Raw genomic sequence first — 57048 nt, forward strand, 5'->3', positions numbered from 1 at the left:
ACCCCGAAGCCGGCGGCTATCTGGGCCAGAGTGTCGTGCTTGCGCAGGTACACCAGAGCGACGAGCGCGCGTTGGTGCGGCAGCAGCTTGCAGCGGCGGTCACCCTCGCGGGTGACGAGGAGCATGGCTACCCACTCGATCAGCGCATGAGGCAGGTCGAGTGCGGCAGGATAGGGAATCAACGAGGCACCTGCGCTGACGAGTTGAGACTTCGAACATCTTCCTCAACGGCACAGGTGCCTCGTGCGTTGCGCCCTCCACGCCGTCACCCCCGTCGGTGACCACCCTGAAAACACTCAGCCAGTGGAGCAGTCGAGGGTAAACCAGGAGCGAGCGCCTGGCGGGCGTATACGGAAGGGCCGGGCCACCCCTGAAGCACTGCGCCTATGATGCTGACTGACCGGACCCTGATTCCTACCGTGCTTGCGATCCGTCCGATTACTGGTGACCGTTTCCATCACTCTTGAAAAGGATGCGATCACTGCCCCGAGGGCCCAACAAAGCATGGGATATTTTTACAACAAGAAGAGGGCGAATGAAGAAAAAAATGAACCCGCCACCTGAGTTGATCACGGAAGCAAGGAATCACCCTAACGGCTGGGTGTACGAAATCGACTCAAGCTTGGTAGCTAACCCTAGCGGATCCGTACCTTCCGCCGCCATAGTTAGGGCCTGGGAGGTAGACAAGGAAGGAAATCTCACAGGATCACACAGAGACAACCCCAAGTACAATAAATAAGAAATTCACCCACCAATCCGCCAACCCGTACGCCTCGAAACCCAGAAAGTAAATCCATTCGAGTCAATACAAGAATCCCAGAATCTAATGCCAAAGAAGTACTCCTGAGCGGTTTTATACCAATTAACTGGATTAACCCCAATCGCGGAAATCTTGCGGCGTGAAACTTGTCGCCAAAATTCGTCTTGCTGCCCAACAGTGGCGATCTTCGAAGCAGGTGCCGGTGAAAGCAATGGGTATACATCGCGAGAAAAGCTTCGCCTATTTTTTGACACGAGATAAATCAGCAAAGCCCCATTCGCATGGTATCCGGGAGAAGGTCTAGCATTAATCCGTGCTCCGTTGCAACAAAGCTGCACGCCCTCCGCTTGCAGCCGTAGACGAGCTGCACGAAGCGCCTCGAATAGATCAGACCCGTCACCTTCGTAAGCATGCCCTTTGGGAGGGACCACGCTTACACGCCAGGGGCTTTCCTCTGAGTAATACACGGCCCACTGCTGCGAACTTTCGCCCGAGACGCATACGGGAATCAGGGATCTTTGCATTACCAAGCCTCCCAAGGCTCCTTAATGTGAACCGCCACGCTGATTCGATCTCCAAGGGAAAGCATAGGGTGCGCAGTCACCGTGATCAAGTTCGTCACAGGAAAATTGACTCGAAGCCTTCCTGCTATTTCGTGTTCGATCGGACCGATAACCCTCATTACAGTGGAGCAGTACCAGGCTAAAACGGACCTGAGCCACGGCAGATGACTCCTCATCCTGCGGCTGCTCGGTGGTCTCCATCTCCGCCAGGACCTCGGCTGCACCAGGAGCATCGGCCCCTGCCGGGGTCAACTCCTCCCCCGGCACGTGTCGCTGTCCGGACAGTGGCTCCGGCTCGGCCGTGGTGCTCTCGTCTCCTTCGACGTCCACCTCGCCTGGCACCCTCGCGGGCAGCAGCGCGAGGACTTCGCCGACTTCCCGCCGCAGTTCGGTCACCGCGCTGACAGCATCGCTCGCGCGCTGGCCCGCGTCTCCTGCAGGGAGGCCTTCGGATCCGCGAGGCCATCGTCCCGCAGCTCGCCGATTTCACCAGCAAAGGCCTTCCGAGCACGGCCCAGTTCACTCACGCGGCCGTCCCGCTCGTCGATCGGCCTCTTCATCTCGTTCTTCGTGTCGATCAGGGTTGTCACGATGCCGTCCCTGCGCACCAAAGCGACATACACCCGTGGAAGGTAGCCAGGCAGATACGTTGAGTAGGTGGTCGAGGTGACAGCACCGTGTACGCCCGTGCTTGGAACTTGGCCGGATTGCGGTACGGACTATCCGAGGCCCCCGCAGGGGACACCTACTGCGGCTTCACGTGACTACGCCGACGCCACACACCAGAACGGACATCCCGTCCCATCCGCGCACTGTCGAAACCTTGATCACATCGACCCCGCCTCCACGCACTCCGCCGGAACTTCCCAGGTCAAGCGACATGGAACGAACGCGCGGCGGCACCAAGTGGCAACGGGGGCGACCGCAGCAACCCCTATCCGCTAGGCTGTCACCGGTCAGTCGACCTTCAGGGTGCCTGCCTGGGAAAGTGTCCCTACAGACCTCTTCCCGGCATCGCCCCAAGGGAGCCTGACCAGGGCGTTTGTCTCAGCCTGCCTAGCATTCCCCACTGGGGTTTCCGGCAACGTTTTCGGCAAGCCCCGGCCTTCGTGGGCCTTGCGGATAATTACGAAGCCGCAGGTCAGGGGCTCGCCTCAGTCAGGCCCGGAAACGCCCCTCCTCTGTTTTGGGAACGCGTGGGGCGTCCTCGCAGGTCAGGCGGGTCACCGTGGGTGACTGTGGGGACTGGTCGCTGAGGCAGTGTTACGGGGACAGTCCCGTAGGCGAGACGGCCGGGTTCGTTGCCGTATCCGATGGGGCCGGCGCGCTCGGTGCGGGTGCCAGATTCGGCTGAGCCGGTGTGCGGCTCCCGTAGCCGGCGCGGGGCCGAAGCGGCGGCGAGGTGTTTCCAGCCGGGTACCTGGTTCTCGCTCGGGGGCCCCGAGCGAGCAGACGAACGACTGGCACCGCGTTCTCTGGAAACAGCCACCCAAGCTCAGGGTGCTCACCGGACCTTGCTCAGTTGATCCCCGCGCTCGCCGCGCGCCGAGCCTATTGCGGATCGTGCTTGCCAAAGCCATGCGCCAGGGCCTTTGCCGCTTCCTCAGTCGCCGCAGCCTCGTCGGGGAGCGGGGCTGTCGCCTTCACAGGGTCTTCATGCGGGCCGTCGTGGTCGCTTCATGCCGCCTGCGCAGGCTTGGAATGCGGATACAGACAGGTCGGCCCACCGGTGACGGGAGGGGTCGGCGGGCACGGACCGCTTGGTGCGTGCCGCGTCATTGAAGGAGCTGGAGATGAAAACGAAGCGGAAGGGTGTCGCGCTCGCGGTGGCGGCGGCCGGAGTGGTCGTGGCGCTCGGCGGCGGTGTCGCGGTGGCGACGGACACCACGGACAGCGGGTCGAGCGTGTCGTGCGCCGACCGGACAGGCCACCAGGGCACCATGCACGGCGGGTTCATGGGGCAGGACGCGCCGATCACGGCGGCGGCCGACTATCTCGGGCTGAGCGACAACGACCTGCGCGCCCAGCTGCAGGCAGGCAAGTCGCTGGCGGATGTCGCCAAGGCCCAGGGCAAGTCGGTGTCCGGCCTCGAGAAGTCGATCGTCGCGGCGGTCAAGGCCAACCTCGACAACAACACCACGCTGACGGCCGACCAGAAGGCGTCGAGGCTGGCACAGGTGAAGGAGCACGTCGACGAGATGGTGAACGCCACCCACACCGCCGGGTCCGGCCCGATGGGCCACGGCATGGGCCAGGGCATGGGCATGAGCGGGATGCGACGGTAACCCTCCCCGGTACCGGGGCGCGGGGCGTGCCGTGCCGGCGGGGCCGGCACGTGGCCTCGGGGATTACCGAGGGGCGTGCGGTCCAGGGCACAAAGAGGCGGGAGGTGGCGGGTTTCGGCCCGCCCTGGCCGTACGCTCGGGCGGAGAGGTGAGCGATGCCGCGGGTACTGGTGGTCGATGACGAGTCAGGCATCCGCACCGTCCTGCGCGGCTATCTGGAGGCGGACGGTTTCGCCGTCACCGAGGCCGGCGACGGCGAGGCGGCGCTGGCCGTGCTGCGCGAAGACCCGCCGGACCTGGTGCTGTTGGACGTGATGCTGCCCGGTATCGACGGTCTTGAGGTGCTGCGCCGGCTGCGCGGCTTCAGCGACGCCTACGTCATCCTGGTGACCGCACGGGCCGAAGAGGTCGACAAGCTGGTCGGGCTCGGGGTGGGGGCCGACGACTATGTGACCAAACCGTTCAGCCCGCGGGAGGTCGCCGCGCGGGTGAAGGCGGTGTTGCGCCGCGACCGCGCGGGGCGTGACCAGGAGCAGACAGCTCTGCGTTTCGCCGGTGTGACCATCGACCTCGCCGGCCGCGAGGTGACGGCGGGCGGCGAGCAGGTGGAGCTGTCCAGCCTGGAGTTCGACCTGTTCGCCGCGCTCGCCAGGGCGCCCGGCCGGGTGTTCTCGCGCTCCCAGCTGCTCGAACGGGTGTGGGGCTACGACTTCTACGGCGACGAACGCGTCGTCGATGTGCACATCCGCAGCCTGCGGGCACGGCTCGGTGACGACGCGGGTGACCCGCACCTGATCGCCACGGTACGGGGCGTGGGCTACAAGTTCGTGGGACACCGGACATGAAGGTACGCCTGCCGTTTCGGCTGTTCCTGTCCCACGCCGGCGTGGCCGTGGTCGGTGCCGGCATCGCCTTCCTCACCGTCCGGCTGCTGGCACCTGAGCTGTTCGACCACCGGGTCGGGATGATGAACGGCATGTCCGGCATGGGCACGTCCAGCCAGATCCGGGCAGGTGTGCACGCCGCGTTCCTGGCCTCACTCAACTCCGCCCTCCTCGTCGGCGTGCTGGCCAGCGTGGTCGCCGCGGCGGCTGTCGCGGCCGTGGTCACCCGCCGCATGCTGCGTCCGCTCGACGCGGTGCGGGCCGCGACCCGTCAGATCGCCGCCGGCCGCTACGAGGTCAACGTGCCGCCGCCCGCCGAGCCGGAACTGTCCGCGCTGGCCGCCGATGTCAACACCCTGGCCCGCGCCCTGGCCGACACGGAAGAGAGGCGAACCCGGCTGCTCGGCGACGTCGCCCACGAAATGCGGACCCCGCTGACCGCGCTGGACGGATATGTCGAAGGGCTCATCGACGGCGTGTTCACCGCGAGCCCGGACACCCTGGCCGAACTCAGCGCGGAGCTGCGCCGGCTGCACCGCCTCGCCGACGACCTGTCCGGCCTCTCCCGCGCCCAGGAGCAGCGCCTGGACCTGCATCCCCTCGACGCGGACCTGGCGGACCTGGCCCGTCGCGCCGCGACGCGGCTGTCCCCCCAGTTCGACGACGCGCACGTCACCCTGGTCATCGCCGCGGACACGGCGCTGCCGGTGCACGTCGACCCCGACCGGATCACGCAGGTGCTCACCAACCTGCTCGGTAACGCCCTGCTCGCCACACCCGCGGGGGGCACGGTCACGATCACCGCGCACGGCTCCGGCAGCCGCGCCGAGGTCAGCGTGACCGACACCGGTGTCGGTCTGGACCGCGCCGACGTCGAGCGCGTCTTCGAACGCTTCTACCGGGTGCCCGGCCGGCCGCGCCGCTCGGCCGGCTCCGGCGTCGGCCTGACCATCGCACGGGGCATCGCGCGGGCGCACGACGGCGACGTCACCGCCTCGTCGCCGGGCCCCGGACAGGGCGCCCGCTTCACCGTCGTCCTGCCGCTGCGCTCCTCCGACGCGCCACGCGGGTAGCGCCGCCGCGAGCCGCACGCTCGCCTCAGGGGATCTCCGGCTCTGTCAGGGCGGGCGGAACATCCGGGGGCGGGTCAGGCAGTGACGGGCTGCGGCTCGGGCTCTGGGGTCGCCAGGCGGCCGGTGCGGTGCAGGCCGTACAAGGCGGCCGCGCAGGCGAGGCCGAGTAGCAACAGTGAGATCCACGACAGTGCGGGCATCCCCACGGGCGACTGACGGCGGCGACGTCGGGCCTCGATACCTGGATCAAGCGGCCGTGGCGAGTGGGGGCCTTCCGCGCCGCGCGCTCGGCTGCGGCGACGCGGTAATCGCCCCCCGCTTGGCGGACCGTGCCGGCGCCGTGGGCGGCCTCGCCGACGACCTCCGTGCCCGGCGCACGTGGGCGCCTGACAGCCGCGTCCTGATGCGTGCGAGCACCCTGGCCCACGCCTCGGAATGCGCTTTGGCCGTGCGTCAAACGGTGACGCCCTGCGAGCGCAGGAACGCGAGGGGGTTGATCGCGGTGCCGAAGTTCGGGCTCGTACGGATCTCGAGGTGCAGGTGGGGACCGCTGGAGTTGCCGGTGTTGCCGGACCGGGCGATGGTCTGCCCGGTCTTCACGGTCTGCCCGGCCTTCACATCGATCCGCGACAGATGCGCGTACTGCGAGTACGTCCCGTTGCCGTGCTTGATCACGATGGCATTGCCGTACGCCGGTCCGTCCCCGCCGCCGTTCGGCCCGGCCTTGACGACGGTACCGCCGCGCACCGCGCCGACCGGGGTACCGAGGGGCACGGCGAAGTCCTGCCCGGAGTGGGTCGACGCCCACCTGCTGCCCGTCTGGGCGTAGCCCGCGGTGAGCTTGTACTTCTTGACCGGGGCGACCCATGAGGGCGCCTTCTTCGCGGCCTTCTTGACGGCTGCGGCCTGCTCGGCGGACTTCTCAGCGGCCTGAGCGGTGGCCGAGCCGGGCAGCGCGGAGGCGGTCTTGCCGGTTTCCGCAGCCACCGCGGTGCCCACGCCGAGCACCGCCGATGCTCCGAGGCCGACGGCTATGACGGCCGCCCGAGTACGGAGCAGGGACGAGCCGGGATTGCGGGAGCGAGTGCGCTGGGACATGTCGGGATTACCTCCGGGCATGAATGGACCCGGCACACAAGCCACATGCCGGGCGGGCCACCCCTTGGTACCCGCGCTCCCTCCATTACTCAAAGGGCCGTTCTACTAGTCAGGGTCGTAGCCGGGCGCTTGGATCCCGACCTCTTCGGCACCTATGACCCCTGTGACCCAATCACACCAAAACGACATCGATCCACCCCCACTGAAGAGGTTTACCCGCACTTCACAAGCGGCACATAACACTCACCAGGCCGCCTTTCCGCCGATCGGGACCCCGAGACCTAGACCGCCACCCAAGCTATGGGATGAAAACACCTCCTTTTACCGCAATCTTCGCTACTACTCCGCCTAGTAGGAGTCAAACCGCCTGTGTGGCACATCACCGGACGGCAAGATCCGAAAACCCTGGAATGTGACGCGCGCTACGCCGATATGCATGGCCGCTAGGCGCCGTCGGCTACGGCCCGGCAGGCGCCGGCCTTGCGGAGCGCTTGAGCTGCAACAGCCGAGGCGGTCCCTGGTCAGCGCCTGCCACACCGCCGACCAGGCACGCCGGGCCGACGGCGATGCCGTCGTCTGCCGCACCATCGAAACCAGCGGCGAACGCGACCGATGAACCGTGACCCGTGAACACGGCAACGCCCCTGCAGACCAGAAAAAGGAACACGGCCGTCGGCCGCTTCCCGCTCGCGGAGTCGATGACCGCAAGAGGGCCGTCAAGCACCCCTCACCTGCCATCGCAAGGGCCCCGGTCCGCCTGTCCAGTGCAGGCGTGGGCACCGCGGCGGTCGTTCCGCCGGGTGCCGCGGCAGCAATCAGCATCGCCTCGCAGGCGGCCCGCGCCTGACGGAAAGCGGCCGCGGCAGCCCGCAGGCCAGGTCCTGCGGCCTTGAGCCCAGGCCATCTGTGCGCCTTCGAGCATTCCCGCTGGACGGCACTCAGGCCCGGCTGACCGCTGCGGCGGTGCACCGGGCCCGAGTCCGTACGCTTGTGCTGTCGGGTGTCAGTCCTCCAGGTTGACCGAACGGGCCGAGGTGGCGCCGATCTCCTGGGCGATCTCGCTGAGAACCTCGGCCGGGACGTCGTTGTCGACGTTCAGCACGACCAGCGCCTTGCCGCCCTCGTCCAGGCGGGAGACCTGCATCCCGGCGATGTTGAGGCCCGACTCGCCGAGGATCCGGCCGACGGTGCCGACGATGCCCGGGCGGTCGGTGTAGCGCAGGAAGACCATGTGGTTGGCGACCGGGACGTCGATGTCGTGCTTACCCGCCGACACGATTTTCTGGATGTGCTTGGGGCCGACAAGGGTGCCGGAGACCGCGACCTCCTCACCATCTGCGAGTGTGCCGCGGACGGTCACCACGTTGCGGTGGTCCGGGGACTTGGAGCTGGTGGTGAGGCGGACCTCGACGCCGCGCTCCTGCGCGAAGAGTGGGGCGTTCACGTAGGACACGGTCTCCTCCACGACGTCCGCGAAGACGCCCTTGAGCGCGGAGAGTTCGAGGACCTTGACATCGTGCTGGATGATCTCGCCGTACACCGCGACGTCGAGCCGGACGGCGACCTCGCCCGCCAGGGCGGTGAAGATCCGGCCGAGCTTTTCGGCGAGCGGCAGCCAGGGCCGTACGTCTTCCGCGATGACGCCGCTCTGCACGTTGACCGCGTCGGGGACCAACTCGCCCGCGAGCGCGAGCCGGACGGAACTGGCGACGGCGATGCCCGCCTTCTCCTGGGCCTCGTCCGTGGAGGCGCCGAGGTGCGGGGTGCACACGACCTGGTCGAACTGGAAGAGCGGGGAGTCCGTGCAGGGCTCCTGCGCGTACACGTCCAGGCCCGCGCCCGCGACCCGGCCTTCCTTCAGGGCGTTGAACAGCGCCTGCTCATCGACGATGCCGCCGCGCGCGGCGTTGACGATCCGGACGTGCGGTTGGACCTTGTGCAGCGCCTCCTCGCCGATCAGACCCACCGTCTCCGGGGTCTTCGGCAGGTGCACGGTGATGAAGTCCGAGACCTCGATCAGCTCGTCCAGTGAGAGCAGCTTGACGCCCATCTGCGCGGCCAGCGCGGGCCGTACGTACGGGTCGTAGGCGACGATCTTCATGCCGAAGGCGGACATGCGCTGGGCGACCAGGACACCGATGCGGCCGAGGCCGACGACGCCGAGGGTCTTCTCGCTCAGCTCCACGCCCGTGTACTTGCCGCGCTTCCACTCGCCGTTCTTCAGGGCGGTGCCGGCCTGCGGGATGTGGCGGGCCGTGGCGATCAGCAGGCCGCAGGCGAGCTCGGCGGCCGTGACGATGTTGGACGTGGGGGCGTTGACGACCATCACGCCGGCCTGGGTGGCGGCGGATACGTCGACGTTGTCCAGTCCGACACCGGCGCGGGCGACGACTTTCAGTTTGCTGGCCGCGGCGATGGCCTCGGCGTCGACCTTGGTCGCGCTGCGCACGAGGATCGCGTCGACGTCGGCGATCGCCTGGATGAGCTCGGCTCGGTCGGCGCCGTTGCAGTGCCGGATCTCAAAGTCGGGTCCGAGTGCGTCGACGGTGGCGGGCGACAGCTCTTCAGCGATCAGTACGGCGGGTTTCGGGCTCACGGTGGTCTTCAGTCCTTACCTGTTGCTTGGCGGACGGCCGTCTCGGCGGCCGAAGGTGGTGGCGACTTGTGACGTGGTTCTGCGGGTGCTGGAGGAGTGCGGTCGGCATGGAGACGTGACGTGCCGCGCCGCGCACGGGGTGACGGCGGCGTGATGCGCGCATACGTCTTGACGGCTGGTGACGTGCCGGGCCAGATGGCCGTGGCACGGGCGGGCGAGCGCCCGGCGGTGCTTGTATCCGTGGGCGCACACGCCGACGCACACGCCCAACCATCGACGTGGGCGTGGCCGGCCGGAGGGGACGGAAACGAACTCGTCCGCCCCCTCCAGCACAGGACGTCGTGCTATGCGTTCGCGGGCTCCGGCTGCGCCTCGCGCACCGGAGGTGCCAGGCGGCCCGTACGGTGCAGCCCGTAGAGGGCTGCCGCGCAGGCGAGGCCGAGTGCGAACAGCGCCACCCACGGCAGCGCGGACATCCCGGCGGCTCGGGCGGCGTCGAGCGCGGCACCCGTCAGCAGGTTTCCGAGGGTGATGCCGATACCGCAGATGGTGTTGTACAGGCCGTAGTGGGTGGCGACGAGGCGGTTGTCGGAGAGGCGGACGATGGTGTCCATCTCGAAGGGGTACGCGATCATCGTGCCGATCGCGAGGAGCAGCGCGGAGAGTGCCGGCGGCACGGCCGCGAGCAGCCACAGCCCCACCCCGCCGTCCGGTACCGGGACCGCGGTGGCCACCAGCAGCGGAACAAACCCCAGCCCCATGGTCAGCAGCCCCCAGGTCAGCGCGCGGCCCGGTTCCATGCGGGCCTTGCACCAGGCGGTCACCTTGGTCTGGAAGAGGATGGTGCTCAGGCCCGAGACGGCGAACAGCAGCGCCACCGCCCCCGTGCCGAAAGTCCCGTCACCGCCCAGGCGCCGTACCTCCAGCGGCAGGGCGAGATAGACCTGGAACTGCATGACGTAGAAGCCGATCATGGCAACCGAGAACAGCAGGAACGGCCGGTTGGACACGATGCCCCGCCACTGGGACAGCACGCCCTCCTGGTCCTGTCCGCGCCCCGCGTCGTCGCCCCGGCGCGCGGGCAGGGCCCGGATCTGGACGACGCTCAGCAGAGCGAAGATCCCGGCCGCGGTAAGGCACGTGACGCGGAAGCTCACCCCGGTCAGCAGCATGCCCACCAACGGGCCGAGCAGGATCCCGGCCTGGTAGAAGACGTTGAACAGCGCGAACGCCTCGACCCGGCGTTCACCCGCGTCCGCCGCGACATAAGCCCGTACGGCCGGGTTGAACAGCGCACCGGCCAGCCCCGTCGCCGCCGAAGCCGCCAGCAGGGCGGGTACGGACTCCACGAGTCCCAGCGTCGCGAAGCCGACGATGCGCAGCACCAGCCCGGCGATGATCATGGGCTTGTAGCCGAGCCGGTCGGCCAGCGTCCCGCCGAGAAGAAACATGCCCTGCTGGCTGAAGTTGCGTACGCCGAGGATCAGCCCGACCAGCCAGCCCGCCAGCCCCACTGGACCTGCCAGATACGCGGCCAGGTACGGCATCAGCATGTAGAAGCCGAGGTTGATGGTGAACTGATTCACCATCAGCAACTGGACACTGCGTTCGTAGGAACGAACCTGGGCGATGGTCGACCTCACCGGTTGCCCTCCGCAAGCGCGTCGCCGCCGTCAAGCTGTTCGGCGGCGCCGCTGTCCACGGACGCCCCGGCTTCCGCGTCGTACGCGTCGAGCGGACCGGCCATCTCGGAGCGCTGCTCCGAGTCGGCCAGCGTGAGCGGGTCCATGACGCTTTCGCACCGCGTCCAGCGGGTGACCTCCTTCTCGTCCAGGCGGCCGATCACCTCCGGTTCGGGTGCGGGCGGGGCGTCGAGCAGGCCGTGGGCGGCGCAGTAGTCGTCGTCGTAGACCGTGCCGAGGTAGCGCTGCGGGCCGTCGGGGAAGATCGCCGCGATCCGGGTGTCCGCGGGCAGGGTGCGGGTCAGCCAGCCGGCGACCATCGCCACCGCGCCGACGCTCCAGCCGCCGGTGGCGTAGTGGGAGGCGGCCAGCCGGCGGCAGCTCCACACCGCCTCGGCCGGGGCGACCCAGTGCACCTCGCTGAAGTTGTCGTAGGCGACATTGCGCGGGTAGATGCTGGAGCCCAGGCCCCGCATCAGGCGGGGGCGCGCGGGCTGGCCGAAGATCGTCGACCCGATGGTGTCGACCCCGACCAGCTTGAGGTCCGGGTAGAGCTGCTGGAGTACGCGGGAGACCCCCGCGGAGTGTCCGCCCGTTCCCACGCTGCACACCAGCACGTCGATGTGGCCGAGCTCCGTGGCCAGTTCGAGGGCGAGCGGGGTGTACGCGGTGGTGTTGTCGGGGTTGTTGTACTGGTCCGGACACCACGAGCCGGGGTGCTGCTCCATCAGCTGGGCGACCCGGTCACGGCGGGCCTGCTGCCAGCCCCCGGTGGGGTGCGGTTCGGAGACGAGGTTGACCTGGGCCCCGTACGCGGTCAGCAGCCGGGTCATGGACATCTCCAGGCCCGGGTCGGTGACCAGGGTGACGGGGTGCCCGTAGACCATGCCGGCCAGGGCGAGACCCAGACCGAGGGTGCCGCTGGTCGACTCGATGATCCTGGCGCCCGGCTGGAGTTCGCCGCGGGCGCGGGCGCGCTCGACCATGTGCAGGCCGGGACGGTCCTTGATGCCGCCGGGGTTGAAGCCCTCCAGTTTCGCCCAGAAGCCGCGGTCCGGCTCGGTGAAGGGCTGGGAGACGTGCAGGAGCGGGGTGTTGCCGACAAGTCCCCGTAGGGCGGAGCCCGAACCGGAGCCGGCGGGAGTGAGGTCACTCTTGGTCATGGAGTGCATGCTGTTTTCGCTCTCATATCGGTATGGACGCGTGCGGATGCTCATCTCGCGCGACGGCCAGGGCGCGCCGCGCGGCGGGGCGACCAGGGCCGACCCGCTGGGTGGCTCCTATATGCGCCACCGGCAGATGGCGGTGAGAGCGGACCGGCCGCCGCTCGGCAGCGGTCTTCGGACGGCTCCAGAGGGCTGGCGCACGGGAGTTGCTGTGGCGTCCGTCAGCGACAGCGCGGTGACGGCTGGCGGCGGGACCCGAGGGGACGACTGGGGCGAGATGGCCTGCGCGAGGCGGGGGCCGTGGCAACGGTCGGGAGACTCGGACGGGTCGAGATTCTCGCCGTCGGAGCCCTCTGCGGGCAGAGGGGCTTCAGCCGGCGCCGCGGCTGAACGAGCGGGCGACTCCGGCGCATGCCCTTGATCGCCGAGGCACGTCAGCAGCACGAACAACAGGGCGTACAACGTGCCCCGGACGAGCAGGCTCTTACGGAGCGGACGTGCGCATAAGGCATGGGCAAGGGAAAGGGCAGGGGTGGGCGGCACAGGTCCTCCGCGCGGCGGTCACTGCCCGTACGGGAACTCTCCCGGTCAAGGCAGGGATCGGTGGGGGGTCGGGGAAGAGGGCCGTCGACCGTCCCCGCGCCACGCTGTGGGGCGCTGTGCGCAGGAGGTCAGACGCCGTGGACCGGTCGCCGGGAGAAGACGTGACGCGGCCTCGGGCCGAGTCCGGAAATCCCTGGAAGGGGCGACCGGTTCGGGAGGCGCTGACCTAGATACGAAGAACCGCGGAGTCCGCCGCTTGGGTTCTCGGGGCCGCGAAGTCCCGTGCCGCGGTGGCGTGACGGGCGGGCGCAGAGCCAGCCGCCCCGTCGCCGTTCTCCGAGTTCAGCGGAGACAGACAGGGCTCCGTTACAGCGGGACCCTGCGAAGGCTGCCCCATCGCACAGTCCGCATCGGCGTGCGGCTGTCCGTGGCCGTCGTGATGGTCCTCCGGCTGCTCGCCCGTCGGCTGCGCCGACGTGGCACTCGCAACGTTTTCGTGTTCGGCAGTTGGCTCGAAATGAGCGCCCGACGCCGAGAGGCCCTTGTCGGAGGCGAGGTGACTCACCGTCGCGTCAGGGCTGACGGCGTGCGTATACAGCAGACCGAAGAGGAACAGGCCCAGCCCCAGCACACGCCACAGAGCCGCTGATGAGCGGCTCCTCGGCATACGAGAAGGAGACCAGGCCGTAATCACGCTGTGATCCTAACCTGATCGCGATGCCCTGGCATGCCGTCTCAGGAGAACATCGCGTGAACCCAGCCACATGACGGCGCGCAGGGGCACCTATTGGGACCAACCGCGCTCACCAGATGGGGAGTTCATCGTTTGCAAACGACTTGTCCGTCACCGCTCGCGGGTCGCGGAGAACAGAAAACGGTGCGGCCGGACGGGTGACGTGCACCGCCAGGCCACACCGTTTCTGTCGCCGCGTCAGCTCTTGCCGAGCATCTTGTTCATCTGCTCGATCTCGACGGTCTGAGCCGTGATCACGTCGTCCGCGAGCTTCACGGCGGGACCGTACTCACCGTTGGCCTTCTCTGTCTTGGCCATCGTGATGGCACCCTCGTGGTGCTCGACCATCATCTCGAGGAACATCTTGTCGAACTCGGCGCCGGAGGCCTTCTCCAGCATGTCCATGTCCTCGCTGCTCATCATGCCGGGCATGTCGGACGACATGTCGCCCATGTCGTGGCCCTCCATGCCGGACATGTCCGCGGGGACCTCCTCGCCCCACGAGGTGAGCCAGCCGGACATGGTCTCGATCTCCGGGTCCTGCGCGCCCTTGATCTTCGTGGCGAGGTCCTTGACCTCCTGCGAGGAGGCGCGGTCGGCGGCCAGGTCGGCCATCTCGACGGCCTGACGGTGGTGCTGGATCATCTCCTCGGCGAAGGAGATGTCCTGGTCGTTGTGGTCGCCGGTCTTGGCCGAGGCGCTCGCGGAGGGGCTGGGGTCGGACCCCATCGAGGACATGTCGTGCCCGCCGCCACAGGCGGACAGGACGAGCGCGGCCGCACCGGCGGTGACGACAAGGGCGGTACGGCGGATGAGCTTGCGGTGTGCAGCCAAGGTTGAGCTCCTGGTTTCGAATGGGTGAAGGGCATGCCGGGGCGCGGCGCCGCATGGGCATGCGGCGCCGCGCGGGCCGCTCTATATCCGCAGGAGCTGGAGTTCAAAGAGTGAGGGCGGGGCGCGACCGCCGTCGGGACCGCTGCCGGCGGGAGACGTACGCGTCTCCTGCGGCTCGGCACACGCCACCACATCGGCCAGCAGCACCGGCACCACGGCCGGAGCCCCGGCGACTGACGCGGAGGCGCAGGTGGGATCGGCATGGTCCGTGTGACCGGTACAGCCGCCTGCGCCGTGATCGCATTCGCCCGGCATCGACGCCATGACGTCCGTGTGTGCGACGACCGCCATCCGCTCGTGCCCGGATGACGCAGCGGCAGCCCCCGGCATCGGTCCGAGACCGTGCATGCCGATCAGACCCAGCAGCACAGCGCACACGAGCAGCCCGAAGGACCGCACCATCGAGTGCGGTCGCATGAGCTGTCCGAGGCGGGTCACGGCGTCATCCTAGGCATGGATCATCAGCCGCTTGCATCCCGGGCGTCACCGGAGCAGACACGGAAACGTGATACCTACCCGGGGTATGACAGCCCCTGAGGGGGAGGCATCGTGCCCGACGTACTGACGACCGAATACCGCGTGTCCCGCATGACAGGCAGCCACTGCGAGAACGCCGTGAAGGAGGAGGTCGCTGCCCTCGAAACCGTCGTCGACGTGCAGGTCGACGTCCCCACGGGCCGCGTCACCGTGACATCCACCACCCCGCTCGACGATGCCCGGATACGCGAGGCGATCGACGAGGCGGGCTACGAACTCACCGGGCGCGTGTGACGTTCCGCCTTCATCCCGAAAGGCTGCCCGAACGGCCGACTACTATGGCCTTGCGTATTCGGTGGCGAAAGGGAGTCAGGCCATGCGGCGGCTGGGGGAACTTGAAGCGGAAATCATGGATCGTCTCTGGACGTGGAACCGTCCGGCGACGGTGCGCGAGATAGTGGATGACATCAACAGGACTCGCCCCGTCGCGTACACCACGGTGATGACGGTCACCAACATCCTGTACGGCAAGGGCTGGCTGCTGCGCGGCAAGCAGGGCCGGGCCTGGCTGTACACCCCGGTGCGCAGCCGCGCGGCGTACGCCGCCGCACTCATGGAGGACGGCTTGGGAGAGAGCAAGGACCGCCCCGCCGCGCTGGTCGCCTTCGTCGAGAACATGTCCGAGGAGGAGCAGGCCGCCCTGCGCAGGGCCCTGCGCAACGCGGGACGCCAGGCGAAGGCAGACTCGTGAACGCGGCGCCCGCCCTGGCCGGCTACACGGCAGCGGTGGGCTTCGCCGCCCCGCGCCTGCTCCTGCGCGCCGCCTGGCCGCACCGGGCCCCGGCCCTGGCGGCGGCGGTGTGGCACGCCCTGGCGGTCTCGTTCTCGATCGCGGCCGCGCTCACCGCGTACAGCCTGGCCATGCCCGCCGAGCACCTGCACGCCGGCCTGGTGGGCCTGCTCCACACCTGCGGGCTGGACGTGGGCACAGGCCAGCCGGACCCCAACACCGCCGATCGCCTGGCCGTCGGCATCCCGGCCGCCATCGGCATCGCCCTCGTCGCGAGCTTCACCTTCCACGTCACGCGGGCCCGGCGAGCGAGGACTCAGCACCGGGAAGCCGTCGACCTGGTGGGCCGCCGCTCGGCCCGGCTCTGTGCCACCGTCCTGCCGTACGACACCCCCGCCGCATACTGCCTGCCCGGTCGCCATCCCCGGATCGTGATCAGCGACGCGGCCGTACGCCGGCTGACACCCGAGCAGCTCGGCGCCGTGCTGGAACACGAGAAGGCCCACATCGCGGGCCGCCACCACTTGGTTCTGGCCGCCGCGGAGGCCTTCTACTCGGTCTTCCGGTGGCTGCCACTGGCCCGCCATGCCCGGGAGCAGACGGCACTGCTGCTGGAGATGATCGCGGACGACCGCGCCCTGCGCAGCCACTCCGACGAGGTGCTGGCCACCGCGATGTACGAGATGGCCGCGGCCCGCACTCCGAAGGGTGCGCTGGCTGCGGGCGGCCCGAACGCCCTGATCCGCCTGAAGCGGGTCCTCGGCCCCCGCAAGGCACCTCACCCCGCCCTGTGGGGTTCCCTCGCCGCAGTGGCCGCGACGGTCCCGCTCCTGCCGCTGCTGGTCGCCTGCCCGCCCGGCCTCGGCTGACCGTTGTGGGCTCGGCTGACCGTTCCGGGTGAGACCTGTGTGACTCGGACTGGCTTGCGATACGTAATACGAAGCTACTAAGTTCTAACCCGCTTGACTGGCCGACGCCGCAGCGCCGGTCCGACGGCCACAGGCCGCCGCTCCGTACACAGACGCGCTAAGGAGTCAGCCCACGATGGCGAAGCACCGTCGGCCGAAGCCGCCCAGCCGTTCCCGGATAGCCACCCTCGGCATGGCGGCCGGCGCGGTCAGCCTCCTGCCGACGCAGAGCCAGGCGGCGCCCAAGCCCACGGTGGACGAGGTGCGCAAGCAGGTGGAGCAGCTCTACGAGGAGGCCGAGGCTCCCACCGAGGAGTACAACGCCGTCCGTGAGAAGCAGGAGAAGCTGCAGCGTGAGGTGGACGGCGCGCAGGACCGCCTGGCCCGCAAGCAGGAGGAGATCAACGAACTGCGCGAGAAGATAGGCCCGTTGGCGGCGGCGCAGTACCGCAGCGGCGGTATCGACCCGAGCGTGGAGCTGTTCCTGTCCGGCGACCCGGACGACTACCTCGACAAGGCCCAGATACTCGACCGTACGGGCGACCGGCAGGCCGACGCCCTGCGTGCGATGCAGAGCAAGCAGCGGGAACTCGCGCAGGAACGGGCGACCGCCCAACAGCGACTGAAGTCCCTGGAGGAGACGCGCGCCAAGGCCGCCGCGAAGAAGGACGAGGTCCAGGGCAAGCTCACCGAAGCCCGCAAGCTGCTGAACAACCTGACCGCCGCCCAGCGCGCCAAGATGGAAGCCGACCAGGAGCGCGACGACGCCTCCGCGGGCGCCAGCGACTCCCCCTCCTCCTACAACGGCCCTGCCAGCGGCCGTGCCAAGACCGCCATCGAGTTCGCGTACGCCCAGCTCGGCAAGCCGTACGAGTGGGGTTCGACCGGCCCCAACTCCTACGACTGCTCGGGCCTGGTGGGCGCGGCCTGGCGCTCGGCGGGTGTCTCCCTGCCCCGCACCGTCAAGCAGATGTACGACGCCGGCCGCAAGGTGGCCAAGTCCGATCTGCAGCCCGGCGACATCATTTACTGGTACAACGACAACCAGCACAACGGCATGTACGTCGGCAATGGCAAGGCCATCCACGCGCCGCGCACCGGCAAGAACATCGAGATCGTCCCGTTGGACTCCATGCCGTTCTTCGCTGCCAGCAGGCCCTGAGCACCAACACCCGCACCGCCCGAGGAACTTTCGTGACCGCACGCCCGGCCGTCCGTACACTGCTCGCCGTCGCGGGCGCCTCGATCGCCTCCCTGGTCCTCGCCGCCTGCGGGGGCGGGGCGTCGGACACGGCTGAGTCGTCGGACACGCCAACATCGTCGGAGGCGCTCTCCCATGTGCACGGTCTGGGCATCGACCCGGCCGACGGCCGCGCGTACGTCGCCACCCACAGCGGCCTGTACACGGTCGCCAAGGGACAGAAGCCCAAGCTCGTCGGCGACAGCAAGGACGACTTCATGGGCTTCACCGTGACAGGGAAGAGCACCCTCCTCGCCAGCGGGCACGGAGCCGAAGGCAGCGACCGTCCGGGCAACGTCGGCCTGATCGAGACCAAGGACGCCGGCCGCACCTGGACGTCCCGGTCGCTGTCCGGGGAGGCAGACTTCCACTCCCTGGACTCGGCCAAGGGCACCGTCTACGGATACGAAGGCGGCCGGATCCGCGTCAGCACCGACCTCAAGACCTGGGACGACCGGGCGACGCTGGAGGCCCTCGACCTCGCGGTGAGCCCCGCCGGGGAGACACTGCTGGCCACCACGGCGGAGGGCGTCGTCACCAGCACCGACGGCGGCCGCGCCTTCGGCAAGGGCGCCGGGCAGGTCCAGGCCTTCCTGTCCTGGCCTTCGGAGAAGTCCCTCTTCGGCATCGGCACGTCCGGGAAGCTGAGCAGCAGCGCGGACGGCGGCAAGACGTGGAAGCAGCTCACGACCGTGCCCGGCGGACAGCCCCAGGCGCTGACCGCCGTCAACGCCGACCACGTCCTCGCCGCGACGATGACCGGCGTGTACGAGTCACGCGACGGCGGCAAGACCTTCACCGAACTCGCGCCGCTGGCCTCCTGAGTTGACGCGCACAGTTGTTGTTCCACTGCGGGACGAATCGCGAAGTGTGGTGCAACAATGCCTAGTTGTGACGATCTCTCCCTCTTCCTCCGCTTCGTCCGCCGTGCTCGGCCTCGACCACGATGCCATCGGCGCCCTCATCCGCCGGTGGCGGGACGACCCCGGCAGCACCTACCGCACGTGGTTCCTGTGGGAGGAGCGCACGAAGAACTTCCGCTCCATCCGGCGCGGGATCGAGCAGATCGTACGGGAGATCGAGGCGGACACCTTCGGGGTCGCCTACAAGGGCTCGTCGCTGGAGACCGTCGTCGGCTCGATCGCGGAGCAGCGGCAGATGTTCAAGGGCGCCGACCACGCCTTCCTGTGGAAGCCGAAGCTGCGCATCCCCGACATCTACGAGGACCGGGAGAACCAGCTCGCGTTCGCCCGGATGCTGGAGACCTGCCGCTGCTGCACCACTGAAGCGCAGGTCCTGGGCGCGATACGAACGCTGGCGGAACGCGGCATCAAGGGGCTCGGCCCGGCGGCGGCCAACCTGCTCTACTTCCTGCACCCCACCATCGCCCCGCCCTTCAACACCGCCATCGTCAACGGCTACAACGCCCTGACCGGCGCGAAGGTCAAACTCGGCAAGTGGGACGAGTACCTCGCGATGCGCGAGGGGATCCTGGCGCTCAACTCCGCCCACCGCAGCCTGCTCTCCAACGACCTGGGCGCGGTCGCCGGGCTCCTCTTCGACCTGGGATCCGGCCGTTACGTCGCCCCGCCGCGCGGCGACGAGGACACGGCCGCGGCCCGCACCGCCTGGCAGGCCGACCTGGAGCAGGTCCGCTCGGACGCGAAGGCCGAGAAGGCCCGCGCCGAGGCCGAGCGGCAGGACGTGTCACACACCGAGGTGCAGGCGTGGCTGCGCGACCTCGGCAGGGCGCTCGGCTTCCAGGTCTGGATCGCCGCCAACGACCGCAACCGCCGGCACGATGGCCAACGGCTCGCGGACGGCTGCCTGATCAAGCTCCCGCCGGAGCTGGCGGGCGGTCCCGCGGGCGAGGCGATCAGCCTCATCGACGTGCTGTGGCTGGAGCCGGAGGGCAAGGTGGCCGCGGCCTTCGAGGTCGAGCACACCACCTCCATCTACTCCGGCATCGTGCGCATGCTCGACCTGGCACTCAGCGGCGACCCCGACGCCGCGCACGGCATGTACCTGGTCGCACCCGACAAACGCGAGGACGAGGTCCGCGCCCAGATCCGGCGGCCCGCCTTCAGCCGGGTCGCCGACCTGAAGGTGCGGTACCTGCCCTACGGCGAGCTCCAGGCCAACCGGGAAGCGATCATGCGGTTCGGCCGGGGCCTGCATCCCATCGAGGCCCTGGCCCGCAACCTGAGCTGAGGCGGTTCGGCGATGCCGTACTCGCCGAGCGCCCCGGAGAGTCAAGATTCCGTCATGTGGCACGAGTGACTGAGCAGGCCGGAGCTACTCGACGTACTAAGGGAGTAAGTAGAAGAAGCTCCCGGCGAAGGGAAACTCCGTGATCCGGCAACGCATCGTCCTCGCTACGGCGGCAGGGCTCGCCTCGACGCTCCTGCTGGCGGCGTGCGGCAGCTCGACGGACAACGCCTCCGATACGAGCCCGGGCAACTCCGCCTCGGCCGCGTCGGATCCCGCGGCCTCCGCCCCGGCCGACAGCGGCAACTCCGGCGGCGAGGGCATGGTCACGACCACCATGGTGATGGCCAAGGAGATGAAGGGCATGGGGAGCATGGTCACCGACGACGACGGGATGACGCTCTACCTCTCCCACAAGGACCAGTCGGACCCGTCCATGTCGATGTGCACTGGTGACTGCACGAAGACCTGGATGCCGGTCATGGCGCAGGACTCCGTCCAGACGATGGGCGTGGAGAAGAGCCTCCTCGGCACCGTCGACCGCTCGGACGGCATGAAGCAGCTCACGCTCGGCGGGTGGCCGCTGTACCGCTACATGGGCGACACGAAGGCCGGGCAGATGAACGGCCAGGCCAAGGACGACAAGTGGTTCGCCGTCACGCCCGCCGGCAAGAAGGCGTCCATGACGGGCACGGAGGGCACCACGGGCACGGAGGACACCACGGGTGGTATGGAAGACATGGAGGGCATGGAGGGCATGGGGAGCTGAGCCGAGTTGTGCAGCCGTGGGGCTGCCCTGGCACGGCCGTGCCAGCGAACCGTCAGACGGCCGCCGGGTCCTCCTGGACAGCGAGCCGCTGCCGCGCCCGTGACTCGCTCTGTCTGCGCCACCCGTAACGGGTCAGCCCCTTCGGCTTGTACACCGACAGCGTCACCGCGACGATCAGCACGAGGAGGGCTGCGGCGGCGTCGGCCAGCAGCTGGACCCTCATGCCCACGAGGTCACCGCCGGCAAGCGGCGCCCGGGCTGCGACATCGGCGACGTGGCCGGCCACCTGCATGTGCACCAGCAGAAGAACGGTCGCGACAACGGTGATCAACAGCTTGAACAGGACCCAGTAGTGGCGGAACAGGCCCCACGAGGAACCCAGGGCCTGGACAATCCCAGTGAGCAGTGAGGCGAGGCTCAACGGGGCCAGGACCATCCAGCCGGTCAGCTCCATCGCGAGGTAAGCACCGCGCACCGTCTGGTCGTTCTGACTGGTCAGACCCGCGACGGCGAGGGCGAGGAAGACGACGACGGCGCCGAGCCAGCCGACCGATGACGTGACGTGCGCGGTGAGCGCGAACTTGCGAAGGCGAGGGTTCATGGTCATCGCGATCAGTGGTTCCCCATGCTGCCGCCGAGCACGTGCATGAGCACGAACGCCACGAGCAGGGCGGCACCGGCGGCGATCGCGAGCGTCTTCGCCCAGCGCGGCATGCCGGGATGCGCCGCGGGACCGGGCCCATGGCCGACGGCGTCGGGGCGAGAAGGTGAGTCAGCCATGTGCGTGTCCCTCACGGTGCGTGGATGTCATGCGGTTCGCGGCAGCCGCAGTTTACGAGACACGATGTCTACGGTGTCAACCAGGGCGTATCGACCGCGCCGCCACGTACACTGATGCGGTGCCGAAGCTGTGGAACGAGACGATCGAGGCGCACCGCCGTGCGGTGCGCGAAGCGATCCTGAACACCACCGCGGAGCTGGCCGCCGAGCACGGCCTGCGGTCGGTGACGATGTCGCAGATCGCCGAGAAGGCCGGCATCGGCCGGGCCACGCTGTACAAGTACTTCCCGGACGTCGAGGCGATCCTGCTCGCGTGGCACGACCGCCAGATCACCGAACACCTGGGACAGCTCGCGGAGGTCCGCGACCAGACCGATGGAGCCGGCGACCAGCTCGAGGCGGTCCTGCGGGCGTTCGCTCACATCTCACGCCAGTCCCGCGGGCACCAGGGCACCGAACTCTCGGCGTTCCTTCACCGAGACGAGCGCGTCGTGCGAGCGCAGCAGCAGCTCCACAACATGATCCGGGACCTGCTGGCCGAGGGCGCGCGGATCGGCGTCTTCCGTGACGACATCGCGCCCGATGAGCTGGCGACGTACTGCCTCCACGCCCTCACGGCCGCTGCCGCCCTGCCCTCCGAAGCCGCAGCCGACCGGCTCGTCACGGTGACCCTGTCCGGGCTGCACGACGGGCGCTCCATGCCGACCGACCGGCGGCCGACGAGCCGGCACGAGCACCATGGCCGCCCCGCAGGGCACTCGGGCCACTGACTCTCCCCTCCCCCCTCTTCCCGCGACTCCGCATCAGCCTGGGCAGCAGCCTCGGGCAAGTTATTGCAATCTCTTTGCACCTAACTACTAAGCGCCATAGAGAATGGGGTGCGTTGCAAGCACGACCCGGATCAAGGACACCACCATGACCGTTGCGCCCCACTCCCAGCCCGGCCTCGTCCGGCGCGTACGTGGAGCACTCACCCCGCGTGAATGGGCCCGGGCCGGCGGACTGGCCGCCGCGATCCTCGCCCTGCATGTCATCGGCTGGGGCACGCTGCTGTTCGTCGTCGTCCCCCAGCACTTCGTCCTGGGCAGCCAGGGCGCGTTCGGCATCGGCCTCGGCGTCACCGCGTACGTGCTCGGCATGCGGCACGCCTTCGACGCGGACCACATCGCCGCGATCGACAACACCACCCGCAAGCTGATCTCCGACGGCCAGCGCCCTCTGTCCGTGGGCTTCTGGTTCTCCCTCGGGCACTCCACGGTCGTCTTCCTGCTCGCCCTGCTCTTCGCGCTCGGCGTGCGCTCCCTCGCCGGACCGGTGCAGGACGACAGCTCCGCGCTGCAACAGACGCTCGGCCTCATCGGCACCTCGGTCTCCGGCGTCTTCCTCTACGTCATCGCGGCCTTCAACCTCGTCGCGCTGATCGGCATCCTGCGCGTCTTCCGCCGGATGCGGGCCGGTCGCCACACCGAGGCCGACCTGGAGGCACAGCTCACCGCCGGCGGCGGGCTGATGAGCCGCATCCTGGGCCGTGCGACGCGAGCCGTCGGCAAGCCCTGGCACATGTACCCGCTGGGCTTTCTCTTCGGCCTCGGCTTCGACACCGCCACCGAGGTCTCACTCCTCTTCCTGGCGGCGGGCGCGGCCGGCGCCGGCATCCCCTGGTACGCGATCCTCTGCCTGCCGGTGCTGTTCGCGGCCGGGATGAGCCTGCTCGACACGATCGACGGCTCGTTCATGAACTTCGCGTACTCCTGGGCCTTCTCCAACCCGGTCCGCAAGGTCTTCTACAACATCACCATCACCGGCCTGTCAGTCGCCGCCGCCCTCCTCATCGGCACCGTCGAACTCCTGTCGATCGCCGCTGAAAAACTCTCCCTGCACGGCGCGTTCTGGGACTGGGTCGGCGGCATCGACCTCAACGCCGTCGGCTATGCCGTCGTCCTCCTCTTCGTCGTCACCTGGGCCGCCGCGCTGCTGATCTGGCGCTACGGCCGCATCGAGGAGAAGTGGGCACTCAGGCCACGCATCGCGGAAGAGGACTGATCGACTCCGCGCAGAGGGAGAATGCACACTGGCGCCGACGACGACTGAGGCGCACCCTCTGCTCCCATGATTCTGGATCCTTCCGTCTACGTGGTCGTCCAGACCTACGTGCACGCCGTTGACACAGCGCTCCCGGGGCTGGTCCAAGGCCTCTACCTCGTGGGCTCCGTGGCGCTGCACGACTTCCACCCCGGGGCCAGCGACAGCGCGCGTTCGTACGAGTGCACCACTGCTGGCTGGCCAGGCGTCGTCGCTGTAGGCGTCGAGGTGGGCTGCGTCGATGCCGGGCCGCAGGACCCGAAGCGCCTCGCGATGAACATGCGCGACGTCCGCAGGGCTCAATACACCGTCCACGAGTACGAGTTCGCGGTCAGAGCCGCGGTCCTGGTCGATCACACGCATGACCTTCCCACACGCAGTGCCTCAATTCCCTGGAGGAGGGCTGCTGCCACGGCATGATCTTGGTCAGACACCACCTGGTAGACCACCAGACGTTCGGAGCCGACATCGTCCGGACCGGCACCGAGTCATGCTGCCTCGCTCGGGCTCCGGCTTGAATCCGCCGCCGATGAGATCGCCTTCTTCCCCCTGGGGAGGCAACGTCTCGCCGAGCTGCCTGGCGGCACCGATCCATACGGGCCTGGGGGCGAAGACATGCCGAATAGCGGAGCGCCTCGGATGCCGGTGGACCGCCGGGCGCGTGGGACACGCCGGGCGTTCGGGTGAATCGTGCGGCTCTGCATCGGTTACCGACTGGTTGCGAGGAAGGCGGTTTTCAGCAGTGTGCCGCCTACCGATCGATCGGAGTTTGCATGAACCGCCGGATAATATCCGTGAGCCGCGTGGGTGCGGCCGTGCTGATGGCCGCCGGCCTCGCCCTTGCAGCCGCGCCCGCCGCTGTCGCGGGCGGCGACAGCGAGTTCAACGAAAAAGAGTTCCTCGCCATGACCGTCGACCATCACTTCGGCGGCGTCCACATGGCCGAGATGTGTGTGGACAAGGCAACGCGGGCGGATCTCAAGGGCCTCTGCGTGGAGATCAAGGACACGCAGTCCCAGGAGATCACCACGATGCGTTCGTGGCTGAAGGCCTGGTACGGCACCGATGAGACGCCGAGCGTGCCGCACGAGGCCATGCCGATGATGCACGAGCTTTCGGGCCTGTCGGGCCGGGCCTTCGACGTAAAGCTCTCCCGGCACTTCGCCCAGCACCACCGCGAGTTCCTGCCTGAGGCGGATGAGTGCCGCAAGCACGCCAAGCACAACGAGTTGCGCGACTTGTGCGACACGATGCACAAGACCCAGACGGAGGAGATCGGCAAGTTCGAGGCGGTCATCGCCGGTAAGCCGATCACCGTCGACACCGGCAACGGTGGCCTGGCCACCGCCGGCTCGCAAGGCGTCGGCGGAGCCGGGTGGCTGGCCGCCGGTGGCGTGGCCGCGGCGCTGGGTACCGCCGCCCTGGGTCGGCGCCTGCGCCGCCAGTGACCGGCGGGCGCGCCGGGCACACCCTGTGGGCGCTGGCCACACTGTCGCTCTGGGTCGTCGCATTGGCGGCCGCCAGCGTCCCGGCGCGCTCTGCCGTCACCGCTGGGGCGGCATCGCTCTTGCCGGTGCCGCCCCAGCGGTCCGCTGCCCACACGACCTCGGCGGCGGGTCGGGTGCCGGTACGCCTGACTCTGCTCCGAGTGGGTCTGGATGCGGCGGTGGTGCCTGTCGCGGCGGGGGCCGATGGGCGCCTGGCGGTGCCCGGTGACGGCAAGGCGGCCGGCTGGTGGGAGGACACCGCCTCGCCGGGCAGCCGACAGGGCAGCACCGTCATCGCCGGGCACCTCGACACCTTGCGCGGGGCCGCCGTCTTCGCACCGCTGACCCGGGCCAAGCCGGGTGACCGGGTCACGGTCACCACCACGGCCGCCAGAGTGGGCTACCGGGTTCGGGCGGTCACTGTGCGCCGCGGCGCGGCACTGCCGGGCGAGTTCATCACTGTCAGCGGGCCGCCCCGGCTGGTGCTGGTCACCTGCACCGGGCCCTACCGCCAAGGCAGCGGCTACCGCGACCGCCTCTACGTCGACGCCGCCCCGACCCCGCCGATTGGCAAGCGGAAGCCTTCTGAGGGTCAAGCCCCCTTTCCGAAGACGAGCACCTCCGTGGAGGCGACGCCCATGGGCGCCAGGAAGCTGGCCTCCAGGGTGCAGCCGAGGGTCGCGAAGAGGTCCACGCATGTCCGGCGAGGCATGGCGGCTGGGTAGGAGTCGTGCCCCGCGCCGCCCTGCGTCGCCCAGGTGCGTACCGCGGCCGGGTCCAGGCAGGTCTCTGTCATCACGTCGAAGACGATCCGACCGCCGGGTCGCGTGACCCGCGCCATCTCGAAGAAGTAGCGGGAGGCGCAGAGGAAGGTCACGGTGTTGAAGACCTTGTGGGCCTGAACAAGGTCGATGGTGCCGTCCGGTGTCGGGGCGAGACTGCATCCTGCGGTCGGCTGGGCGACCACACCGAATGTGTCCACCAGGTAGTTGGCCCAGGGCGCTGCCGTCTCGTAGATCTCGTAGCGGTCTGGTGAACACTCCTTCAGCGTCTTCTCCAGGTACCGTCCGGACCCGGGACCGATCTCCAGCACCGTGTCCGGGTTGGCAGCGAAGACGCCGAGATCGCGTAGTTCATCGATGGTGTGCTGGGTGGCTCCAGGCGTCCCGTTCATGACCTCGTCGATGTGGTCACCGACCGACAGACCGGACGCCCGTGCAGCCCGCATCGTTGCCTCAAACGGGATGAAGTCGTCGACGCCACCCAGGTTGTTGGTACTGGGCACGATGTCGAATCCAGCACGTCCCAAGAGCCGCTTGACCCCCGACTTCAATACTGACGTTCTCCTGACCGCTGCCCTCATCAGGCATCCCCCCAGGTCGTCTCCACCCGTGGTGTCACCAGGCGCCCGACCGCCGGGCGCACCTCTTTCGCACCCCGGGCTCCCCATCACCCATCAAGGGAACGCCACCCTACTAAATTACTTAGCACTTCGAGCTACTGTTTCCCCATGACCGATCCGCACGCCCCGGGGCTGCCCTCAGCGCCGTGCCAGATACCTCTGCATGGCACGGTGCAGGGTCTTGTTGACGGCACCCTCAAGTGGCAGCTCCCATTCACCGAGCGTCTCGACGACCTGGCCTCCGGTTCCGAGCTTCCAGCGCATCAGGCCGTACGACCGCTCCTGCGGATCGAGTACGTCGGGCACGCCCCGCATGTCGTACACCTGGGCACCCAGCGCGTGCGCGTCGCGGAGCATCCGCCACTGCAGGGCGTTGCTCGGCCGCACCTCGCGGCGGTGGTCCGCGGACGCTCCCGTCTGGTACCAGGCCCGGCGCCCCGCCACGATCAGCGTGTGCGCGGCGAGCACCTCCCCGTCGTGCCACGCCAGGTACAGCCGCATGCGGCCGGGTTCCTCGGCGTTGAGCTCCCGGTACTGGCGCTGGAAGTAGTCGAGCGAGCGTCCGAGCCGGAATCCGTCGCGCTGCTCGGTGAGCTGCAGCAGCCGGTAGAACTCCGGCAGATAGTCGGCCGTACCGACGCAGGGCTCGACGTCGGCCTTCGCCGCCTTCTTTATGTTGCGCCGCCACTCCTGGTTCAGCCCCGCCCACAGGTCGTCGAGGCTGCGGCCGGCCAGCGGCACCTCGAAGAGGTAGCGGGGCTGTGCGTCGCCGGAACTCCCCTCCTCGCCGCAGCGCTGCCACCCGGCCGCCCGCAGCCGGTCCGCGACAGCGGCGCCGACCGGGTCGACGAGGTCCGGCAGCACATCGCCGACGCGGCGCCCCGGACCGACCGCCGCCTTGAGGGTCGCGGCATCCCAGCGGCGGTACGGCAGCGGCGGCCCCATCCGCACCGCGAAGGCGCCGGCCGACCGCAGATGGTCCAGCAGCGGCTGAAGCAGGTGCGGCAGCCGCGGGTCCGCCCAGTCCAGCACCGGCCCTTCCGGCAGGTAGGCGAAGTACCGGCGTGTTCCGGGCAGTGGCCGGTACAGCACCTGGGCCGCGCCGTATTGGCGTCCCGAGCTGTCGAACCAGCCGAGCCGTTCCGCCTTCCAGCCCGCCTTCACCGCGGCCCAGGACGGGTACTGCAGGAAGCTCGTCTGTCCGGTCAGAGAGTCCAGATATCCCAGGTGCCGCTCGGGGGTCGTGGTCAGCACCTCGTGGCTGCGGGTGTGTGTGGCTTCGGACATCTGCGCCTCTGTCACGGCCATGTGGCAGGTCTCCTCGATCCGTTCCGTGCTCCTCCGCCGGGAGGGCGGCGGGACACACCCGCCTGTCTCTTGCACGCCTGGCGGCCCCGGCCTGTGGCGGGGAATTTCACCGAGCTGCTCGACCCGCGGGGAGGACACACGGCGTGACGGCTCAGGAACAGGAGGAAGCCGCCTCCGGATCGATTCCGAAGTCCCGTTCGACGCCCCGGTTGCGCGGCGGGGCCGTGATGATGCTGGGCTCCCTGGCGTCGCGGGCCACCGGCTTCGTCCGCGGCGCGGTCGTGGTCGCCGCACTGGGTACGGCACTGCTCGGCGACGCCTACAACGTCGCCAACACCGTGCCGAACATCGTCTACATCCTGCTGATCGGCGGGGCGCTGAACTCGGTGTTCGTGCCGGAGCTGGTGCGAGCCGCGAAGGAGCATGCGGACGGCGGGGCCGCGTACACCGACCGGCTGCTCACGCTGTGCCTGGCCGCCCTGACCGCGATCACGACGCTCGCTGTCCTGGCCGCGCCCTGGGTGGTCTCCGCGTACACCGACTACACGGGCGCCCAGCGCGACCTCACCGTGGCGCTCGCCCGCTACTGCCTGCCGCAGATCTTCTTCTACGGCGTGTTCACCGTGCTCGGTCAGGTCCTCAACGCCCGTGACCGGTTCGGGGCGATGATGTGGACCCCGGTGCTCAACAACGTCGCCGTTATCGCGGTGTTCGGGCTGTATCTGGTGATCGCCCGTACCGCGACCACAGCGGGCGAGGTCACGGACAGCCAACTGCTCCTGCTCGGCCTGGGCAGCACGGCGGGCATCGCCGTCCAGGCGCTGGCACTGCTGCCGTCGCTGCGAGCGGCCGGTTTCCGGTGGCGGCCGCGCTTCGACTGGCGCGGATCGGGGCTCGGGCGGCCGGTCCGAGCCGCCGTATGGACCCTTCTGCTGGTCCTGGTCAACCAGGTCGCGTACTGGGTGGTGACCCGGCTGTCCACCTCCGCCGGGGTGCGCGCCGTCGCCGAGGGCGTCACGGAGGGCGTCGGCTACACCGCGTACAGCAGCGCCTATCAGCTGTGGGTGGTGCCGCAGGGCATCATCACCGTCTCCCTGGTCACCGCGCTGCTGCCGCGGATGAGCCGGGCCGCCACGGACGGCGACCTGGCGCAGGTGGCCGCGGGACTCTCCCGGACCCTGCGTACGACGGCGGTGGCGATCGTGCCCGCCGTGTTCCTCTTCCTGGTGCTGGCGCCCCAACTCGCCGGTCTCGCTTACCAGTACGGGCAGGTGAGCGACGCCGATGCCCGGGCGATCGGCTGGGTGCTGGCGGCGTTCGCGCCGGGGCTGGCGGCCTTCTCCGCGCAGTACGTGCTCTCCCGCGGCTTCTACGCACTCGGCGACACCCGCACGCCGTTCCTGCTGACCCTGGTCATCGCCGGTGTCAACGCGGGGCTGTCCGTGGTCTCGTACGTCCTGCTGCCCGCGCGCTGGGCGGTCACCGGCATCGCGGCCGCGTACGCGATCGCCTGTACGGCGGGCCTGTGCTGCACCGCGCTCGTGCTGCGACGCAGGCTGGGCCATCCCCTGGAGCGGGTGCTCGGCACGCACCTGCGTCTCGCCGTCGTCTGCCTGCCGGGCGCCGCCCTGGCGTACGCGGTGAGCGGCTGGTTCACGGACCGGCTGGGTGACGGTCTCGCGGGGGACGCGTCGGGCCTCGTCCTCGGCGCCGCCGTCATCAGCCTGTCGGCCGTGGTGTTGGCGGGCCCGCTGCGCATCCCCGAGGTCGGTGAGCTCGTTGCGCCACTGGCCCGGCGTTTCGGAGCGAGTGGCCGTCGCAGGAGGGGGCGATGACGGACAGCCAGGGGCAACCACCGGACGCACGCCGGGACTTCGAACGCTTCTACGCCGCGAGCGTCAAGCGGCTCGTCACCGTCGTGTACGCCGTGACAGGCGACCTCGGCGAGGCGGAAGACGCGGTCCAGGATGCCTACGCCAAGGCCTGGACACGCTGGGAGCAGCTCGTCGCGGAAGGGGATCCGACGCCGTGGGTGCGCACGGTCGCCCTGCGCCTGGCGGTCAGCTCCTGGCGCAGGACCCGCAACCGGATCCGCGCCCACTTCCGGCACGGTCCACCACCCGACCTGCCCGGCCTCGCACCCGACCACGTCGCCCTGGTCGCCGCACTGCGGCACCTCAACCCCGAACAACGGCGCGCGGTGGTGCTGCACCACCTCCTCGACCTCCCGGTGGAGGAAGTCGCCCGCCAGACCGGGTCAACGAGCACGGCGGTACGCTCACGGCTCATGCGGGCCCGCCGCATCCTCAGCACCCATCTCACCGACTCGCCGGACACGCCGACGGCCCGAACAGGCCATACGGCGACCACCGCACAACCCCGGCAGGAGGTCCTCCCCCATGAGTGACGAAACCCGCCGCCCCCCGCAGGACGACCTCGGCACCCTGCTCCACGACTTCGCCGACGACGCCGAGCCCCTGATCAGCGTCAGCGGGGGTGTCACGGACGTGCACGAGCGGGTTCGCCGCCACCGGACCCGCCGCCGGCTGGCGGTCACCACGGCGGGCTGCGCCGCCCTGCTCTCCCTCGGCCTCTGGGGCCTCCCGCCTCTGCTCGACGGCGTATCCGCCGACCGTCCCGAGCGGACCCGCCCCGGTCTGGTCTCGGCCGCCTCGATCCTGCCCGCACCGGAGAGCGGTGGCGGCCTCCCGCGTACGGATCTGCTGTCCCCCTCCGCGCTGCCCTGGAACGCCGGCTATCGCTGGCACGCCACGGCCACAGGCGACGGCGCCACCACTCCTCTGCCCACCGGCGGGACAGGTGACTGCGCTCTGCAGTGGTTCGACGGGACCAGCGCCGAGGACCAGATCGCCCGGACGTACAGCGGAGACAGCGACACGACGGCACAGCACCGCATCGCGGCGTACCCGGACAACTCCGCCGCCCAGCACGCCGTAAGACAGCTGGCCGAAGCCCTCCACCGGTGCGGCTGGCACGAGACCCGAAGTCCCGAAACACAGGACCACAACTCGACGGCGCCCGCCCTCTACGAATACGTCCTGACGCACGGGGCGGAAGCCCCGCTGCGCGTGGCACTGGTCCAGTCCGACCACCGGGTCGCCGCCCTCGTACTCGCCACCCCGCAGGCCGACGATCACGCACACGCCGATCCCCGGACAGAGCACTGCCTGGAACAGACCGTGAACTCCGCGCAACCGCACACCCCTTCGCCGCCGTCGACGGGGCATTGCTGAGCCACGGCCTCAGGGCGTGCCGTGCGGGGTGTCACGCCTTCGGGCCGTGTCCGCCCCGCGTGAGAGCCAACACCAGTTCGTCGGCGAACCGGCCAGGGTGAGTCACGTGGCCGAGGCGGCCGCCCGGCAGATCGATCACGTCCCGGCCGAGCCTGAGCCGAGGGTGCGGCCTCGTCCGGACTCGCTATGATCACGCCGTGCTCACGGACCGGACGGCCACAGCCCTGCCGCGAGCCCGTACGCGGGCTCCGCAGCTGACCCGTCTCGCGTGGCTCGCGATGCTGTTGTTGAGCTTGCTGTTCGCGCACGGCGAGAGTGCCGCAGGGCACCTCGAGGCAGGCGTCTCCGCATCGCTTCCCGTCCATGACGCGGAGCCCTCCGCCGATCACGATCACCGCCAGCACGAGGACGGCGAGTCCGAGGACTCCGCGCACAACAACTGCGCACCCGGCCAGCCGGATGACGCGCTTCCTGTGCCATCCCCCGGCACGTCACCAGCGGTCGACCACTGCGATCTGTCGCCGCACTCCTGCACACGTGCCGTCATCGCCGACTCGGACACCCGATCTCCGGGCGCGACAACCGTGTTGCGCATTTAGACGGACGCAGGCGGACGGGGCTCATCCCCCTGCCGGGCGAAGTGCCGCCCACCTGCGTCCATGCCTGCGTCTGCACCAACTCCTTGAAGGGCTTCGCGCACCCCGCCCCGGCTGGGTGGCGACGCGCCACGCCCTCAGCCGAGCGCCTGCTGCCTCAGCCCTGGTCTGCTTCCACGGGCCGCATGGCCCGTTCCCGAAAACTCCGAGCCGCCGAAAGGCCTTCTGTCTTGTCCCTTGTCACTGATCGCCCCGCACAGCCCGCACCCTCCGCACCTCAGCCGCCCCCTGATGGCGGTCGAGCCGCCGCCCGCCGCGGGCGTGGACGTCGCCGCGCCCGCAAGCCGGCTCCGCTCGCGGGCCGCTACATCGGATACGTGCTGTATTTCGTCGGGGCGGGTCTCATCAGCGGCGCCGTGGTACACCACCCGCTGGATCCGGCCCGGTACACGAAGATCGCCGTCATCGGTGTTCTGGTGTTCCTGGTCGCGACGTTGGTCAACGAGTTCCTGCTCGCCGCCAGCCGGCCGGCGCTGCCGCGCGCGATACTCGTCATCGCGGCGTCACTGCTGCTCTCGTTCGGCATCGGCATGCTCAGCGGCGGCCTGCAGCACTTCGAGGACTTCCCCGAGCGGGGTGCCATGCTCGTCCCCCTGGGGATCACGGTCTCGTTCATCGCCTTCGTACTCAAGGACCCGGAGTCCTCCTGGCGCCGCATCTTCGGCCCCCTGGGGCTCGCCGTCCTCCTCACCGCGACCGTCAGCTTCTTCGGTCTGCGCACCATCGCCGACGGGCTCGGTGAAGCTTCCGGCGAGAGCGGACACAGCCACGGCGAGGGTACGGCGGAGGAACCGGACGAGCACGGAGCCGGGCAGGAGTCCTCCGCACCCTCCTCCGAGCCCGCGGCACCGGAGACGGCCGCCTCGACCGAGGCGGAGTCCGCTCACGCGGAGGACGGCCACAGCCACTGAGACCGACGGCGACAGAATCAACCATCTACTAAGCCACTTAGCTCAAATCGGGTAACGTGGGCGCCGCACCCCCGCACGGGTGTGAACCGGAGAGGGGAAATGACCGGATACAGCGGCGCCTACACCCCGCACAGCATCACCGGGACCATCCAAGTCGCATCAGACACCAAGGAGGACCAGAGCGGGCTTGCCTCATGGACCTCCGCCGCCAGCATCATCGCAATGGTGCTGGTCATCGCCCTGGTGTTGTTCCTGACGATAGAGCTGGCATGGAGGGAGCGGCGACAGCGCAGCCGGGAAGAGCGGACGGAACCAGTCTCTGAACCCGACCCCCACACCCCCCACATGGGTGAAACCCCACCGTAACCACAGGGCACGCCGAGCACGGCTAATGAACGCCTCGTCCTGGGAGCCGCCGGGGCGTTGCTGCGCGAGGCGGTCAGCCGACTCCGCGCGCGGTGGCTGAACCTCCGGGCCGGTGGACCGCCGTCGTGGCCGCCCTCGCCCTGCTCGCCGCGCTGGAGGCCAACCAGCAGGCGCACGCCGACCTGCTGCGCTCCGGACCAGGCAGCACGCCGTCCGCCTGGCTGCTGCTGTCCATCACACTGCCGCTGGGCGCGGTCGTGGTGCTCCTGGTGCTGCTGGTCCGACGGGCCGGTCACGCACCTCGCCCTCCGAACACGCTCTCCTGTACGGATAGTCCACAGGGCTGAGGCGGCGGTGAGCAACGTGGCCACGGCCGCGGGCGCGTTGACGCGCCAGGGGACTGCCTCGTTTCCGTTACGGCTCGGCGGCCACGTGCCCCGGGCAGTCAGAGCTTGGCCAGAAGCGTGGTCAGGCTATTGACCTCGTCCTCCTGCATGGTGGCCATCATCTCGGCCTGCTGCTTCACAGTCGCGTTGCGACCGTTCTTCTGCTCGTCACGGCTCATCTCGATCTCGCCGTTACGGTGCTCGATCATCGCCTTCACGAACGCGCGGTCGAAGGCGCCCCCCTTGGCGGCCTTGAGCTTCTCCATGTCGGCATCCGACATCGAGCCGGACATCGTCATGTCGCTGCCGTCGTCACCACCCATGTCCATGCCGCCCATGTCGCCCTCGTCGGCGGACTCCGGCCGGTTCCAGTACCTCAGCCACCCTCGCACGGCGGCGAGTTCGGCCTCCTCGTCGGTCCTGGTCCTGCTCGCCAGATCCTTGACCTCCTGGTTCGAGGCGCGGGCGAGGGGCAGGCCGGACATCTCCACGAGCTGCGAGCAGTGGGCGATCATGCCCTGTGCGTAGGCCACGTCCGCGTCGTTGAACGCACCCGGCGCGCTCGTCGGCATGGCCATCGCGCCCTCCTGGCCGGCCATGGAGGCGGACTGCGAACCGGACGTGCCGTCGCCCATGTCCATGCCGCCCATGCCACCGCCGCACGCGCTGAGGAGCACGGCTCCCGCGGAGACACCGGCAAGGACAAGGAGACGACGGGACTTACGCGATCGGTCGGAAAGATGCGTCATGAGTGTTTTCACCTCGGTGTGGCGGAAGGAAGCAGGGACCCGGAAGCCACGTCTTGGACCCTGGTCACAACGTGAGCACATGCCAGCGGCGTCCCGGCGGACCGGCTCCACACTGCTGGCCGGTCTCCCTCGCTCACCTGGCCGGGGTCGACTGCCCCGCTGTCGACGGACTGCCAGCGGACGGACTTGCGGTGGGCCCCTTGAAGGGCTTGGAGGGGTACCCGGTGTCGAAGTGCATGTAGTCGGGCACCTTGATGTCCTGCCAGACCCATCCCTCCTCGATGAACGCCCGCCAGACCGGACCGTCTTTGAGGATCTTGCCCTTCCCCTCGGTGCGCGCGGCGTACTTGGCGCTCGGCGACCACTTCTTGGTCCGCATGTTGATCCACGGGTTCTCGTACGGGTTGATGTCGATCGCGCGGCCGTTGGCGTGCGGGGACTCCCTGAACGGGGCGTTGATCTGGTCGGGGCGCCGGCAGTTGAACGCGGAGGTGTTGTCGTCGGCCAGGCTGGCGTCGAGGTCGCCGTTGTAGACCTCCATCGGCTGCATACGGCGGATGGGGAAGCCTTCCTCGAACAGCCGCGTGAAGATGCGGACGAGACTGGCCGTCACGTCGGCGTTGACCACGAGGACGCCGCGGTGCACCTTGCCGTCGAAGCCCACGTAGTTCATCTCCACGCGGCGCAGCTGGCCGCGAACGTCGGGACAGCCCTTGCGCCACAGCCCCGCCGCCGTCATGCGGGACCACTGAGCGTCCGTGATCTCCTTGATGACGGCGTCCAGGGAGGGAGTGGGAGAAGGGGAAGGAGCCGTGCTGGGAGACGAAGAGGGCCGCAGCGAGGTCCCGCCGGAGCTGCTGTCACCCGGCGACGGGGCGACCCCTGCCGCCGACGAGGACGAGCATCCGCTGGCCAGAAGCGCCGTCATGGAGAGCAGCGCCAAGCCGCCGAGGGTGAGTTTCCGGCGCCGCCGGCGGGCGGATGGCGTCGTGTCCCTGCGCGGGTGGTGGAGACGGGCCATGTCGCGTGTGCGCTCCGCCTCCGGTGCGTTGCTGGTCAAGCAGGATCTCCTGGAGTGCTTCCGGGAGGGCGTGCCGCGCACGGCCGCGATCCCGGTACGGGAATGTTCTGGTCGGTCCCGGGTGAAGGGGCCGGTGCCTCAGCTCTGCCGTGGCGCCGGGATCCCGTTCAGCCCGTTCAGCGGGAAGTCGTAGGTGAGGAGTCGACGGCCGTCGGGGGTACGGGTCTCTCCCTGACGCAGCCAGCCGAGCCACTCGTAGTACGGTCCCGCCCCGCCTTCGGCGACGGTGACGAGAGTGACACGCGCGCAGTCCGCATCGGCGGCGTCCTCGACGAACCGCGCGATCAGGGCGGCCCCGATGCCACGGGAGCGGGCGTGTTCGGCCACGACGACATGGGCCAGCACCGCGGTGACGCCGGAAGGAGCACCGGCGGGAGCCTGCCGGGCCGCCCGGTGCGGTATCAGCTTGCGGCAGTAGCGCGCCAGTCGCGTACGGATGAAGTGCACCGCGAGGCGGGGGCGCACACACAGGCTGCCCAGGGCGCGCAGCAGCAGTCCGCGCCCGTGGTCGCGCAGCACGTGGCGGCGGTGCGCCGCCGGGTCGGTCACACCGACGAGGAAGCCCACCGGCTGCCCGCCGGTCTCCGCCGTGTAGGCACGTGCGTCGGGACTGGTGAGGTAGGCCCGGTTGTACGCGGCCAGGAACCTCGGCCCGAGGCGGGCGAAGAAGCCCTCTGGAAAGTGCCCCAGGTGCTCGGCGACCACGAACGGGAGGTCGTCAGGCTCCATGAGCCGGATCCGGACGCCGCCGTGCTCCGGCAGGCGGCCGTCTCTCATCACCGGAATCGGGGGCCCGGCGGGGATCTGGGCTGCGGCGAGTCGGGCAGGGCTCGGGTAGGCGGCTGAGCGCATATCGGCGTCCACGAAGCAGAAATTACTATACTTCTTAGAAACTTAGTAGTTCGGTGTTTCCCTGGGGTGGCTGGAACGGTCACCCGGCCCCCACAAGGCAGATCGCTGTCAGCGGCATGGACGGCGCAGGACGCCGGCGCCCCCGAAGAAGGGGCCACAAAACGGCCGTCCGACGAGCTCGATACGGAGATCATGGGCGTGGTGCGGCGAGGCAGGGAGTCCGTCACCTCTTGCTCCCCCCACCGGCAAGGAGATGTCGGCCGTATCTCTCGCCGCCCCCGGCCCTCATGGTGGTGCCGAAGGCCGACCTCGTGGCGCGGGCGCGGCGCACGCGCTACGGCCCGGCATGTGCGGTCTCGCCGGCCGCGCCATGGCGCTGATCCGGCAGCCGGCGACCGCAGAGCGCCAGGCCCGGCCGCCCTTCCGGCCCGGGCGTACGCCACCGAGGCCGGCGCTCGTCACCCGTCGGTGGCTTCGTCGCAGGTGACTTCGTCGCGAGGCACGTACCGCGTCTTGAAGGTCTCCCGCTCGACTTCCTTGCCACCGTCCTTGAAGACCCGGTCGACCGCGACGTCGAAGCCCTCGAGCGGGGTCTGCGGCACGCACTTCTCCCCGGATGCTCCCTCGCGGGTTGCCGGCTCCTTCACGTTGGTACGCGGGCCCTTGACCGCTTCGACCGCGTCGTACTTCTTGGTGCCCAGGAAGGTGACGGTGATGGAGGAGTCCGTGGCCCGCGCGTCGATGTAGACGGCGTTGCCCGAGTCGTTCCTGAACTTCAGGTCGAGGCTGCCCCAGGCCACCGTCGCCTCCCGGCCCTCCGGGTAGCGCTCGATGTAGAACGAGTGCGCTCCGTACTCCACCGGCTTGACGCCGGCGAAGAAGAGGGCGTTGAAGGTGGTGGTGGCGACGGCTGAGACGCCGCCTCCGGCCGCCTTCTCGAACTGGTCGTTGTTGATGATGATGCCCTCGACGAACCCGTTGGCCTCGGTCCGCTCGCCCACCGTGCGGTTGAAGCTCCAGGTCTCGTCCGGCAGCACGACCGACCCGTTGATCAGTTCCGCGGCGCGGCCGATGTTCGTGACGCGGTACGGCGCGGGCTCGAAGTTGACCGTGAAGGTCGACATCTGCTCCTTGATGCCCAGGCGGCTGACATTGTCACGGGTCAGCTTGGGCTCCACCGTCTCGGTGTCCACCGCCCCGGTGCGGGCCGCCCCGGTCTCGGTCAGCAGCGGCAGTACGGCCTTCTGGAGCGCCTTGGCCGTGACCTCCTGCCCGGCCTTGCCGTCCGAGGCCACCACCACCCGCCCGCCCTCCAGGCGCAGCTTCGCGTTGACCGCCTCGTCGGTGGCCTGCGCGAGCGGACTTGCCAGCGCCGGATCGGCCAGGAGCCCCTTGCCGTCAAGTGCGGGTGTCAGCCGCTTCTCCCCGTCCGGCTTCATGGTGAGGTGCTTGCCGAGCGTCGCCGGGCTGATCTCGATCTCCCGGCCGCCCGCGGTGAGCGTGACCGGCGCCGACATCGCCGGGGTGGCGAACTCCTCCATGGCGCGGTTCACTTCCGCCGCGCCGACCCGCGGTTCGGTCGTGCGGACCGGCAGCCGCACCGGCTCCTTCCCCTGGCCCGGGACCGCCGAAGCGAGAGCCTCGACCGCGCCGTCCACGTCCAGGGACCGCCCGGTGACCGATTGCGTCGGCACCGCCTTGCCCGCATGGAAGGTGACGGCGCCCTCCCGTGCCTTCCGGTCGTACGTCTTCGCCTCCTCGGCCAGTGACGCGCGGGCTTTCTCCGCCTCCACGCGGATCACCGGCTCGACCTCGCGGTTCCCGCTCGTGAACAGGCGGCCGATCACGGTGAACGGGTCGGACCCGGCTTGCGCGGCACGGGCGACGGTCTCCTCACTGTCCAGAGATATGCCGGACACGTGAGCGGTGCCCTCACTGTCGCCGAGGCGGACCTTCACCGCCTCCGACCAGGCCCCGCCCAGAGCGCTGTCCAGCTTCTCCCGCGCCTGCGAGCGGCTCAGCCCTCCGATGTCCACACCGCTCACCCGGGTGCCCGCGGGCACATCTTCACTGGCGGCCAGCAGGCCCACCAGATACAGCCCGCCGAAACCGACACCCGCCGCCCCCGCCACGAGCGCGGCACGGTGGCCTATTCGGCGACGGCCGGCCGACGTGGTGTCCGCGGTCGGTGTGGTGTCGGCGGGCTCGCCGACAAGGGATGAGCGCAGCACTGGTTCTCCTCGTCTGTGACGGTCGCGTGGCGCAGGCAGGGCTCGCGCAGCGCAGCGGGCCGCATGCCGGGTGATGTCATGAGCATTTTTGTGGTGCTTCCGTAAGCTCCGTCACCGGTCCCTCGCGCTGTGACTGAGCCGCCCGTCGGGGCGGCAGTTCGCCACGCGCACGGCCTCGTGCGGCAGCGGCAGGCCCTGCCACCGGTTTTGCCGAGTGGAGACCCTGACGGCGAGAGTCGTGCGACATGCGCCGGCTACGACGACTTCTGCCTCGCCGCCGACGCGGAGCGGGACACCGCACGGCACTGTCCTTCAAGGCCGGCGGTCGCTGTCGCGAACGCCGAGGATGGCGGCGTCGCCGTTCCGACGCGCCGCCGGCCCGGTGTAGCTCGACTGGCCGAGACACACCTTATCTGCTATCTGACTAAGTCACTTAGTTTTCGGATGGATCATCCGGCACGAGGCTGACAGCCATGGGCCGGATCCTGGGTTCTCATCCCCTGTGGCTCAGCGACCACGATCAGCCATGCCCGCTCCGAAGCCGGCGAAGGACTGGTGTACTGACCCAACGAGACCGCCACCTGGGGACCGGCCACCATCGGGTCCGCCGACGTGTCGGCTGCTGCCCAGTAGCACCGGTTCGCCGACGTCCGTCGCTCTCCCGTGATTCTTCTTGGTCTCGCGGCTGAGAGCGTGGTGGTCGCGCGCCGTGGGCCTCGGCCGGCAGCGGCAGGGCGTCGTGGAGCAGACGGACCACGTCGGCGAGGTCGTCGCGCTCGGACCGGCACGCGGGGCAGTGGGTGAGGTGGGCCTGTACCGGCACGTCCTCCCCGGGCTCCAGCGCCCCGATCACATACGCCCCGAGCCACTCGCGGATCTCGTCGCATCCCGCCGCGGGATTCGCCATGCACCCTCACCCCCTCCTGCCCCATCCGGTGCTTCGGTCGGCGGCGGTGGACGTACCGGCCCTGTGGGTCTTGCCTCCCGTACCTACGAGCCGGTCTGCCACCGCCCCGTCCGCCCGCTCGCACACGGTCACCTCCATCATGAAGCCGTCGGGGCGCCGTCGCGGAAGTCGGACGGCACTGCCCCGTCCACACGGGCCGCGAGGGCCGGTGCGCAGTCGCGCATGCTCTGCCGGGCGACCAGGAGCAGGGACAGCGTGCTTCCGGTCTCGTCGTCGATCGGGAAGCGGGCGTCGGGGTAGCGCCGGGAGAAGTCGATGATCGTGTCGATGTCCCGGGTGAGGGACGTCTGCTTACCGCCTTCGCCCTTGGCGCGGCATCTGGCGTCGATGTCGTGGAGGGCCTCGTGGACAGGACGCACCTGTGCGGCGGGCGGGGTGACGGAGGCAGCAGTGGCGCTCGGTGCCGCGGTGGCGGCCGGCCCGCTTCCGCCGCCGGACCCCTCCCGCAGGGCGGCCACTGCCGCGGCGGCCAGGGCGAGCACCACAGCGGCGGCCACCGCCGACAGCAGCAGGCCAGGCCTGCGGCGGGGCGGCTGACCGACGGGGCCGGCTACGCCGGGGGCGGTGCCGCGGCGGGCGTCCTGCCCGTCGTGCGGTGTCGTCACGAGGTGACCTTCCACGTGGTACCGCCGTCGGTACTGCGGTAGGTGCGGGCGTTCTGGCCGTCCAGCGCCCCCGCGTACAGGGTGCTGCCGGTGGCGTCGTAGCCGACCGCGCTGGTGCCCTCGGGCAGGTCGGCCTGCTTCCAGGTCCTGCCGCCGTCGCTGCTCAGCTGGGCGCCGTCCATGCCGACGGCGAGGATCTGGTCGATGTCCTTGGGGTTCCAGGCGGCGGCCATCGCGCTCATCGGGCCGCCCAGCTCCTTCCAGGTCTTCCCGCCGTCGCTGCTGGTCTGCAGTCCGCTGGACATGTCGGGGGCGATCAGCCGCTGCGGATCGTCCGGGTCGACGAGGATGGTGCCCATGAAGGAGCGGCCCGCCTCGGCGTTGACTGTCTTCCACGTCTTGCCGCCGTCGGTGGAGGCGAGCAGGCCGGACTCGGGGGAGGCGATGTAGGCCCTGTCACCGGCGGCACCGATCGCGTGTGCGTCGCTGACCGCGCCCGCGCCGGTCACCTTGGCGAACGTGGCTCCGCCGTCGGTCGACCGGTACAGCCCGGGGTGCCCGCCCACCAGTACGGCGTCCGACGTCGACGCCCACCCCATGGGATCCGCCCCGCGCAGCGAGGGCACCTCCTGCCAGGTGCGGCCGCCGTTGCCGGAGACGGCGGCCGCCGCGTGCCCGCCCACGAAGAGCCGGCTGCCGACCACCGACACGGTGTGCAGGTCCCCGCCCACGAAGGGCTCCGTCGCCGACCCGGTGGACGTGCCGCCGCCACCGCGCGTGGCCAGGACGATCCCGCCCGCCGCGACCGCGGCCACGGCCAGAGCCGCACCGCCCCAGCGCAGCCGCCGCGCCCGCTGCTCGGCGCGCCGTGCCTCGGCAGCCCTTTCGGCGGCCTGCGCCCGGCGCCTTTCGGCCTTGGTGGCTCCCGCCGGCGGCTTCGCCTTGCGGGATGGTGTGGAGGTCATGAGCGTGCTTCCTTCGGATGGGGGTCGTGACGGAGGGGCGCCGGAACGGACATCCCAGGCGGTCCGTGCACCGCGTGCCCATTCGTGATCACCGGCGACCGCCGGTCGCAACCGATGCTACTTAGGACATTAAAAATTGAGAGACGGCCCGAGGGGAGCGCCCGCCTCCCGGGAGGGGGTGCTCGACGTCGCGCTCCGGCGCATTCGGCCCTCGTCAACGGCCGTACGACATGGGCGCCGATCCCGCGCCGCGTCCGGACGGGCCCATCACCTGCTGTGAGCCCTGCCCGGACGGCGCGAGTCGGGCCTCAGGCCTGGTAGGCCACGTTCGCCATCATCCCGGCCTCGCCGTGGTAGGCGTTGTGGCAGTGCAGCATCCACTGGCCCGGGTTGTCGGCGTCGAAGAAGACGGACAGTTTCTTCTTGGGCAGCACGATCGCGGTGTCCTTGCGCGGCCCCGCGTCGCCGATCTGGTACGTGTGGCCGTGCAGGTGCATCGGGTGCCACATGGTGGTGGTGTTGACGAAGTCGAGCCGTACGCGCTGGCCCTCCTCGATGAGGATGGGGTTCGCCTCGGGGTTCTTCATGTCGAACGGCTTGCCGTTGATGGCCCAGCTGTACTTGTCCATGCCGCCGGTCAGCTTGAGCTGGTGCGTGACGTCGGTTTTGGCGGACTTCAGGCGTACGTCGTCGGCGGCGCGCAGCTGCGACGCCGTCATGATCATGCCGTTGAGTTCCTTCGGGCGGACGGTCGCCTTCGGCGCGCTGCCCGAGCCCGTGCGCACCAGCGCGAGGCCGTTGGCGTTTTTGCCCTCGGCCAGGGCGACGAGCGGGAAGACGCCGTCGCCGAGGGTGACGAGGGCGTCGTAGCGCTCGCCCATGCCGATCAGCAGGGCGTCCACCTCCTGGTGTCGGACCGGGAAGCCGTCGGTGTGGGTGATGGTGAGCTTGTGGCCGCCGAGGGCGACGCGGTAGGCGGTGTCCGAGCCGGCGTTGATGATGCGCAGCCGGACCTTCTTGCCGGGCTTGGCGGTGTAGACGTCCGGGTCGGTCGCCACCCGGCCGTTGATCAGGTGGTGCGGGTACTTCACGTCGCCGGCGTCGCCGCCGAGGAGGTCGCTCTCGGCGCCCATGAGCATGAACTTCATCGACATACCGCTCGATGAAGAGGCGGACGGGGATTCGGAATCACCGCCCATGTCCATCCCGCCCATGTCCCCCATGTCGTGGCCCTCCATGCCGCTGGGGCTGGGGCTGCTGCTGTCCCCCATGTCCATGCCCATGCCGCCCATGCCCTGCTTGAGCTCGGCCCAGACCTCGTCGGGGGTGCCGGTGACGCCGTCGACCCAGTCGTCGAGGAGGACGACCCACTCGTCGTCGTAGTCGAGGGTCTCCTTGGGGTCCTCGACGATCAGCGGGGCGTACAGGCCGCGGTCGAGCTGGACGCCGACGTGCGGGTGGAAGAAGTACGTGCCGGGGGCGTCGGCGATGAACTGGTAGGTGAAGGTGGAGCCGGCCCGGACGGCACTCTGGGTGGCGGGCGGCACGCCGTCCATGTCGTTGCGCAGCGCGATGCCGTGCCAGTGGATCGACGTGGTGGTCTTGTTCGGGAGCTGGTTGGACAGCTCGGCGACCAGGGTGTCGCCGACGGAGAGCCGGATCTCCTTGCCCGGCGTGCGGCCGTCGAAGGCCCAGGTCTTGGGCATGACGCCGCCGCCCAGGTCGATCATGGCGGGTGCCGCGGTCAGGGTGAGCTTCTGCTGCCGTCCGGTGGTCTTGCGCTGCTTCTCGGCGGCGGCGACCGCCGAGGCGGAGGGGTTGACCAGGGCGTTGCCACTGCCGGAGCCGCTCCCGCTGGTGCAGGCGGCGAGCGCGCCGGCGCCGGCCACTCCCAGCCCGGCGAGCAGGACGGAGCGGCGGTTGATGCTGTTCATCGTGTTGTGTCCTCTTGTCTCGAAACTGCCGATGTGGTCGCGGAGGGACGGCACATCGCGCGCCGTCCGGCGCGGCCTATATACGCAGTTGGGAGAGGACGGACAGGTCCGGCGGGGCTCGGCCGACCGTACCGGCGGGCGAGCGCCCTGGCGCGGTCTCACGAAGATCCGCCAGCAGTGAGAACTCGTTCTCAGCGGGCGCGGCAAGCTGCACGGAGGCGATGCTCGCCGTGGTGCAGTGCTGCATGCCGGGGGCGGCGCAACCGCCGGCGTCGATGCTGTGCGCGGAGGACGACTCCCAGGCGGCCGGCGCCGCCTCGCCCGGCATGACGTGGGCGGCATGGGAAGCGCTCGGCTGGCCGGCATGGGCAGCGGCCGGCATGGAGGAGGCATCCATCGCGGGCATGGACGAAGCGCTCATCACGTGCGAGGCGCCCATCGCGGCCGTCTCGTGGTGCACGAGCACAGCCAGCGCGACGAACAGGGTCAGGAACACCCCGTACGTCCAGCGGACGGCCCTGCCGCCGCTGTGTGCTGCCCGTATCGCCATGAACTCCGCCTGTGCCGCGCTTCCGGTCACCGAGTCGCCATCTTACCCCCAGGGGGTAATTTACAGAGGTCGGTGGACCGATGAGATCTTCAGTTGGTCGGCAGTCCTCCGTAGGAGTGCAGACCGGTGATGAGGATGTTGACGCCGTAGTAGTTGAAGACGAAGGTGGCGAACGCGACCAGGCCGAGCACCGCCGCGCGCCGCCCTTTCCACCCGGCGGTGGCGCGGGCGTGGAGGTACGCGGCGTAGGCGACCCAGGTGATGAAGGCCCAGGTCTCCTTGGGGTCCCAGCCCCAGTAGCGGCCCCATGCGGCCTCCGCCCACACCGCGCCCGCGATGACCGCGAAGGTCCACAGGGGGAAGACCAGGCCGGTCAGGCGGTATGCCAGCTTGTCCAGCGTCCGGCTGGACGGCAGCCGCCGCCACAGGCCCGCCCCGCGTCCCTGGCCGTGGCCTGCGGCGACGGCACGTTCCCAGCGGTCGCGCACCAGGTACAGGATGCTGACCACGGCCGCGGTGTGGAACACGCCGCCGGAGATGATCGCGGCGGAGACGTGGATCCACAGCCAGTACGAGTGCAGGGCGGGCACGAGCTGTGCGGAGTCGACGTAGAGCACCGACACGGCGAGGCCGAGGGTGAGCAGGACCGAGAAGAGGACCGGGACTCCCAGCCAGCGAACGGGTTTGCGTGCCGCGAGCAGGCCCACGTACGCGGCCGAAGCCATCAGGGCGAAGGCGGTGGAGAACTCGTACATGTTGCCCCACGGTGGCCGGCTCACCGCGAGGCCGCGGGCGAGGACCGAGCCGGAGTGGAGCAGGAGCGCCAGCACGGTCAGTGAGACGGCGATCCGTCCGACGAGGTCGGCCTTGGGGCTGTCGCCGGCCGCACCGGTACCGTCGCCCCCCAGTGCCTGGGCCGGCTCCGGAGACGCGGTCGCGGGCGGTGCCAGCACTTGCGTGCTGCTTCCTGTTGCACCGTCCACGGCCGCGCTCCTTGTCCGGCCGCCCGTGCGGGCGACCGGAGTCTGCTGCTTCGCCGGCGACGCGGCGGAGGTGCGAATGCCCGGTCCCCGGCTTCCGAACGCCCACTCCGCGCAGGCGGCGACGAAGGCGAGCAGGTAGACGGCGATCGCCGAGTACATCAGCCAGTTGGCGAGCTGGGCCAGGTTCTGGTCCGCGAGAGAGGTACCGCTCACTTCTGCTCCTGGTGCAGGGGTGCTGGGGCGTTCACGTCCGGCGTGGCGGTGCGCGGGGCGGGGAAGCGCTCGCGCAACTCGTCGGCGAGTTCGGCCACTTCCTCGGCCGTTCGCTCGGTCCCACCGGGGTCCAGTCCGGCGACCGCGATGCGGACGCGGCCGGACTGCATGGGCTCCACGCGCACCCACACCCGCCGGCGGCGGACGAAGAGCGACGCGCACAGGCCGAGCCCCATGGCCACCGAGCTCCACAGGGCGGTGGCGTTGCTGGGGTTGCGGGCGATCTGGAAGCTGGCCCACTGCTTGATGCCGTCGAAGGTGAGCGAGCCCGCGCCGCCGGGAAGTTTCATCCGGTCCCCGGGGCGCAGTGCCTGCGCGAACGGGGAGCCGTCGGCCTCGCGGAACTGGGTCATGCGGGTGGAGTCGAGCTGGTAGACGTTCTGCGGCTGCCCGCTGTCCATGCCGAGGTCGCCGTGGTGGGCGGTCAGGACCAGCACCGGGTCGTCCGTGGCGGGGAAGGAGGACTGCCAGCCGTTGCTGGTCAGCTGGACGGTGGGCAGGAAGAGGCCGGAGAAGCCGAGGCCGTCCCGTTTGCCCTTGCGGTCGAGGGCGTCCGGCGCCTTGATCACGCCCACTGAGGTGAGGTTGCTGTCCTGCGGCAGGAACGCGGCGGGCCCCTGCCAGGCGACCTCGCCCTTGCCGTCGCGGACGGTCACCACCGGTGCGTAGCCATGGCCGACCAGGAACACCTTCGAACCGTCCACCTCCAGCGGCTTGTTGACCTCGACGCGGGCGTCCCGCGCCCGTCCGCCCTCGCGCTCGGTGTAGTTGAGCCGGGCGACGAAGGAGCTGGCGGTGCCGCGCTGCGGGCCGCCGCGCTGGTAGGTGGCGGAGAACCCCTTGAGCTGGAAGCCGAACGGCTTCAGGCTGTCGGCGGAGGCCAGCGTGCCCGGGGTGAAGTCGTCGTACTGCGTCACGGTGTTGGTGAAGCTGTCCCCTTCGAGGACGAGCTTCTGGCCGGTCGTGCCGAAGAGACTGCCGACGGCGAGTGCGATGAGGAGCCCGAACAGGGCGGTGTGGAACACCAGGTTTCCGGCCTCGCGCAGGTACCCCTTCTCTCCCGAGACCGAGCCGTCCCCCTCCATGTCGACGTCGACGCGGAACCGGCGCCGCCGCAGCAGGTCCGCGGCCGTGAGCAGGACCTCGCCCCGATCGCAGCACGCCGTCCAGACGGCGTGCTGCGGCAGGCGGTCCAGCCGGCTCGGCGCGGCCGGCGGGCGGGACCGCAGGGTGCGTACGTACTGGCGGGTCCGCGGCACGATGCAACCCGCGAGTGAGACGAACAGCAGCAGGTAGACGGCGGCGAACCAGGGTGACGCGTAGACGTCGAAGAAGCCGAGCCTGTCCAGGACCGGCGCGAGATCCGGGTTGCGCTCGCGGAAGTCCGCGGCCTGGGCGGGCTGGCGTCCCTCCTGAGGTACCAGGGAACCGGGAACGGCGGCGAGCGCGAGCAGGAGCAGCAGGACGAGCGCCGTGCGCATCGTGGTCAGCGAACGCCAGGCCCAGCGCAGCCAGCCGGCCGGGCCGAGCCCCTTCGGCTCGTCGGCCTTCGGCTCGGAATCGCTCGCGGAGGCATCGCCTCGTGCGGGAGAATCGACGAGACTACGAAAATTATTAGTAGCCACGCGAGGAGTCTGACACACGGCGGAATCCGTTCTGCGAGCACCCCGCAAGGCCACGAACCGGAACGGGGAACCGGGATCCCGTGACGGTCGTCTACGAAATCACTTAGCCCTTTGGGAATGGAGAGGAGCCTCATGCGACAGCGCCTGACAGCACGGCTTGCCCGCCGGACCGTACAGCCGCTCGCGCTCGCCTCGGCCGCCGTCGTCGCCCTCGCCGCGTGCAGCGCCGGCGGCACGGCGGACAGCGGCGCGGACATGGCGGGCAATGACGGGAAGAACGGTGGCCCGGCCGCGATAGCCGTGGAGCCAGGCGCCGACAGCGAGAAGGTGCCGGTCAGCCGGAAGGTGACGGTGCGCGCCCAGGGCGGGTCCCTGTCGTCCGTCGAGGTCAGCTCGCCCGGCCCGGGCAAGCTCTCCGGCACCTGGTCCGAGGACAAGTCCGTATGGACCTCCAGCACCCCCCTCGCCCCGGGCGCCACCTACACGGTGAACGCGAAGGGCAAGGCGCCCGAAGGGTCGGCCCTCACCGAGACCGCCTCCTTCACCACCGAGGCGGCGCAGAACACCTTCGTCGGCACCTACAACCCCGACAAGGGCACGAAGGTCGGCGTCGCAATGCCGGTCTCGATCACGTTCAACAAGCCGATCCACGACAAGGCGGCGGTCGAGCGGAAGCTCAAGGTCACCGCCTCCCCCGCGGTCGAGGGCGCCTGGAGCTGGATGAAGGACCGCGACGGCAAGGACCGCATCGACTACCGCCCCCAGAAGTACTGGAAGCCCGGCACCAAGGTCACTCTGCGCATGGACCTGGCGGGCGTGAACGCGGGCGGCGGCGTGTACGGCACCCAGCAGCGCGTCGTGAACTTCACCATCGGCGACGCCGTGACCAGCACCGTCGACGTCGTGAAGAAGACCATGACGGTGGCGAAGAACGGCAAGACACTGCGGACGCTGAAGGTCTCCACCGGCAAGAAGGACTTCGAGACCTGGAACGGCACCATGGTCGTGCTGAGCAAGGTTCCGACGATCCGTATGAACTCGGCGTCGGTCGGCATCTTCGGGCCCGAGGCGTACGACCTCGGCGAGGTCAAGTGGGACGTCCAGCTCACCCCGTCCGGCACCTACGCGCACGCGGCGCCCTGGAACGAGGGCAAGTTCGGCCGGGTCAACGGCAGTCACGGCTGCATCGGTATGAGCACGGCGGACGCCAAGTGGTTCTACGACCAGGTCCACCTCGGCGACCCGGTCACCGTCGTCAACTCCGTCGACACGGTGGCGACCAACAACGGCTACGGCGACTGGAACGTCGACTGGGAGACCTGGCAGAAGGGCAGCGCGCTGGACTGACACACCGGTTTTCATATACCCCACGGGGGTATAGCCTCGCCGTATCGGCCATCACCGACCTTGAAGGCAGGCGGGGACCATGAACCGGCTCATCACCGCGGCGGCCGGCGGGCTGCTGGCGCTGTTCAGCATGTACTGGGACGACTCGCTGCACACCGACGTGGGCCGGGACACCTTCTGGAGCGCACCGCATGTGCTGCTCTACGGCTCCCTCCTCGTGACCCTCGCCGCCACCGCGTGGTGGGGGGCCGGAAGGATCCGCGGCCGAGGCCTTCGCGCGGCCGCGACGGACCCGCTGCTGCGCTGGGCGGCCGTGTCCGCCGGGGCCATCGGCGTTTCGGCTCCGGCGGACGAGGCCTGGCACACCACCTTCGGCCGCGACGCGGTGCTGTGGAGCCCGCCCCACCTGCTGGCCATCATCGCCACGTTCGCCCTGGCCGTCACCCTGCTGCGGGCGATCGCCGCCGAGGGCGGCGGCGGGTCGCTGGTGCTCGGCAGCGGGCTCGTCCTGGCGGCCTCGCTGGCACCGGTCATGGAATACGAGTCCGACGTACCGCAGTACTCGGCCGTGTGGTTCCTGCCGGCCGCCGGGACCGGGATCACTCTGGCGATCGTGCTGATCCGGCGGTTCGACCCGCATCCGTGGGCCGTCACCCGGGCGGCGCTGGTCGTCACGGCCGTGCGGCTGGCGGTGCTTCCGGTCCTCGCCGGCCTCGGGTACTCCACGCCGATCGTGCCGCCCGTGCTCCTCGTCGCCCTCGCGGCCGACCTGGTCCGCAGGTGGCGTACGTCCTCGTGGTGGCTCGCGCTCATCGTTCCTTTCGCCGTGCACGCGGCGTACGTGCCGCTGCTTGCCGTCCTGCCGCACGGCACGACCGTCGCCGCCGACCAGATCGTCCCGTCCCTGCTCGTCTCGCTGGGCAGCTCGGCCCTGGTCGTCCTCGCCGCCGAGGGACTGCCCCACACCCGGCTCCCAGTGATCCGGACCGCCGGGCTGACGGTCGCCGCGCTGACGCTGGCGCTGCCCCTGCTGTCCGCCGGGCGCGCGGCCGCCCACGACCCCGGTCAGGGCGCCGAGGCGGGCGAGGCCCACTGGCGGACGACGGTTCGGGGCTCCCGGATCGACGTCACCGTGGCTCCGGAGCCGGGCGTATCCGGCCGTGCCGTCCTCGTCGCACGACGCGCCGGACAGGAGCTGTCCGGACCCCTCGAGCCGTTCGGCAACGGCGTGTACCGCGGGGACATCACGGTGCCGGAGCCCGGCCGCTGGTTCGTCTACGCCGCCTTCCCCGACGACAACGGGCCGACCACGACAGAGACTTGGATCCCGGTCGAGGCCGGCTCCTCGCAGCTCCTGCACGAGGCCCGGCCGCTGTACGTGCCTCCCGCCCCGCAGAAGGACGACGTCGGCAGGACGACCGCCACCGTCGCGCTGTACGGGCTGTCGGCGGCCATCCTGCTCGCCGTGGCCCGCTCCGGCCGCCGGACACCACTGCCGCAGGGGTGAGCGTGTCACCGTGTCCCGACGGCGTGGACGAAGGCGCGTGGCACGCGCCCTTCCGCGGCGGAGGAGCAACGAGTGCCTGCACGGCTTCCTGGAGAAGCGCCGACCGCGATTCAACGGCTCGTCAGCCGCGGCCTGATCACCGGGCGTCGGACAGCGCCCGCGCCACCCCCGGTTCCTTCGGGCCGAGAAACTGGGGTTCCGGCTCGAACGCCGCGTCCAGGGCCGCCTTGCTCGCGGCGAACAGTTCGCGGGTGGCGCCGTAGTACCAGACCGCGTCGTGATGGTCGGCCGCCCCGACGCCGTACGAGTCGACGCCGGCGGCCTGGCACAGCGCAACGGCCCGGCGGATGTGGAAGCCCTGACTGACGAGGATCGCGCGGTCGACGCCGAAGATCTTCTTGGCGCGTACGCAGGAGTCCCAGGTGTCGAAGCCGGCGTAGTCGCTGACGATATGGTCGGCGGGTACGCCACGATGGGTGAGGTAGTGCCGCATGCTGTGCGGTTCGTTGTAGTGGTGGCTGCTGTTGTCGCCGGTGACCAGAACCGCCTTGACGCGGCCCTCGCGGTACATTTCGGCCGCCGCATCGAGGCGGTTGGCGAGGAAGATCGACGGCTCGCCGTTCCACAACAGGCCCGCGCCGAAGACCACGGCGACATCGGTGCGCGGGACGTCGGCCGTCGTCCGCAACCGGCCGTCCGCCGCCGTGAACACCCACGTCGCGGGAAACAGCGCCAGCACGCACAGCAGCATCAGCGCCTGCACGAACCGCCGCCGCCCCGCGCGGGTGCGCGGCAGACGCAGCCTTTGGATGGCACTCAGGTGCGGGCGCGGCAAGCGCATGACGGCGGACCCCCCAGTTCGTCGGCCACCGTGGTGAGCGGCGGCGGCTTGTGCGTGTCGGCTGTTTCGTCGTCTCGACAGCCCCCAGCGCTCTGACAAACGAAGGACGCCGCGCATGGTCCCGCCCCTCCTCGCAGCGTGACCAACCTCACTCGGCGCACTGAACGTCGCAGGTCATCTCGCCGTGGTGCCGGACTCCGGCCGCCGGTTCGCCAGTGCCGCCCTCCACGGCACCGGAGCGCCGAGGGGGGACCTGGATCCGGCCGAGGCAGGCGCTTCCCAGCTCGCCCATGAGCCCCGGCCGCTCTGCGTGCCTCGCGTCCCGCTTCCGAACCCATCCACCCGAAGAAACTACGTAGTGGGTTAGTATCTCCGCCGGGCGTGAGGTCCGACCCGACGTTCAGCGGTCTCTCCGCAGGTGCAGTCGCCGCTCGTCCTTCGGCTGCCGAGGTGAAGGAGAAGGTGCTGGTGGACGATCGTCATGCGTCGGAGGGCTGGGTCCCGGCAGTCCCCCTTTCCGGCACGACGCACGCCGCATGGCAGGAGAACCCCCGGTGGGAAGTCCCGCACGAGCCCCACGGCCGCCCCAACCACGATCCAGGACAGCACCACGCCGGATATACCGATACGGACCCGCTGTTCGGTGCGATGCCGGGCACGTACGGCATCAGCGCACCTGATGACGGGCCCTTCGTCCACCGCACGTGGCACGAGGAGAGCGGCGGCCACGACACGGCCAAGGCGTGGGAGATATCCGACTGCCGCACCGGCCCGAGCGGGTACTGGTACGCAGGCCAGTGGGCGGATCCCATCGGTCCGGCTTTCTCCCCGACGATCCCGGACAGCTCCGACGCGCTCGGTCCCGACGACGGTGCCGCCCTCGTCGACTTCCACGACGGTCCCGAAGAGGAACCATTGGGCAGAGCGCCGACGTACGACGCGCCGGGCTCGGCCCAGGACACGTCCGCGGCCTCGTCCGCTCCCAGCACTTCCCCGGACCGGCCGGCGACGCGACGCGCCGACGGCCGGGGCCGCGGTCGCCGGGCGCCTCGCCGAGGTTCCGCGTTCCTGACCGTGGTCGCCCCCTCCGTCGCGTTCGTGGGCATGGCCGGGATGGCCGCGGCCTCCATCGGCCTCGGCGACGACGTCGAGGCTGTGGAGGCCGCCGACGACCCGGCCGTCGAACCCTCCGCGGCCAACAGCGAGTTCGACACCCAGCTCACCACACTCAGCAGCGGAGCCGACGACTTCGCCGAGCGCGCGAGCCGCACGCAGGAGCGCGTCGACCTCGAACAGCAGCGGCTCGAGGAGCAGAAGCGCAGGAAGGCCGAGGCGAAACGCAAGAAGGCGGAGGCCGCCCGCAAGGAGGCACTGCGCCCGAAGTTCGTACTCCCCGTCGCACAGAAGGGAGTCGGCGAGCTGTTCGGGGCGGCCGGGGCCATGTGGTCGAATCGGCACACCGGCCTCGACTTCCCCGTCCCCATGAACACGCCCGTGATGGCGGTGACCGACGGCACGGTCGAGGCCGTGTGGAACACGTCCTACGGGAACCTCGTCAAGGTGACCGCCCCCGACGGCACGCAGACCTGGTACGCCCACCTCGCCGGCTTCAGGATCCGCTCCGGCTTCGTCAAGGCGGGGACCGTCATCGCCTACGCCGGCAGCACCGGCAACTCGTCGGGGCCCCATCTCCACCTGGAAGTACACCCCGGCGGCGGCGATGCGATCGATCCGCTGGCGTGGTTGCGCAGCCACGGCCTCGACCCGACGTAGGCGGAAACCCGCGAGGGACACCCTGGCGCTGTGACACGGAGGCCGCCGGACACCGGCTGTTGCCAGTGTCAACGGGCCTTCACGCCCGCGCTACCTGAGCGAGGCGGCTACGGCCCGGGCGAGGTCGGAGAAGCTGAGGAGTTGTCCGGCGGCCTGACGCTCACGGGCGTGGCCCGCTGCGGCGGTATCGAGGACCTGCTGTACGCAGCGGACACCCAGGCCTCCGGCACCGTCCACGGCAAGTCCGCGGTCGTGACGTCCGAGTTCGGCGGCAATGGGGCGCTGCTCTGGGAACCGGCCCCTGGCGTGATCGCCTGCGTCGGCTGCAGCGGCGCGCTCCTCGACCGGGGCGACGGCGCCGCGTTACCGGCTCGCCGAGCGGACCCGTCTGATGAGCGCACAGCAATGGCAGGCCACCGGTCCTACAACGGTCGACCAGGTCAACGACTTCGGCTGAGGCGGGTCCGGACCGCAGACGGTTCCAACGCCGTGTGCTTCGGGCTCAGACCGTCGCATCGGCGCGCTTCCCGTCGCAGGGCCCAGCCGCGCGGCTGATCGCCGCAGTCGGCCGCCGACCGGACCGCACGAATTCCCACCGGCCACCTGAACACCTTCAGCTCCGGCAACGTACTAAGGGCACTAGCAGTTCATGCCCATGTGGCGCCCCGTGGCGCCCGTACGACGCGGCGGCGTCGGCAGTGCGGACCCGCCGTGCTCGGACGATCGGGAAGGTGAAGATGGGAACTCTGGCGCTCAGTTGGGCCATCGCGCTGATCGCCGCCCTGGTGGCCGCCGTCAGCGCGGTCCGGGTCGCGACCACCAGCGGTGAGATCCGGTTCGCGGCGGGCGGCGACCTGCTGATGGGCCTGTGCATGGCCGCCATGGCGCTGCCGGTGACGGTCGGCTGGTACGCGGGCTACGGCATGTGGTGGTCGGTGGCGTTCGGCCTCCTCGGGCTCGGGGCTGTGGCGATGGCGGTCAAACACACGCGCGACGGCGGGTGGAAGCACGGCCGTCACTGGGTGCACCTCATCGTCGGCAGCTTTGGCATGGTGATCATGACGCTCGCCATGACGAGCACGTCGTCCGGGCCGGTACTCGCCCTCGGCAGCGGGCACTCCATGCCGGGCATGCCGGGCATGGAGAACACGGCGAGCACGACGGGCACGCATCAGATGGCCGGCATGGACTCCATGGAGGGGATGGAGTCCATGGAGGGCATGGGCTCTCTGCACGGCGGGATGGACATGTCGGGCATGACGAGCGCCGCGGCCGACGCTGGTTCTTCAGGGGGGTCCGGCTCTGTGTGGCGGTGGGTGATCGCGGTGCTCGCCGTGTACTTCCTGCTGTCGATCGGCGGGTCCGTGTGGGCGAGGGTCCGGGGTACCAAGCGGGGCGGGCGCAGTGCCGACTCCCGGTCCGGCTGGGACCGCTGGCTGCTCGCCATGCCGGACACGGTGTTCGTCTTCCTGGCATCGCTCACGCTCTCGGTGTGGGACAAGGCCAGGACGACGGAGCGGCAGGGCCACGGGCGGCGCCGTAAGGCCGGAGCCGCGCCGGACGCCGCGCTGGCGGCCCACATCGGCATGGGCGGGATCATGTCCGCAATGCTGCTCATGATGGCCGCGTGACCGCCCCAACCCACTGATCAGCACGGCGGCGGCATCGTCCACCGCGACAAGGGAGCACAGAGCACACCGGTCGGCATCGGCGTCACCACGGACCGGAGCGGACACGCCCCGAGTCTGCGAAGCTTCTTCGTATTCGGCGCCCAGGACAGGGAGATCCGGGACAGCGAGAATGGACACAAGCGATCCATGTGCCCGAGCGGGCTCCGACTCCGCGTTCCCCGGTGCAGACCGCTCGCGGGCACCCACCCGAAGGGTCCGGTCCGATGTCGCCCTCACACCTCCGCAGGCGTACTGTCCCGTTGGCGCTCGCAGCGGCAGCCGTCCTGCTGCTCGCCACCGCTTGTTCCGACGGGGACGACAAACCCGCCTCGACCTCGCCCAGCCCCACTTCCGCCGCCACGAGCCCCGCGACCGCCCCCGCCGACACGGTCGGCATCACCATGGAGGACTTCGCGTTCAGCCCGGCGAATCCGCAGGTGGGGCCGGGCGAGAAGATCGCCGTGGTCAACAAGGACTCGGCCGCCCACACCGTCACGGCCACGGAAGGCGACGCCTTCGACACCGGGAGCATCGCCGGCGGGAAGTCCGGGACGTTCACCGCCCCGTCCGAGCCCGGCGAGTACGCCTTCGTCTGCACCTTCCATCCGAACATGACAGGCACTCTGATCGTCGGCTGAGTCGCCCAGGACCCCGGTCGGCGCCCGTACCGCACTTGGGCACCGACCGGTGTCACGCCGCTTCGGCGTCAGCCGGCGGGCACGGGCTCGGTGGGCGCGGGCGCCCGCGGCAGCCCCGGTCGGCGCACGGGTCTGCGTGGCGGCTGCAGGCCCGGCGCGCGGTTCAGGAGCGCTCGTCATCGCCCGCGTGCGGAACGGTGATGACCGGGCATCGCGCGTGGTAGAGGACGCCCTGGCTGACCGAGCCCAGGACCATGCCGGTGAAACCGCCGAGCCCTCTGGTGCCGACGATGAGACCGAGCGCGTCAGCGGAGGCGTCGGTCAGGACACGTACCGGGTGACCGGGCACGGCCTCATGGTGCACCGGCACATCCGGATGGGCGGCCCCCCGGCCGGAGGCCGCTTCCGCCACGAGCCTTTGGTACTCCTCCGGTACAGGGTGTTCGCCGGCGTTCCCCAGCAGCGGCGGCTGCCATACATACAGCACACGCAGCGCCGCACCACGCAGGCCAGCCTCCTTGAACGCGAGATCGATGGCGGCGGCGGAGCCCGCGCTGCCGTCGGTGCCGACCACGAAGTACGGCGGTGCCCGTGGTGTGCTCGCTCGCACCGAGGACCGCCACCGGGCAGGTGGCGTGGGCGATGACGGGCACGGCCACGGAGGCGGAGGTGAATGCCGTCTGCATGGCGGACAGGTGCCGTGAGCCGAGGACGACCATCGCGGCCTGCCTCGCCTGCTCGCGCAGCACCCACGGGGCATCGCCCTCCGCGAGCAGCGCCGAGACCTGCAGCGCCGGGTGGCGCTCCTCGACGAACGCGACCGCCTCGGCAAGCTGACGGTCGCCGGACGCGTGCCGTGCCTGATTCCACTGCGCCCAGGAGGGCACCACGGCCGCCTCGGTGACCCTGATGGTCGGCACGCCCTGGGCATACACCAGGCGCAGCGGCAGCCCCCGCCGCACGGCCTCGTCGGCGGCCCAGGCCAGCGCGATGCACTCGGCGTCGTCGGGATCAAGGCCCAGCACGACCGGTCGGCTCTCCTGGTGACCCGTCATCGTCTCCTCCGAGCGTCCACGGTCCCCATCGTGAGCCCGACGGCGCCGGCCTGCCACCACAGCCCCTTGCGCCCGCAGGCGCTGTCGGTCGAGCCGTGCGCGGACCAACTCGCGGCGGGCTGTCCGTGTGGTCGCTGATGGGACCCATCGGCATCGCGAGCGGACGACGAGCGGCCTTGCCGGGGTGTGCCCACCGTGGCGGGCGCGCTGCACGGTGGTGTCGGCGATCGCGGCGGTCACGGGCGCGGCGCGCGGCCCAGCCCGGTGATCATCACGGCGTCAAGACCACCACGACGACATCGGCAACATCCCATGGCAGACCGTCCTCCCTGCGTCTTCGCTCCCTCGGCCCTCCTCCGCGGCTGCCGGTACCGGGTAGGGGCTGAATGGCCCGGCGGACCGGGACCTTCGGGACCTGCACGCAGGCCGGCACAGAGGGATGCTGGTGGTGGCGCACGAGCGTCAGCCACACGGCCGGACCTGCTACCCGGACCGGCCGGGCCGCGGGAGGCGACTCGCGATGGTGTTCTGGTTCGACCACGACGTCAGCGGCTGGGGCTGGTTCGCGATGTCGGCCGGCATGATCCTGTTCTGGGCGCTGATCATTACCGCCGCCGTCCTGCTGTTCCGCGCCCTGGGCCGCACCGGCGAGCACCCGCACACCCACACCCCCGCCGGGCCCTCGCCCGAGCAGCTGCTCGCCGAGAGGTTCGCCCGCGGTGAGATCGACGAGGAGGAGTACCAGCGGCGCCTGACCGCCCTTCGCTCCTCCGGCCCCCTCACCAGGCATTGACCCCGACCCCCGACCCGCGGACCGCACGCGGCCGGCCCGCTGTCTCCCGAAGGAGGCGCCCCCCCATGAACACCAAGAAGAACTACGGCCTGCTCGCCATCGTCGCCGCGATCGTGATAGTGGGACTGGCCGCCCTGGGGGTGCCGCTGAGCATCCTGCTGGTGCTGGCCCTCGTAGCCGCCTGCCCGCTGATGATGCTCATGATGCACGGCGGCCACGGCAGCCACGGCGATGGCGGTCGGCGCACGGACCAGAGCGATCCCCCGCACAAGCACGACCACCACCAGCCCCCCGGGTCCGGCCGGCCCTGACCGGCCGGACCCCCGCGTCGCAGCACGGCGAGGAACGCGAGGTCGCCGAGAAATTCGGCGAGCAGTGGACCGCGTGCGCCGCCGACACGCCCGCGTTCGGGCCACGGCGGCCCCGCGGGGCTCCGCCCGGCCGGAAGCACGGTGCCCCCAGCACCCCAGGATCCGCGCGGGGGCCCCACTCGCGAGCCACGCGGAGGTGACGGGGCACAAGTCGTCTGGACTCTGCTCGTCCTCGAACGGGGCACCGTGACGCGCGGCCTGTGCGGGCGGCTCAGCCGGGCCACGTCCAGTCGGTGACCTCGGGCAGGTCGGTGCCGTGTTCGCGGATCCAGGCGCGGTGGCGCTGACGGACGTCGGCCATCTCCTGGCGCACGGCGGCGGCGCGTACGGACAGGCCGGGCACACGGTCGATGACGTCCATGACCAGCCGGTAGCGGTCCAGGTCGTTGCCGACGACCATGTCGAACGGTGTGGTCGTGGTGCCGATCTCCTTGTAGCCGCGGACGTGCAGGTGGGGGTGGACGGCGCGGCGGTAGGCGAGGCGGTGGATCAGCCACGGGTAGCCGTGGTAGGCGAAGATGACCGGCTTGTCGCGGGTGAACAGCGCGTCGAACTCGGCATCCGGCATGCCGTGCGGATGTTCCTCGGCCGGCAGCAGCCGGGCCAGGTCCACCGCGTTGACCACCCGTACGGCCAGCTCCGGCAGATGGGCGCGCAGCAGGGACGCTGCGGCCAGCACCTCAAGGGTGGGGACGTCACCCGCGCAGGCGAGCACCACATCGGGCTCGCCCGCGCTGTCCTGGCTGCCGGCCCACTGCCAGATGCCGGCACCGCGGGCGCAGTGGGCGCGGGCCTGCTCCAGGGTGAGCCAGTCGAAGCAGGGCTGCTTGCCCGCGACGACGACGTTGACGTAGTCGCGGCTGTGGAGCACGTGCTCGGCCACGGACAGCAGGGTGTTGGCGTCCGGCGGCAGGTAGACGCGTACGACCTCCGGGGC

The 57048-nt window shown here is 70.0% G+C and carries 55 protein-coding genes and 2 pseudogenes (2 of these 57 running past the window's edge); 29 read left to right on the forward strand and 28 right to left on the reverse strand.

Features of this window, described 5'->3' with window-relative positions; translation table 11 throughout:
• On the reverse strand, positions 1-182 hold the 5' portion of the coding sequence (locus IG90_RS0101985) for a transposase family protein (protein WP_411572606.1). It extends 592 nt beyond the left edge of the window; the window shows 182 of its 774 coding nt (coding positions 1-182); its start codon is at positions 180-182; its stop codon lies beyond the left edge, outside the window.
• A 1533-nt stretch (positions 183-1715) separates the two neighbouring features.
• Positions 1716-1913 (reverse strand): hypothetical protein, encoded by a 198-nt coding sequence (locus IG90_RS0101990; protein ID WP_124266099.1) that lies wholly within the window; start codon positions 1911-1913, stop codon positions 1716-1718.
• A 1203-nt stretch (positions 1914-3116) separates the two neighbouring features.
• Between IG90_RS0101990 and IG90_RS40555 the strand changes: the two genes are divergently transcribed.
• The 3 genes from IG90_RS40555 (at position 3117) to IG90_RS0102005 (ending at position 5565) form a co-directional block, all read left to right on the forward strand.
• Positions 3117-3608 (forward strand): hypothetical protein, encoded by a 492-nt coding sequence (locus IG90_RS40555; protein ID WP_030576456.1) that lies wholly within the window; start codon positions 3117-3119, stop codon positions 3606-3608.
• Positions 3609-3763: 155 nt separating this feature from the next.
• Positions 3764-4453: a response regulator transcription factor gene (locus IG90_RS0102000; protein ID WP_030576459.1), complete on the forward strand. Its 690-nt coding sequence runs from the start codon at positions 3764-3766 to the stop codon at positions 4451-4453.
• Positions 4450-5565 (forward strand): sensor histidine kinase, encoded by a 1116-nt coding sequence (locus IG90_RS0102005; RefSeq protein WP_033893517.1) that lies wholly within the window; start codon positions 4450-4452, stop codon positions 5563-5565. The genes IG90_RS0102000 and IG90_RS0102005 overlap by 4 nt, the downstream gene beginning before the upstream one ends.
• A 453-nt stretch (positions 5566-6018) precedes the next feature.
• On the opposite strand, the gene IG90_RS0102015 is transcribed toward IG90_RS0102005, so the two are convergent.
• The 6 genes from IG90_RS0102015 to IG90_RS0102045 all read right to left on the reverse strand — a co-directional run bounded on the left by IG90_RS0102015 (position 6019) and on the right by IG90_RS0102045 (position 14715).
• Positions 6019-6663 carry a M23 family metallopeptidase gene (locus IG90_RS0102015; protein WP_030576466.1) on the reverse strand — a complete coding sequence of 215 codons (645 nt, stop codon included), beginning with the start codon at positions 6661-6663 and terminating at the stop codon, positions 6019-6021.
• A 1003-nt stretch (positions 6664-7666) separates the two neighbouring features.
• A complete protein-coding gene (serA, locus tag IG90_RS0102020) occupies positions 7667-9259 on the reverse strand; it encodes a phosphoglycerate dehydrogenase (protein ID WP_030576469.1) in 1593 nt (530 codons plus the stop codon).
• A 344-nt stretch (positions 9260-9603) separates the two neighbouring features.
• Entirely contained in the window at positions 9604-10902 is a 1299-nt protein-coding gene (locus IG90_RS0102025; protein WP_030576472.1) for an MDR family MFS transporter, read from the reverse strand.
• Positions 10899-12113, reverse strand: a complete 1215-nt coding sequence (locus IG90_RS0102030; protein ID WP_030576475.1) for a PLP-dependent cysteine synthase family protein — start codon at positions 12111-12113, stop codon at positions 10899-10901. The genes IG90_RS0102025 and IG90_RS0102030 overlap by 4 nt, the downstream gene beginning before the upstream one ends.
• Positions 12114-13581: 1468 nt before the next feature.
• Positions 13582-14217, reverse strand: a complete 636-nt coding sequence (locus IG90_RS0102040; RefSeq protein ID WP_030576481.1) for a DUF305 domain-containing protein — start codon at positions 14215-14217, stop codon at positions 13582-13584.
• 81 nt (positions 14218-14298) lie between these two features.
• On the reverse strand, positions 14299-14715 hold the full coding sequence (locus IG90_RS0102045; protein WP_030576484.1) for a DUF6153 family protein: 417 nt from the start codon (positions 14713-14715) through the stop codon (positions 14299-14301).
• 111 nt (positions 14716-14826) lie between these two features.
• Here IG90_RS0102045 and IG90_RS0102050 point away from each other — a divergent pair, with 111 nt between their 5' ends.
• The 7 genes from IG90_RS0102050 (at position 14827) to IG90_RS41320 (ending at position 20669) form a co-directional block, all read left to right on the forward strand.
• Positions 14827-15048 carry a heavy-metal-associated domain-containing protein gene (locus tag IG90_RS0102050; protein ID WP_030576488.1) on the forward strand — a complete coding sequence of 74 codons (222 nt, stop codon included), beginning with the start codon at positions 14827-14829 and terminating at the stop codon, positions 15046-15048.
• 82 nt (positions 15049-15130) lie between these two features.
• The gene (locus tag IG90_RS0102055; RefSeq protein ID WP_030576491.1) at positions 15131-15505 is read left to right on the forward strand and encodes a BlaI/MecI/CopY family transcriptional regulator; all 375 of its coding nucleotides are present in this window, start codon (positions 15131-15133) and stop codon (positions 15503-15505) included.
• Positions 15502-16413, forward strand: a complete 912-nt coding sequence (locus IG90_RS0102060; protein WP_030576493.1) for a M56 family metallopeptidase — start codon at positions 15502-15504, stop codon at positions 16411-16413. The genes IG90_RS0102055 and IG90_RS0102060 overlap by 4 nt, the downstream gene beginning before the upstream one ends.
• Before the next feature lie 175 nt (positions 16414-16588).
• On the forward strand, positions 16589-17614 hold the full coding sequence (locus IG90_RS0102065) for a C40 family peptidase (protein ID WP_030576496.1): 1026 nt from the start codon (positions 16589-16591) through the stop codon (positions 17612-17614).
• Between the two features lie 32 nt (positions 17615-17646).
• Positions 17647-18516 (forward strand): F510_1955 family glycosylhydrolase, encoded by an 870-nt coding sequence (locus IG90_RS0102070; RefSeq protein ID WP_030576499.1) that lies wholly within the window; start codon positions 17647-17649, stop codon positions 18514-18516.
• A 67-nt stretch (positions 18517-18583) separates the two neighbouring features.
• Positions 18584-19903 carry a type II restriction endonuclease gene (locus IG90_RS0102075; RefSeq protein WP_209443536.1) on the forward strand — a complete coding sequence of 440 codons (1320 nt, stop codon included), beginning with the start codon at positions 18584-18586 and terminating at the stop codon, positions 19901-19903.
• A 139-nt stretch (positions 19904-20042) separates the two neighbouring features.
• Complete coding sequence (locus IG90_RS41320; RefSeq protein WP_078585147.1) at positions 20043-20669, forward strand: hypothetical protein; 627 nt, start codon at positions 20043-20045, stop codon at positions 20667-20669.
• Positions 20670-20721: 52 nt separating this feature from the next.
• On the opposite strand, the gene IG90_RS0102085 is transcribed toward IG90_RS41320, so the two are convergent.
• Positions 20722-21276 carry a hypothetical protein gene (locus IG90_RS0102085; RefSeq protein ID WP_030576509.1) on the reverse strand — a complete coding sequence of 185 codons (555 nt, stop codon included), beginning with the start codon at positions 21274-21276 and terminating at the stop codon, positions 20722-20724.
• Between the two features lie 5 nt (positions 21277-21281).
• A complete protein-coding gene (locus tag IG90_RS44175) occupies positions 21282-21449 on the reverse strand; it encodes a hypothetical protein (protein WP_157846273.1) in 168 nt (55 codons plus the stop codon).
• A gap of 119 nt (positions 21450-21568) precedes the next feature.
• Between IG90_RS44175 and IG90_RS0102095 the strand changes: the two genes are divergently transcribed.
• From IG90_RS0102095 to IG90_RS47000, 5 genes and pseudogenes are all read left to right on the forward strand, one after another.
• A complete protein-coding gene (locus tag IG90_RS0102095) occupies positions 21569-22219 on the forward strand; it encodes a TetR/AcrR family transcriptional regulator (protein WP_033893520.1) in 651 nt (216 codons plus the stop codon).
• 145 nt (positions 22220-22364) lie between these two features.
• Positions 22365-23492, forward strand: coding sequence for a Nickel transporter NicT (gene nicT, locus IG90_RS0102100; protein WP_030576515.1), 1128 nt, complete (start codon positions 22365-22367; stop codon positions 23490-23492).
• Positions 23493-23558: 66 nt separating this feature from the next.
• Positions 23559-23951 (forward strand): hypothetical protein, encoded by a 393-nt coding sequence (locus IG90_RS0102105; protein ID WP_030576518.1) that lies wholly within the window; start codon positions 23559-23561, stop codon positions 23949-23951.
• Between the two features lie 353 nt (positions 23952-24304).
• Positions 24305-24979: a DUF305 domain-containing protein gene (locus tag IG90_RS40560; RefSeq protein ID WP_078585148.1), complete on the forward strand. Its 675-nt coding sequence runs from the start codon at positions 24305-24307 to the stop codon at positions 24977-24979.
• A gap of 200 nt (positions 24980-25179) precedes the next feature.
• Positions 25180-25563 (forward strand): annotated as a pseudogene (locus tag IG90_RS47000) (class F sortase); the annotation flags it as partial.
• Between the two features lie 47 nt (positions 25564-25610).
• On the opposite strand, the gene IG90_RS0102120 reads toward IG90_RS47000, so the two are convergent.
• Both IG90_RS0102120 and IG90_RS0102125 read right to left on the reverse strand, forming a co-directional pair.
• Complete coding sequence (locus tag IG90_RS0102120) at positions 25611-26381, reverse strand: methyltransferase domain-containing protein (RefSeq protein ID WP_030576530.1); 771 nt, start codon at positions 26379-26381, stop codon at positions 25611-25613.
• A 177-nt stretch (positions 26382-26558) separates the two neighbouring features.
• Complete coding sequence (locus IG90_RS0102125; protein WP_106972886.1) at positions 26559-27728, reverse strand: lipid II:glycine glycyltransferase FemX; 1170 nt, start codon at positions 27726-27728, stop codon at positions 26559-26561.
• 143 nt (positions 27729-27871) lie between these two features.
• On the opposite strand from IG90_RS0102125, the gene murJ reads away from it, so the two are divergent.
• The 7 genes from murJ to IG90_RS0102160 all read left to right on the forward strand — a co-directional run bounded on the left by murJ (position 27872) and on the right by IG90_RS0102160 (position 33262).
• Positions 27872-29563 carry a murein biosynthesis integral membrane protein MurJ gene (gene murJ / locus IG90_RS0102130; protein WP_030576536.1) on the forward strand — a complete coding sequence of 564 codons (1692 nt, stop codon included), beginning with the start codon at positions 27872-27874 and terminating at the stop codon, positions 29561-29563.
• Positions 29560-30135, forward strand: a complete 576-nt coding sequence (locus IG90_RS0102135; RefSeq protein WP_030576539.1) for a SigE family RNA polymerase sigma factor — start codon at positions 29560-29562, stop codon at positions 30133-30135. The genes murJ and IG90_RS0102135 overlap by 4 nt, the downstream gene beginning before the upstream one ends.
• On the forward strand, positions 30128-30982 hold the full coding sequence (locus IG90_RS0102140) for a hypothetical protein (RefSeq protein WP_030576542.1): 855 nt from the start codon (positions 30128-30130) through the stop codon (positions 30980-30982). Before IG90_RS0102135 ends, IG90_RS0102140 begins: the two co-directional genes overlap by 8 nt.
• 197 nt (positions 30983-31179) lie before the next feature.
• The gene (locus IG90_RS0102145; protein ID WP_030576544.1) at positions 31180-31581 is read left to right on the forward strand and encodes a hypothetical protein; all 402 of its coding nucleotides are present in this window, start codon (positions 31180-31182) and stop codon (positions 31579-31581) included.
• A gap of 374 nt (positions 31582-31955) precedes the next feature.
• The gene (locus tag IG90_RS0102150; protein WP_030576547.1) at positions 31956-32549 is read left to right on the forward strand and encodes a hypothetical protein; all 594 of its coding nucleotides are present in this window, start codon (positions 31956-31958) and stop codon (positions 32547-32549) included.
• A gap of 99 nt (positions 32550-32648) precedes the next feature.
• A complete protein-coding gene (locus IG90_RS0102155) occupies positions 32649-32915 on the forward strand; it encodes a hypothetical protein (RefSeq protein ID WP_030576550.1) in 267 nt (88 codons plus the stop codon).
• A gap of 92 nt (positions 32916-33007) precedes the next feature.
• Positions 33008-33262, forward strand: a complete 255-nt coding sequence (locus IG90_RS0102160) for a hypothetical protein (protein WP_157846274.1) — start codon at positions 33008-33010, stop codon at positions 33260-33262.
• A 98-nt stretch (positions 33263-33360) separates the two neighbouring features.
• Here IG90_RS0102160 and IG90_RS0102165 read toward each other — a convergent pair whose 3' ends face one another.
• The 11 genes from IG90_RS0102165 to resB all read right to left on the reverse strand — a co-directional run bounded on the left by IG90_RS0102165 (position 33361) and on the right by resB (position 46116).
• Positions 33361-34050 (reverse strand): DUF305 domain-containing protein, encoded by a 690-nt coding sequence (locus tag IG90_RS0102165; protein WP_030576557.1) that lies wholly within the window; start codon positions 34048-34050, stop codon positions 33361-33363.
• Between the two features lie 133 nt (positions 34051-34183).
• Positions 34184-35110 (reverse strand): M15 family metallopeptidase, encoded by a 927-nt coding sequence (locus IG90_RS0102170; protein ID WP_233435875.1) that lies wholly within the window; start codon positions 35108-35110, stop codon positions 34184-34186.
• A 99-nt stretch (positions 35111-35209) separates the two neighbouring features.
• Complete coding sequence (locus tag IG90_RS0102175; protein WP_051859918.1) at positions 35210-35908, reverse strand: GNAT family N-acetyltransferase; 699 nt, start codon at positions 35906-35908, stop codon at positions 35210-35212.
• 533 nt (positions 35909-36441) lie between these two features.
• Entirely contained in the window at positions 36442-38214 is a 1773-nt protein-coding gene (locus IG90_RS0102180) for a VanW family protein (protein WP_033893521.1), read from the reverse strand.
• 520 nt (positions 38215-38734) lie between these two features.
• A complete protein-coding gene (locus IG90_RS47005; RefSeq protein WP_078585151.1) occupies positions 38735-39121 on the reverse strand; it encodes a zf-HC2 domain-containing protein in 387 nt (128 codons plus the stop codon).
• Positions 39122-39258: 137 nt separating this feature from the next.
• Positions 39259-39786, reverse strand: a complete 528-nt coding sequence (locus IG90_RS0102185; protein ID WP_030576568.1) for a hypothetical protein — start codon at positions 39784-39786, stop codon at positions 39259-39261.
• The gene (locus IG90_RS0102190) at positions 39783-40751 is read right to left on the reverse strand and encodes a WD40/YVTN/BNR-like repeat-containing protein (RefSeq protein ID WP_030576570.1); all 969 of its coding nucleotides are present in this window, start codon (positions 40749-40751) and stop codon (positions 39783-39785) included. Before IG90_RS0102190 ends, IG90_RS0102185 begins: the two co-directional genes overlap by 4 nt.
• Positions 40752-41059: 308 nt before the next feature.
• On the reverse strand, positions 41060-42685 hold the full coding sequence (locus IG90_RS0102195) for a multicopper oxidase family protein (protein ID WP_030576572.1): 1626 nt from the start codon (positions 42683-42685) through the stop codon (positions 41060-41062).
• Positions 42686-42761: 76 nt separating this feature from the next.
• Entirely contained in the window at positions 42762-43265 is a 504-nt protein-coding gene (locus tag IG90_RS0102200) for a hypothetical protein (RefSeq protein WP_233435876.1), read from the reverse strand.
• A gap of 59 nt (positions 43266-43324) precedes the next feature.
• On the reverse strand, positions 43325-44431 hold the full coding sequence (ccsB, locus tag IG90_RS0102205; RefSeq protein ID WP_030576577.1) for a c-type cytochrome biogenesis protein CcsB: 1107 nt from the start codon (positions 44429-44431) through the stop codon (positions 43325-43327).
• Positions 44428-46116 carry a cytochrome c biogenesis protein ResB gene (gene resB, locus IG90_RS0102210; RefSeq protein WP_233435877.1) on the reverse strand — a complete coding sequence of 563 codons (1689 nt, stop codon included), beginning with the start codon at positions 46114-46116 and terminating at the stop codon, positions 44428-44430. Before resB ends, ccsB begins: the two co-directional genes overlap by 4 nt.
• A gap of 132 nt (positions 46117-46248) precedes the next feature.
• Here resB and IG90_RS0102215 point away from each other — a divergent pair, with 132 nt between their 5' ends.
• A complete protein-coding gene (locus IG90_RS0102215) occupies positions 46249-47463 on the forward strand; it encodes a L,D-transpeptidase (protein ID WP_030576582.1) in 1215 nt (404 codons plus the stop codon).
• 79 nt (positions 47464-47542) lie between these two features.
• The gene (locus IG90_RS0102220) at positions 47543-48970 is read left to right on the forward strand and encodes a hypothetical protein (protein WP_030576585.1); all 1428 of its coding nucleotides are present in this window, start codon (positions 47543-47545) and stop codon (positions 48968-48970) included.
• Between the two features lie 136 nt (positions 48971-49106).
• Here IG90_RS0102220 and IG90_RS0102225 read toward each other — a convergent pair whose 3' ends face one another.
• Complete coding sequence (locus tag IG90_RS0102225; RefSeq protein ID WP_030576588.1) at positions 49107-49811, reverse strand: SanA/YdcF family protein; 705 nt, start codon at positions 49809-49811, stop codon at positions 49107-49109.
• A 468-nt stretch (positions 49812-50279) separates the two neighbouring features.
• Between IG90_RS0102225 and IG90_RS45470 the strand changes: the two genes are divergently transcribed.
• Positions 50280-51584 (forward strand): M23 family metallopeptidase, encoded by a 1305-nt coding sequence (locus IG90_RS45470; protein ID WP_233435878.1) that lies wholly within the window; start codon positions 50280-50282, stop codon positions 51582-51584.
• A gap of 90 nt (positions 51585-51674) precedes the next feature.
• On the opposite strand, the gene IG90_RS44185 is transcribed toward IG90_RS45470, so the two are convergent.
• The gene (locus IG90_RS44185) at positions 51675-51821 is read right to left on the reverse strand and encodes a hypothetical protein (protein ID WP_157846275.1); all 147 of its coding nucleotides are present in this window, start codon (positions 51819-51821) and stop codon (positions 51675-51677) included.
• A gap of 500 nt (positions 51822-52321) precedes the next feature.
• On the opposite strand from IG90_RS44185, the gene IG90_RS0102240 reads away from it, so the two are divergent.
• Together IG90_RS0102240 and IG90_RS41335 are read left to right on the forward strand one after the other, a co-directional pair.
• Positions 52322-53215 (forward strand): DUF5134 domain-containing protein, encoded by an 894-nt coding sequence (locus IG90_RS0102240; RefSeq protein WP_030576593.1) that lies wholly within the window; start codon positions 52322-52324, stop codon positions 53213-53215.
• 263 nt (positions 53216-53478) lie between these two features.
• Complete coding sequence (locus tag IG90_RS41335; protein ID WP_030576596.1) at positions 53479-53892, forward strand: cupredoxin domain-containing protein; 414 nt, start codon at positions 53479-53481, stop codon at positions 53890-53892.
• 163 nt (positions 53893-54055) lie between these two features.
• Here the strand turns inward: IG90_RS41335 and IG90_RS46815 are convergent, their stop codons facing one another.
• A complete protein-coding gene (locus tag IG90_RS46815) occupies positions 54056-54502 on the reverse strand; it encodes a universal stress protein (RefSeq protein ID WP_033893523.1) in 447 nt (148 codons plus the stop codon).
• Positions 54503-54566: 64 nt separating this feature from the next.
• Positions 54567-54947: pseudogene (locus tag IG90_RS46820) on the reverse strand (universal stress protein); the annotation flags it as partial.
• A gap of 520 nt (positions 54948-55467) precedes the next feature.
• On the opposite strand from IG90_RS46820, the gene IG90_RS0102255 reads away from it, so the two are divergent.
• Both IG90_RS0102255 and IG90_RS0102260 read left to right on the forward strand, forming a co-directional pair.
• Positions 55468-55740 (forward strand): SHOCT domain-containing protein, encoded by a 273-nt coding sequence (locus tag IG90_RS0102255; RefSeq protein WP_030576599.1) that lies wholly within the window; start codon positions 55468-55470, stop codon positions 55738-55740.
• Positions 55741-55805: 65 nt separating this feature from the next.
• Entirely contained in the window at positions 55806-56051 is a 246-nt protein-coding gene (locus IG90_RS0102260) for a DUF2933 domain-containing protein (protein ID WP_030576602.1), read from the forward strand.
• A gap of 271 nt (positions 56052-56322) precedes the next feature.
• Here the strand turns inward: IG90_RS0102260 and IG90_RS0102265 are convergent, their stop codons facing one another.
• Positions 56323-57048: the 3' portion of a phosphoketolase family protein gene (locus IG90_RS0102265; protein WP_030576603.1), read on the reverse strand. It continues 1668 nt past the right edge of the window; only the last 726 of its 2394 coding nucleotides appear in the window; its start codon lies off the right edge, out of view; the stop codon is at positions 56323-56325.

The sequence above is a fragment of the Streptomyces anulatus genome (genome assembly GCF_000721175.1).
GTDB classification, from domain to species: domain Bacteria; phylum Actinomycetota; class Actinomycetes; order Streptomycetales; family Streptomycetaceae; genus Streptomyces; species Streptomyces anulatus_C.

Bases quoted from the DNA above. Each gene is read 5' to 3' on its own strand.
- IG90_RS0102240 (WP_030576593.1), top strand. From the start codon at position 52,322: ATGGGAACTCTGGCGCTCAGTTGGGCCATCGCGCTGATCGCCGCCCTG.
- IG90_RS0102175 (WP_051859918.1), bottom strand. From the start codon at position 35,908: ATGAGAGACGGCCGCCTGCCGGAGCACGGCGGCGTCCGGATCCGGCTC.
- IG90_RS0102190 (WP_030576570.1), bottom strand. From the start codon at position 40,751: ATGACCTCCACACCATCCCGCAAGGCGAAGCCGCCGGCGGGAGCCACC.
- IG90_RS0102255 (WP_030576599.1), top strand. From the start codon at position 55,468: ATGGTGTTCTGGTTCGACCACGACGTCAGCGGCTGGGGCTGGTTCGCG.
- IG90_RS0102260 (WP_030576602.1), top strand. From the start codon at position 55,806: ATGAACACCAAGAAGAACTACGGCCTGCTCGCCATCGTCGCCGCGATC.
- IG90_RS0102000 (WP_030576459.1), top strand. From the start codon at position 3,764: ATGCCGCGGGTACTGGTGGTCGATGACGAGTCAGGCATCCGCACCGTC.
- IG90_RS40555 (WP_030576456.1), top strand. From the start codon at position 3,117: ATGAAAACGAAGCGGAAGGGTGTCGCGCTCGCGGTGGCGGCGGCCGGA.
- IG90_RS0102125 (WP_106972886.1), bottom strand. From the start codon at position 27,728: ATGGCCGTGACAGAGGCGCAGATGTCCGAAGCCACACACACCCGCAGC.
- IG90_RS40560 (WP_078585148.1), top strand. From the start codon at position 24,305: ATGAACCGCCGGATAATATCCGTGAGCCGCGTGGGTGCGGCCGTGCTG.
- IG90_RS0102015 (WP_030576466.1), bottom strand. From the start codon at position 6,663: ATGTCCCAGCGCACTCGCTCCCGCAATCCCGGCTCGTCCCTGCTCCGT.
- IG90_RS0102120 (WP_030576530.1), bottom strand. From the start codon at position 26,381: ATGAGGGCAGCGGTCAGGAGAACGTCAGTATTGAAGTCGGGGGTCAAG.
- IG90_RS0102140 (WP_030576542.1), top strand. From the start codon at position 30,128: ATGAGTGACGAAACCCGCCGCCCCCCGCAGGACGACCTCGGCACCCTG.
- IG90_RS0102005 (WP_033893517.1), top strand. From the start codon at position 4,450: ATGAAGGTACGCCTGCCGTTTCGGCTGTTCCTGTCCCACGCCGGCGTG.
- IG90_RS0102085 (WP_030576509.1), bottom strand. From the start codon at position 21,276: ATGACCATGAACCCTCGCCTTCGCAAGTTCGCGCTCACCGCGCACGTC.
- IG90_RS0102215 (WP_030576582.1), top strand. From the start codon at position 46,249: ATGCGACAGCGCCTGACAGCACGGCTTGCCCGCCGGACCGTACAGCCG.
- IG90_RS47005 (WP_078585151.1), bottom strand. From the start codon at position 39,121: ATGGCGAATCCCGCGGCGGGATGCGACGAGATCCGCGAGTGGCTCGGG.
- IG90_RS0102225 (WP_030576588.1), bottom strand. From the start codon at position 49,811: ATGCGCTTGCCGCGCCCGCACCTGAGTGCCATCCAAAGGCTGCGTCTG.
- IG90_RS44175 (WP_157846273.1), bottom strand. From the start codon at position 21,449: ATGGCTGACTCACCTTCTCGCCCCGACGCCGTCGGCCATGGGCCCGGT.
- IG90_RS0102135 (WP_030576539.1), top strand. From the start codon at position 29,560: ATGACGGACAGCCAGGGGCAACCACCGGACGCACGCCGGGACTTCGAA.
- IG90_RS0102030 (WP_030576475.1), bottom strand. From the start codon at position 12,113: ATGCACTCCATGACCAAGAGTGACCTCACTCCCGCCGGCTCCGGTTCG.
- IG90_RS0102105 (WP_030576518.1), top strand. From the start codon at position 23,559: ATGATTCTGGATCCTTCCGTCTACGTGGTCGTCCAGACCTACGTGCAC.
- IG90_RS0102155 (WP_030576550.1), top strand. From the start codon at position 32,649: ATGACCGGATACAGCGGCGCCTACACCCCGCACAGCATCACCGGGACC.
- IG90_RS0102065 (WP_030576496.1), top strand. From the start codon at position 16,589: ATGGCGAAGCACCGTCGGCCGAAGCCGCCCAGCCGTTCCCGGATAGCC.
- IG90_RS0102195 (WP_030576572.1), bottom strand. From the start codon at position 42,685: ATGAACAGCATCAACCGCCGCTCCGTCCTGCTCGCCGGGCTGGGAGTG.
- IG90_RS0102165 (WP_030576557.1), bottom strand. From the start codon at position 34,050: ATGACGCATCTTTCCGACCGATCGCGTAAGTCCCGTCGTCTCCTTGTC.
- IG90_RS41335 (WP_030576596.1), top strand. From the start codon at position 53,479: ATGTCGCCCTCACACCTCCGCAGGCGTACTGTCCCGTTGGCGCTCGCA.
- IG90_RS0102055 (WP_030576491.1), top strand. From the start codon at position 15,131: ATGCGGCGGCTGGGGGAACTTGAAGCGGAAATCATGGATCGTCTCTGG.
- IG90_RS0102220 (WP_030576585.1), top strand. From the start codon at position 47,543: ATGAACCGGCTCATCACCGCGGCGGCCGGCGGGCTGCTGGCGCTGTTC.
- nicT (WP_030576515.1), top strand. From the start codon at position 22,365: ATGACCGTTGCGCCCCACTCCCAGCCCGGCCTCGTCCGGCGCGTACGT.